Annotated in this window: 43 protein-coding genes and 2 pseudogenes; 26 read left to right on the top strand and 19 right to left on the bottom strand. The window is 72.7% G+C overall.

Going from position 1 to position 46,268, the window contains the following annotated elements; all coding sequences use genetic code 11:
* Positions 1–1,383 (bottom strand): serine/threonine-protein kinase (locus B1L11_RS29990; RefSeq protein WP_143737646.1); only part of this gene is annotated, 1,383 nt, incomplete at its 3' end.
* Positions 1,384–1,559: 176 nt separating this feature from the next.
* On the opposite strand from B1L11_RS29990, the gene B1L11_RS29995 reads away from it, so the two are divergent.
* The 4 genes from B1L11_RS29995 to B1L11_RS30010 all read left to right on the top strand — a co-directional run bounded on the left by B1L11_RS29995 (position 1,560) and on the right by B1L11_RS30010 (position 5,421).
* Positions 1,560–2,036: a hypothetical protein gene (locus B1L11_RS29995; RefSeq protein WP_079318535.1), complete on the top strand. Its 477-nt coding sequence runs from the start codon at positions 1,560–1,562 to the stop codon at positions 2,034–2,036.
* 155 nt (positions 2,037–2,191) lie between these two features.
* On the top strand, positions 2,192–3,295 hold the full coding sequence (locus tag B1L11_RS30000; protein WP_079318537.1) for a DUF6461 domain-containing protein: 1,104 nt from the start codon (positions 2,192–2,194) through the stop codon (positions 3,293–3,295).
* A 381-nt stretch (positions 3,296–3,676) separates the two neighbouring features.
* On the top strand, positions 3,677–4,276 hold the full coding sequence (locus B1L11_RS30005) for a hypothetical protein (RefSeq protein WP_079318551.1): 600 nt from the start codon (positions 3,677–3,679) through the stop codon (positions 4,274–4,276).
* A gap of 152 nt (positions 4,277–4,428) precedes the next feature.
* Positions 4,429–5,421: a hypothetical protein gene (locus B1L11_RS30010; RefSeq protein WP_079318553.1), complete on the top strand. Its 993-nt coding sequence runs from the start codon at positions 4,429–4,431 to the stop codon at positions 5,419–5,421.
* Between the two features lie 17 nt (positions 5,422–5,438).
* On the opposite strand, the gene B1L11_RS30015 is transcribed toward B1L11_RS30010, so the two are convergent.
* The 3 genes from B1L11_RS30015 to B1L11_RS30025 all read right to left on the bottom strand — a co-directional run bounded on the left by B1L11_RS30015 (position 5,439) and on the right by B1L11_RS30025 (position 8,254).
* Positions 5,439–6,419, bottom strand: coding sequence for an ABC transporter substrate-binding protein (locus B1L11_RS30015; protein WP_079318555.1), 981 nt, complete (start codon positions 6,417–6,419; stop codon positions 5,439–5,441).
* 105 nt (positions 6,420–6,524) lie between these two features.
* The gene (locus B1L11_RS30020; protein ID WP_079318557.1) at positions 6,525–7,289 is read right to left on the bottom strand and encodes an amino acid ABC transporter ATP-binding protein; all 765 of its coding nucleotides are present in this window, start codon (positions 7,287–7,289) and stop codon (positions 6,525–6,527) included.
* A complete protein-coding gene (locus B1L11_RS30025) occupies positions 7,286–8,254 on the bottom strand; it encodes an amino acid ABC transporter permease (RefSeq protein WP_079318559.1) in 969 nt (322 codons plus the stop codon). The genes B1L11_RS30020 and B1L11_RS30025 overlap by 4 nt, the downstream gene beginning before the upstream one ends.
* Before the next feature lie 315 nt (positions 8,255–8,569).
* Between B1L11_RS30025 and B1L11_RS30030 the strand changes: the two genes are divergently transcribed.
* The 5 genes from B1L11_RS30030 to B1L11_RS30055 all read left to right on the top strand — a co-directional run bounded on the left by B1L11_RS30030 (position 8,570) and on the right by B1L11_RS30055 (position 15,051).
* Entirely contained in the window at positions 8,570–9,280 is a 711-nt protein-coding gene (locus B1L11_RS30030) for a GNAT family N-acetyltransferase (protein WP_079318561.1), read from the top strand.
* Positions 9,281–9,605: 325 nt separating this feature from the next.
* Positions 9,606–10,391, top strand: coding sequence for a hypothetical protein (locus B1L11_RS30035; protein ID WP_079318575.1), 786 nt, complete (start codon positions 9,606–9,608; stop codon positions 10,389–10,391).
* A gap of 343 nt (positions 10,392–10,734) precedes the next feature.
* The gene (gene rsgA / locus B1L11_RS55290) at positions 10,735–12,372 is read left to right on the top strand and encodes a ribosome small subunit-dependent GTPase A (protein WP_372974745.1); all 1,638 of its coding nucleotides are present in this window, start codon (positions 10,735–10,737) and stop codon (positions 12,370–12,372) included.
* 145 nt (positions 12,373–12,517) lie between these two features.
* Entirely contained in the window at positions 12,518–13,870 is a 1,353-nt protein-coding gene (locus B1L11_RS30050) for an NtaA/DmoA family FMN-dependent monooxygenase (RefSeq protein WP_079318579.1), read from the top strand.
* Complete coding sequence (locus tag B1L11_RS30055; RefSeq protein ID WP_079318581.1) at positions 13,867–15,051, top strand: LLM class flavin-dependent oxidoreductase; 1,185 nt, start codon at positions 13,867–13,869, stop codon at positions 15,049–15,051. Before B1L11_RS30050 ends, B1L11_RS30055 begins: the two co-directional genes overlap by 4 nt.
* Positions 15,052–15,235: 184 nt before the next feature.
* On the opposite strand, the gene B1L11_RS30060 is transcribed toward B1L11_RS30055, so the two are convergent.
* The 7 genes from B1L11_RS30060 to B1L11_RS30090 form a co-directional block, all read right to left on the bottom strand.
* Positions 15,236–16,882: an ABC transporter ATP-binding protein gene (locus tag B1L11_RS30060; protein ID WP_079318583.1), complete on the bottom strand. Its 1,647-nt coding sequence runs from the start codon at positions 16,880–16,882 to the stop codon at positions 15,236–15,238.
* Entirely contained in the window at positions 16,879–17,721 is an 843-nt protein-coding gene (locus B1L11_RS30065; protein WP_079318585.1) for an ABC transporter permease, read from the bottom strand. The genes B1L11_RS30060 and B1L11_RS30065 overlap by 4 nt, the downstream gene beginning before the upstream one ends.
* Positions 17,718–18,809, bottom strand: coding sequence for an ABC transporter permease (locus tag B1L11_RS30070; RefSeq protein ID WP_079318598.1), 1,092 nt, complete (start codon positions 18,807–18,809; stop codon positions 17,718–17,720). Before B1L11_RS30070 ends, B1L11_RS30065 begins: the two co-directional genes overlap by 4 nt.
* Positions 18,806–20,416 (bottom strand): ABC transporter substrate-binding protein, encoded by a 1,611-nt coding sequence (locus B1L11_RS30075; RefSeq protein WP_079318612.1) that lies wholly within the window; start codon positions 20,414–20,416, stop codon positions 18,806–18,808. The genes B1L11_RS30070 and B1L11_RS30075 overlap by 4 nt, the downstream gene beginning before the upstream one ends.
* Positions 20,413–21,039 (bottom strand): GNAT family N-acetyltransferase, encoded by a 627-nt coding sequence (locus B1L11_RS30080; protein ID WP_256863018.1) that lies wholly within the window; start codon positions 21,037–21,039, stop codon positions 20,413–20,415. Before B1L11_RS30080 ends, B1L11_RS30075 begins: the two co-directional genes overlap by 4 nt.
* A gap of 144 nt (positions 21,040–21,183) precedes the next feature.
* Positions 21,184–22,464: an MsnO8 family LLM class oxidoreductase gene (locus B1L11_RS30085; protein ID WP_079318614.1), complete on the bottom strand. Its 1,281-nt coding sequence runs from the start codon at positions 22,462–22,464 to the stop codon at positions 21,184–21,186.
* Complete coding sequence (locus tag B1L11_RS30090) at positions 22,461–23,636, bottom strand: LLM class flavin-dependent oxidoreductase (protein WP_079318628.1); 1,176 nt, start codon at positions 23,634–23,636, stop codon at positions 22,461–22,463. The genes B1L11_RS30085 and B1L11_RS30090 overlap by 4 nt, the downstream gene beginning before the upstream one ends.
* Before the next feature lie 192 nt (positions 23,637–23,828).
* Between B1L11_RS30090 and B1L11_RS30095 the strand changes: the two genes are divergently transcribed.
* Together B1L11_RS30095 and gap are read left to right on the top strand one after the other, a co-directional pair.
* Complete coding sequence (locus tag B1L11_RS30095) at positions 23,829–24,776, top strand: GlxA family transcriptional regulator (protein WP_079318630.1); 948 nt, start codon at positions 23,829–23,831, stop codon at positions 24,774–24,776.
* A 145-nt stretch (positions 24,777–24,921) separates the two neighbouring features.
* Positions 24,922–25,920 (top strand): type I glyceraldehyde-3-phosphate dehydrogenase, encoded by a 999-nt coding sequence (gene gap, locus B1L11_RS30100; protein ID WP_079318632.1) that lies wholly within the window; start codon positions 24,922–24,924, stop codon positions 25,918–25,920.
* An 18-nt stretch (positions 25,921–25,938) separates the two neighbouring features.
* Here gap and B1L11_RS30105 read toward each other — a convergent pair whose 3' ends face one another.
* Entirely contained in the window at positions 25,939–27,207 is a 1,269-nt protein-coding gene (locus B1L11_RS30105) for a PP2C family protein-serine/threonine phosphatase (protein ID WP_079318634.1), read from the bottom strand.
* A 209-nt stretch (positions 27,208–27,416) separates the two neighbouring features.
* Positions 27,417–27,611 (bottom strand): hypothetical protein, encoded by a 195-nt coding sequence (locus B1L11_RS52325; protein WP_256863019.1) that lies wholly within the window; start codon positions 27,609–27,611, stop codon positions 27,417–27,419.
* Here B1L11_RS52325 and B1L11_RS55295 point away from each other — a divergent pair.
* The 5 genes and pseudogenes from B1L11_RS55295 to B1L11_RS30125 all read left to right on the top strand — a co-directional run.
* Positions 27,586–27,810: pseudogene (locus B1L11_RS55295) on the top strand (hypothetical protein); the annotation flags it as partial. The gene B1L11_RS52325 and the pseudogene B1L11_RS55295 overlap by 26 nt on opposite strands.
* Positions 27,811–27,955: 145 nt before the next feature.
* Positions 27,956–28,330 carry a hypothetical protein gene (locus B1L11_RS52330; protein ID WP_256863020.1) on the top strand — a complete coding sequence of 125 codons (375 nt, stop codon included), beginning with the start codon at positions 27,956–27,958 and terminating at the stop codon, positions 28,328–28,330.
* Positions 28,331–28,521: 191 nt separating this feature from the next.
* A complete protein-coding gene (locus B1L11_RS30115; protein ID WP_079318636.1) occupies positions 28,522–29,247 on the top strand; it encodes a trimeric intracellular cation channel family protein in 726 nt (241 codons plus the stop codon).
* A 132-nt stretch (positions 29,248–29,379) separates the two neighbouring features.
* Positions 29,380–29,862, top strand: coding sequence for a cupin domain-containing protein (locus tag B1L11_RS30120; RefSeq protein WP_079318638.1), 483 nt, complete (start codon positions 29,380–29,382; stop codon positions 29,860–29,862).
* Positions 29,863–29,864: 2 nt separating this feature from the next.
* Positions 29,865–30,665, top strand: a complete 801-nt coding sequence (locus tag B1L11_RS30125; RefSeq protein WP_079318640.1) for a crotonase/enoyl-CoA hydratase family protein — start codon at positions 29,865–29,867, stop codon at positions 30,663–30,665.
* Positions 30,666–30,684: 19 nt separating this feature from the next.
* Here B1L11_RS30125 and B1L11_RS30130 read toward each other — a convergent pair whose 3' ends face one another.
* From B1L11_RS30130 to B1L11_RS30160, 6 genes and pseudogenes are all read right to left on the bottom strand, one after another.
* Positions 30,685–31,671 (bottom strand): LLM class F420-dependent oxidoreductase, encoded by a 987-nt coding sequence (locus B1L11_RS30130; RefSeq protein WP_079318654.1) that lies wholly within the window; start codon positions 31,669–31,671, stop codon positions 30,685–30,687.
* Positions 31,668–33,265: pseudogene (locus B1L11_RS55300) on the bottom strand (ABC transporter substrate-binding protein). The gene B1L11_RS30130 and the pseudogene B1L11_RS55300 overlap by 4 nt, the downstream one beginning before the upstream one ends.
* 11 nt (positions 33,266–33,276) lie before the next feature.
* Entirely contained in the window at positions 33,277–33,960 is a 684-nt protein-coding gene (locus B1L11_RS30145; protein WP_079318660.1) for an ABC transporter ATP-binding protein, read from the bottom strand.
* On the bottom strand, positions 33,953–34,828 hold the full coding sequence (locus B1L11_RS30150) for an ABC transporter ATP-binding protein (protein ID WP_079318662.1): 876 nt from the start codon (positions 34,826–34,828) through the stop codon (positions 33,953–33,955). Before B1L11_RS30150 ends, B1L11_RS30145 begins: the two co-directional genes overlap by 8 nt.
* Positions 34,825–35,595 (bottom strand): ABC transporter permease, encoded by a 771-nt coding sequence (locus B1L11_RS30155; protein WP_218671405.1) that lies wholly within the window; start codon positions 35,593–35,595, stop codon positions 34,825–34,827. The genes B1L11_RS30150 and B1L11_RS30155 overlap by 4 nt, the downstream gene beginning before the upstream one ends.
* Before the next feature lie 11 nt (positions 35,596–35,606).
* Positions 35,607–36,542 (bottom strand): ABC transporter permease, encoded by a 936-nt coding sequence (locus B1L11_RS30160; RefSeq protein WP_079318666.1) that lies wholly within the window; start codon positions 36,540–36,542, stop codon positions 35,607–35,609.
* A 73-nt stretch (positions 36,543–36,615) separates the two neighbouring features.
* On the opposite strand from B1L11_RS30160, the gene B1L11_RS30165 reads away from it, so the two are divergent.
* The 10 genes from B1L11_RS30165 to B1L11_RS30210 all read left to right on the top strand — a co-directional run.
* Positions 36,616–37,431, top strand: coding sequence for a helix-turn-helix domain-containing protein (locus tag B1L11_RS30165; RefSeq protein ID WP_079318668.1), 816 nt, complete (start codon positions 36,616–36,618; stop codon positions 37,429–37,431).
* 60 nt (positions 37,432–37,491) lie between these two features.
* On the top strand, positions 37,492–38,232 hold the full coding sequence (locus B1L11_RS30170) for an alpha/beta fold hydrolase (RefSeq protein ID WP_179155387.1): 741 nt from the start codon (positions 37,492–37,494) through the stop codon (positions 38,230–38,232).
* Between the two features lie 116 nt (positions 38,233–38,348).
* Entirely contained in the window at positions 38,349–39,185 is an 837-nt protein-coding gene (locus B1L11_RS30175) for an IclR family transcriptional regulator C-terminal domain-containing protein (RefSeq protein ID WP_079318685.1), read from the top strand.
* Positions 39,186–39,212: 27 nt separating this feature from the next.
* Positions 39,213–40,076 carry an alpha/beta fold hydrolase gene (locus B1L11_RS30180; RefSeq protein WP_079318672.1) on the top strand — a complete coding sequence of 288 codons (864 nt, stop codon included), beginning with the start codon at positions 39,213–39,215 and terminating at the stop codon, positions 40,074–40,076.
* Positions 40,077–40,623: 547 nt separating this feature from the next.
* Positions 40,624–41,052 (top strand): sugar phosphate isomerase/epimerase, encoded by a 429-nt coding sequence (locus B1L11_RS30185; RefSeq protein WP_179155388.1) that lies wholly within the window; start codon positions 40,624–40,626, stop codon positions 41,050–41,052.
* Between the two features lie 32 nt (positions 41,053–41,084).
* Positions 41,085–41,675 (top strand): nuclear transport factor 2 family protein, encoded by a 591-nt coding sequence (locus B1L11_RS30190; protein WP_079318676.1) that lies wholly within the window; start codon positions 41,085–41,087, stop codon positions 41,673–41,675.
* A gap of 1 nt (position 41,676) precedes the next feature.
* Positions 41,677–42,753: a maleylacetate reductase gene (locus B1L11_RS30195; protein ID WP_079318677.1), complete on the top strand. Its 1,077-nt coding sequence runs from the start codon at positions 41,677–41,679 to the stop codon at positions 42,751–42,753.
* A gap of 8 nt (positions 42,754–42,761) precedes the next feature.
* Positions 42,762–43,595, top strand: a complete 834-nt coding sequence (locus tag B1L11_RS30200) for an intradiol ring-cleavage dioxygenase (RefSeq protein ID WP_079318679.1) — start codon at positions 42,762–42,764, stop codon at positions 43,593–43,595.
* A 71-nt stretch (positions 43,596–43,666) separates the two neighbouring features.
* Positions 43,667–45,310 (top strand): FAD-dependent oxidoreductase, encoded by a 1,644-nt coding sequence (locus B1L11_RS30205; protein WP_079318681.1) that lies wholly within the window; start codon positions 43,667–43,669, stop codon positions 45,308–45,310.
* Positions 45,310–46,268 (top strand): amidase (locus B1L11_RS30210; protein WP_179155389.1); only part of this gene is annotated, 959 nt, incomplete at its 3' end. The genes B1L11_RS30205 and B1L11_RS30210, both read left to right, overlap by 1 nt.

A 46,268-nucleotide genomic window follows, 5' to 3' on the forward strand; every position in this document is an offset into this window, starting at 1 on the left:
GCCGGAGTCGACGGCGACCATGCGCGCCCTGCTCCCAAGGGCCTCGCGCATGCGCAGGGCGCCGCTGTACGGCGTCGGCGCCGGTCGTGCAGGTCCCGACATCCGGGCGGCCTCGGTCAGCGGCCGCTGCACCCGCAGGCCCGCCCGATCCGCGTCAACCCACTCGCGCAGCCGGGGCCAGGCGCGCAGCAGGGCGGACGCGGCGAGAGCGACCGTCTCGCCCTCCCGTACGACGAGGTCGGCGCGCGCGAAGCCCGACAGCACCCGGCCGGCCGTCTCCCGGTCGACCACGCCGTCGAGGAGCTCGTCCTCGGGCACCGGCCGGGGAAGGTCGTCGCCTCCCTCCCCCGGCGCGACCATGCGCAGCAGGATCCGCGGCACCAGCGCCTGGTCGGCCGGAACGAGCGCGCCGTACGCCTCTTCGGCCACGGCCGCGAGGGAGGGCGGCGCGACGGCCCTGGACGGCCCGAGACCCTCGGCCGTACGGGTGCCCTCCGCGAGCAGCGCCGCGCCTCCCGGCGACGGGTGCCCGAGCAGCGTCGCGAGGAGGGTGTCCGCGTCCGGCCTGGCCTCCGGGTTCTTGTCGAGCGCGCGGGCCACCAGGCCGCGCAGCGGCTCCCCGAGAGCCGCCAGGTCCGGCTCGGCCGCCAGGATGCGGTGCAGCAGGGCCGCCACCCCGGTCAGCGCCTGCCCCGCCGCGTCCGGATCGCCGCCGCGTACGGGCAGGCGCGCGGCCCCCTCGGCGAACGGCTCCCGGCCGGTGGCGGCGAACAGCGTCACGGCTCCCCAGGCCCAGACGTCGACGGCAGGGCCCGTCCGTACCCCGAGCACGCTCTCCGGAGCCATGAACGCCGGTGTGCCGGCGACGTGCCCGGTCGTCGTCAGCGACATGTCGGCGGTCCGCGCGATGCCGAAGTCGATGACCCGCGGGCCGTCGGGGCCGATCAGCACGTTGTCCGGTTTGAGATCGCGGTGGACCACGGACGCCCCGTGGATGGCGGCCAGCGCCGTCGCGATGCCCGTGGCGAGGCGGTGCAGCTCCCCCGGCCCGTACGGCCCGTCCCGCGCGACCGCCGCGCGCAGGCTCGGCCCGGCGACGAACTCGCTCACGATGTACGGCTGGGGGCCCTCCAGGTCGGCGGCGATGACCCTGGCCGTGCAGAAGGGCGCGACCCGGCGCGCGGCGGCGACCTCCTTGGCGAACCGCGCCCTCGCCCGCACGTCCCCCGGCCCACCCGCCGGGCGGAGGACCTTGACGGCCACCCGGCGACCGGCCTCGTCGTAGGCCTCGTACACGACGCCCTGCCCGCCCTCGCCCAGGCGGCCGGCCAGCCAGTAGCCGCCGAGCCTGCGCGGATCGCCGGGGAGCAGGACGGTCGCCATCCAGACCTCCCGCCAGCCGGAGACCGCATGCCCCGATCGTGCTACGGGGATCCGGCGCCGCCAAGACCCCTGCGGCACGCTCGGTCAGGCTCGTGGCCTGCGGAGGGCGTGTCTTCTCGACCGCTACAACCGGCGCCCGATAGGAGTAGGACCTCTCCCCTTCCTGATCGAGATCGGTGATCGATGGTTCCGGGGACGGGGACGGGGACGCGCAGAGAGTGGTCTCCAAGCGCTGGATCCAGGCGGCGGCGCTGGTGGCGGTGTTCGGGTTCTTCGTCATGGGGGTGCTCGCCTTCCGTACGTACACCGCGGGGCCGCCCGTGCCGCGGCTCGTGGTGAGCGAGTCCGGGCAGGAGTTGTACACCGGCTACGACGTCGCCGACGGGCAGAAGGTCTTCCTGGCCAACGGGCTGATGCAGTACGGGTCCGTGCTGGGGCTCGGGGGCTACCTCGGGCCGGACTACACGGCCGACTACTGCTCCTCGGGATCCCGCACCAGCGTGTTCTACCAGCGCAACCGCATCAGACAGTTCTCGCCCTTCTGGGTGGACGTGATCCTGCCGGGTGCGTCCAGGCCGGTAAGCGGGGCCGCCGGGAACATCGTGACCGATCCCTTCCAGAAGAGATCGAGGACTTCGACCTCTGCACAATAGACGGAATCTCATGACAACGCAGCGGGGCACCGCTGGGCCACACGCAGCAGGGTCATGATTCGTCAGACATGACCCAGGCGACAGTAGCCGGCAACAGGTGACGGAGGGGGTGCTTCCGGCACCCCCTCCGTCACCGTCTCATCGATCGAGGACCCGTGAACCTTTCCTCCACCGCCTATGAAAAGGCGCGACACCTGTTCCCCGACCAGTGCTGCATGAGCTGGATCAGGATCGGCGAATCCGGCACCGCGTTCGCCGAACTCGTCCGCGGCTTCGGTGGCGACATCTCCGCTGCCCGCCCGGCCACCTACGAGGACGTCGAGGCCACGGCGTACGAAGACCTGGACGAGGAGGCCGACGGCATCATGCTGGCCGCCCGGCACGGCGCGTGGACCATCGTCATGGAACCCTTCAACGCCCGCGGCACCAGCCTGCGGATTCTGCGTGAAGTGGCGGCCGGCGGCCGGGCGTACAGTGTCCGGTGGACAGTGAACCGCCAGGTGAGGATCGCTTACGTAGCAGACGGGGAACTCGTCGCCGCTTTCGACCCTTTTGATCTGGACACCGTCGCGCCCAGTGCGGGCCGTGACTGGCTCGCCGGTCTCACGGTGACGCAAGAACAGTGGCGGCGCGACTGGTTCGCCGCCGCCCTCGCCGTCGGCGAGGAGTTGTCCGGGATACGGGTGGACGGCCAGTGGTTGCAGCAAGCGCACCTGGGGGTTCAGTTGTATCCGCAGCCGCCCCGCGCGGTGACGCCCGCGGATCTTCTGGACGCCGACATGCGTGCCATCGCCGAGCGCGACCACCGAATCGGCGCCATCGCCGCCGACCCCACCCCCGGCAGGCTGCCGGAGATCATCCAGATCGCCGCCGAACTCGCCGTCGCCACTACCGGCCTGGAGGGCCCGCTCATCGACGAGGCCATGCGGCTGATCGCGGCGGGCGACCGCAGCGGGGAGGCACAGGAGGTGCGCCGCCGTCTCTCCGGTCTCCGGGACCGGTATCTGGCCGAAGCCCGACGAGGGCCGGACCTCATACCCGGTCACGACACCGAGCACGGGCGCCTGTTGCTCAAGGAGCGAGCCGTGCAGGCGCTCACCCATGCCCTCGATCCCGGCGTGGATCTCATCGATGCCGCCGAAGCCACTGTCCAGGCCGCGGGGCAGACCCACCTGAGCGAGGAGAACGGCGACCGCGAAAGGGAACGGGTTCTCGGCGTCGTCATCTACTACATCCGCACCGGGACGAGTCCTTGGTGAGAGCCGTACGCGCGTTCCCCTGCAGAATCGGTCGCGAAGGGAACCACGGCGTCCGCATGTCACGCGCTGCCCGTGTTCTCGTCACTTTGCTGATTACCGCCGGGTGTGCCCAGGCACCCGCCGATACAGGCGCTGGGACGGAGCCCTCTATCACTCCACATGTCGGCGGCGACGGCCTTGTCCATCGCGAATCCTCAGGCAGGATCCTCGCCTTCCACCGCCACCGCTCAAGAAAGTCCTGTCTGCCGGGCTTGGACCGAAAGTCCCACGATCACGGGACTTCGAGACGACCGGAGCGTGCCGTACGGCTCCTGCGGCACCGCCGGTGATCGCGGTTTCCTTGAGGTGTCGAAAGAGAAAAGACGTTGAAAGGGGCCGGTCATGGCCATCACCGAAGGGCGTAACCAGAGGAACCACCGCCTCGACGCCGCCGCTCCCACCGGCGCGGTCACCGTCCCCGCCCCCCGCGCGCACGGCGATGCGATCCCCGCCACCACCCGCCCGGTGCGGTACGTGTGGGCCGCGGCCCGGATCGCGATCGGCTGGGTGTTCCTGTGGGCCTTCCTGGACAAGCTGTTCGGCTGGGGCTTCGCCACTCCCGCCGCCAAGGCCTGGATCAACGGCGGCAGCCCGACCACCGGCTTCCTGAAGGGCACCGCCGACCACACCTTCGGCGGCCTGTTCAACACCCTCGCGGGCCAGGCCTGGGTCGACTGGCTGTTCATGGCCGGCCTCGCCGGCATCGGCGCCGCCCTCATCCTCGGCGTGGGCATGCGCATCGCCGCCACCACCGGCGGACTGCTCCTGCTGATGATGTGGGCCGCCGAACTGCCGCTGACCACCAACCCCTTCATGGACGAGCACATCGTCTACGCCATCGTCCTGGCGGGCCTCGCCCTCGCCGGCGCCGGCACCACCCTCGGACTCGGCAAGTGGTGGGCCGCCACCCCCCTGGTCCGCCGCCTCCCGATCCTCAAGTAGACCGACCTCAAGTAGACCGATCCTCACGCAGCAGACTCCGGCGCCCACCCCCTGCCCCCTGGGGGTGGGCGCGGCTCGGCCGGGGCCGCCCATCGCGCTTCCACCCTGACGACAGCGGGCCCCCGCGGAAGACTTCCAAGAGAAGGTGCGCCGTGAATTCTCCCTTCGCCACAGAACTCGCCTTCCACCGACTGCTCACCGCCGCCGGGCAGGCGCCCTCGGTGCTCAACACGCAGCCCTGGCGGCTCGAAGCGCTTCACGGGGAGTTCGCCGAACTGCTGGCCGACCCCGACCGGCGGCTCCGGGTCAGCGACCCTCGCGGGCGCTCGCTGCACGTCAGCTGTGGCGCCGCCCTGTTCAACCTCCGGCTCGCCGTGCGGACGGCCGGTCACCGGCCGCTGGTCTGGCTGCTGCCGAACACCGCGGAGGAGCCGCGGCTCCTGGCCGCCGTCCGCGTGTCGCCGTACCGGCCGGCCCCTGTGCGAACGCGCGAATTGTACGACCGCATCGGCCTGCGCCGGACCAACCGGGAGCCGTTCAGCGAACGGCGGGTCCCCGAGCATGTGCTCGCGGATCTGCGCGACGCGGCCGCTCGTGAGGGGGCCTGCCTGGTCATGCTCGGCCGGCACGCCGCGGCGGACCTGCTGGAGCACGTCGCCATCGCCGACGACGAGCTGGCCAAGGACGGCGGCTACCAGGCGGAGCTGCGGGCGTGGACGATGAGCGGAAACCGCCGCGACGGCCTGCCGTCCTACGTGCAGGGGCCCGGCTGCGCCGACGACCCGGCGCCGGTCCGGGACTTCGGACTGCACAGGGAGCGTGGGCCGGTCCACTTCGAGTCCCGTCCCCGGCTTGCGGTGCTCACCACGGCGGGCGACGGCCCCCTCGACTGGCTGCGCGCCGGCCAGGCGTTGCAACGCCTGCTGCTGACCGCCACCGTCCACGGCGTCTCGGCCTCGTTCCTCAACCAGCCGCTCGACCTCCGCGACATGCGCCGCCGCAGCGATCCCCACCATCGGCGCGGGCACATCCAGATGATCATCCGGCTGGGGTACGGCCCGGCGGTCCCCCGGGCGCCCCGCCGCCCCGCCGCGGAACTGAGAAGAACCGCTCCGGCCCGAACCCGCGAAAGCTGCGCGGTGTGAGCCGAAGCCGAGGGGGCCTACTGCTCGCGGGGCAGGCCGGGCGGGTTGACCAGGGATTCGGGGACTGCCTCGTTGGACAGGCCCCAGCGGGCGAGGACCTTGGCGTAGGTGCCGTCCTTGATGAGGGCGTTGAGGGCGTCGGCGATCGGCTTGGCCAGGCCGTTGCCCTTCTGCGTCATCGCGGCGATGAGCCCCTGGAGCGTGGGCCCGGCGCCTGAGTAGGTGCCGACGATCTTCGTGTCGCCGCTCACCGCGGCGTGGTAGGCCGAGGTGGGGTTGGGTGCGAAGTACGCCTGGATCCGGCCGGACTTGAGCGCCAGGTAGGTGTCGGCCGCCTGCTTGTAGTACTGGATCTGAGCGGGCTTCAGCCCGGCGGCGCGGTTCTGCTTGTCCCAGCCCAGCAGGATCTTCTCCTGGTTGGTGCCGGAGCCCACCGCCACGCTGAGGCCGGCGACGTCGGCCGGCTTGGCGATGGACGTGATCTTGCTGTTCTTCGGCACCTCCCAGGCCAGCTGGTCCAGCCGGTAGGTGGCGAAGTCGTAGATGTCCTTGCGCTCCTCGGTGACGGTGATGTTGGAGAAGCCGGCCGCGTACTTGCCGGACCGCACCGCGAGGAACAGGTTCTCCCACGACGTGGCCTCGATGCGCAGCTTCAGGCCGAGCACGTCGGCGACGAGGGAGGCGATGTCCTCCTCCACCCCGATCGGGGTGACGTTGTCGTCGGCGACGAACGACAGCGGCGGCTCGAACGTGGAGGTGCCGATCAGGAACTCCCCCTTGGCCCGGATCGCGGCGGGCACCTCGGCGGCGATCGCTTCAACCTTCTCGGCCCGGATCCGGTTCTGCTCCGGACTCGTATTGATCTTCAGTACGCCGGGCGGGGCCGCGGCAGCGGCGGCTGCGCCGCTGCCGGCCGCGCCGTCGTCGGGAACCGTGCCGCAGGCGGCGAGCAGCAGCAGAGCGGACACGCCGAGCACGGATAACCGGGATGGTGACATGGATCGTCCTTCAGGGATTGGAGCGTTCTGCTCAGGGATTCAGAGCACGGTGCGAAGAGATTCGGAGAACCTTGCTGAGGGGTTCAGAGAACCCTGCTGAGAGGTTCAGAGAACCTTGCTGAGGAAGGCGCGCGTACGGTCGTGCCTCGGCCGGTCGAGCACCTGCCCGGGCGGGCCCTGCTCGACGATCTGACCGGCGTCCATGAAGACCACGGTGTCGGCGACCTCGCGGGCGAAGCCGATCTCGTGGGTCACGACGATCATGGTGGTGCCGCTGCGGGCGAGCGCCTTCATCACTTCCAGCACCTCGCCCACCAGCTCGGGGTCGAGCGCCGAGGTGGGCTCGTCGAACAGCACGACCTTGGGCCGCAGGGCCAGGGCCCGGGCGATCGCGACGCGTTGCTGCTGTCCCCCGGACAGCTGCCGCGGGTAGGCGCCGGCCTTGTCGGACAGGCCCACCTGCTCGAGCAGCTCGGTCGCCAGCGCCTCGACCTCGTCGCGAGGGCGGCGCTGGGCCGAGATGGGGGCCTCGGTCACGTTCTCCCTGACGGTGAGATGGGGGAACAGGTGGAAGTTCTGGAAGACGAAGCCGATCTGGGTGCGCCGGCGCAGGATGTCGCGTTCCCGCAGCTCGTACAGCCGGTCTCCGGACCGCCGGTAGCCGACGAACTCGCCGTCGATGGCGACGTACCCGCGATCGATCTTCTCCAGGTGGTTGATGCTGCGCAGCAGCGTCGACTTGCCCGACCCGGACGGACCGATGATCACCGTCACCTCACCGGGCTGGACCCGCAGGTCCACCCCGCGCAGGACCTCCAGGGGGCCGTAGCTCTTGTGCACGCCGCGCACGTCGACCATTGGTGCGCTCATCGCCGCCCGCCTCCGTCCCCGGCCGGGCGCTGCCGCCGGGCGGCCCGCCGTACGGTGAGGATCCGGCGCACCCGCTGCACCGGCGTGGGCGGCAGGGCCCGCGCGAGGCCCCGGCCGAACCTGCGTTCCACGTAGTACTGCGCGGCCGACAGCACCGTGGTGAGGACGAGATACCAGATCGCGGCCACCAGCAGCATCGCGATCACCCGGCCGTTGCGGTTGTAGATCACCTGGACCTGGTAGAACAGCTCGGGCAGCGCCATGATGTAGACGACCGAAGTGCCCTTGACCAGGCCGATGATCTCGTTGCCCGCTGCCGGGACGATCGACCGCATGGCCTGCGGAAGCTGGATCCGGAAGATCTGCCTGGCCCTCGGGATGCCGAGCGCGGCGGCCGCCTCCAGCTGGCCCGGGTCCACCGACAGGAAGCCCCCGCGCACGATCTCCGCGGCGTACGCCGCCTGGTGCAGCGCCAGGCCGAGCGCGGCGGCCGTCACCGGTCCGATCAGGTCCATCGAGCCGACGGAGAAGAACGCGGGCCCGAACGGCACCCCGAACGAGATCTGCTTGTACAGGGCGGCGAGGTTGTACCAGAACAGCAACTGCAGGATGAGCGGCACCGAGCGGAACAGCCACACGTAACCCCAGGCCGCCGACGCGAGCAGCGGGACGCGCGACAGCCGCATCAGCGCGAGCACGGTCCCCAGCAGGAAGCCGAGCACGATGCCGAGCGCGGTCAGCTCCACGGTGAACAGCACCGCGTGCAGCACCGAGGGATGGAACAGGTACGCGCCGACGACCGGCCAGTCCCAGGCCGGATTGGTGACCAGCGCGTTGACCGCCATCGCCAGCAGCACGGCCACCACGGCGCCGGCGATCCAGCGTCCCGGGTGCCGTGCCTTGATCACGGTCAGCGAGCCGGCGGACTCCGCCGCCGTCTCCTCCAGCACGGCGGGCGCGGTCATCGTGCCTCCGTGGCGTCGGGTAAGTGGACGTGATTGAGCGCGAAGGGCTCGACAGTCATGGATCAACCCTCCCGGCGACCGCGCTGATCGCGGGCGTCCGACATTTCTCTATCTTCAGCACAGGGATGGAATACCGTCAAGACCTACTTGTTTAGTAGGTAATTGCCTAGGATGCGTCCGCAGGAGGACGAGTGACAGGAGATCCGATGCCGAAGGCATGCGCATTCCCCCCGTACGGCGGCACCCGCGGTGAGACGGCCATGGAGGTGAGCGCGTGAGCACCGGACACGGCGACGCGTCCCGGGGAGGGCCGCGGTGAGCGAGCGGCACCTTCTGGACAACCCCGCGTGGGCGTCGCTGACCGGCCCGCACGCGCACTTCGCCGAACGGTACGGCAACGCGGCGCGCTACCCGGACGACGTCTCCCCGTTCTTCGCGCTGCCCGACGAGCCCGGCCCCGCGGACTGGAGCGACCTCGCCGCGCTCGCGGGGCCCGGCGCGACGGTCCCGGTCACCGGCGCCGCCGCCGCGGTGCCGGACGGGTGGGAGGTGGTCTCGAACGGCGCGGGCGTGCAACTGGTCGGCGACGACGTGGTCCCGGCACCCGACGACGAGGCGGTCCGCCTGGAGACGGCGGACGTGCCGGAGATGCTGGACCTCGTCGCGCGCACGCAGCCGGGCCCGTTCCGGCCGCGCACCATCGAGATGGGCACCTACCTGGGCATCCGCCGCGGCGGTGCGCTGGTCGCGATGGCCGGGGAGCGGCTGCACCCGCCCGGCTGGACGGAGATCAGCGCGGTCTGCACCGATCCGGCCTTCCGCCGCCAGGGCCTGGCGTCCCGGCTGGTGCTGGCCGTCGCCGCCGGCATCCGCGCCCGCGGCGAGACCCCGTTCATGCACGCCGCCGCGAGCAACACCACGGCGATCCGCGTGTACGAGGCGCTCGGCTTCCGTCTCCGCCGGCGGACGGCGTTCGTCGCCGTCCGCGTGCCCGCCGACGTACCCGCCGACGTACCGGTCACGTGAGGGGCAGGGCGGGGAGGGCGGACATGCCGCCATCAGCGGCGCCACCGTCGGGGCACGCCCCGCAGCACGCAGGAGGCGATCGTGGTCAACCTGCCCGAGCTGAAGTGGACCGGCCCGATCCGCACGACGGCCTGACCCACCGGCGAGCGGTACGGGAAGTCCTTCGGCGGCGATTTTCAGCCGAGACGATACAAGGGTTTATCAGAAGCCGATTATGAGAGTCTCGCGACGGTATTGCGCCTCCGCGTACGGACACCTGATGATGAGGGGCGACACGGCTTTTCTTTCAGGTGCGCATCAGGTGCGCACAAAAAATGGAGACGCGATGAGGCTTCGCAAGGTGGCCGCTTCGATCGGTGCGGGCATTCTCGCGGCCTTCACGCCGACCCCCCAGGCGGCGATGGCCGGACCCGTGACGGACCACATCGGCGCGGCGGAAGAGCTGGTGGACGAGCTGAATTCGATCGGCTGGCCGTCGGAGTCCTCATACAACAAGTACTGCGGCACCGGATGCGCCGGCTCCGTCGTCACCTGGGGCACGCCCGGGGTCCCGGCGAGCTATTACAGCGAAAGTCAGTGCGCCCCTTTCGTCACCAAGCTTCTGGCGCATACCTACCCGTGGGCCACCAGCACGTATTTCAGCACTGAATTCTCGAGCACCAGTCCCAACAGCGCGCGATACTACGACCGCATAAATGCCGACACCGTCGACCACATGGACAAGATAACCAAGGTGGCCTCCCTCGCGCCCGGAGACATCATTGCGATCAAGTACGAGGCGGGCGCCAGCGGGGGAAGCGGGCACACACCGGTGGTCCGATCGCTGGCCGGCACGGTGGTCACGGACAGCGATCCGAATACGACCGAATATGTGGTCGAGGTCGTGGACTCCACGAGCAACCCGCACGGGACCGCCCCTGTCGCGGACGGCCGCGACGACTCACGGAGCAGTGGCTCCACCGAATACAGCGGCGTGGGATACGGCTTCATGGTCCTTTACGCCGACGCGAACGGCGACTTCTACGGATACCGCTGGGGAACGGACGAAAGCGCCTTCCACTCCGTCGCCACGAGGCCCATCGTCGCGGCCCGGGTGACGTCCGAGGCATAGCAGGCCTTTCGCCATAGCCGAGCGAGCCGGGCCGTGGTGGACTCCGCAGGCCGCAGACCGGCCCGTCCCCGATCGATCGCGGACGGGCCGACAGGGAACGGCAACGGTACGACCGCCCCTGTCCGGGGTGCTAGGCTGCCGCCGTTCGGTATCGGATCGGCGTGGGAGGGAGGTGAGGTTTGATGACCGCGGTGAAGACCGCTGCCCTGCGCAGCGCCCGGACCAACCTCACGTCCCGGGCCCCGGTCTGACCCACTTCCTCCCCCAGCCTTGAGCCACCCGGCTCGCGAGGCGGGGTGATGTCCGCGTCTCGTCGGGGCCCCTTCTCCGCAAGGGTCTCACGTTGCCACACACATACACCGAACCGTCCGGCCTGTCCCGCTATGGGTGGACCGACGCACTCGACCAGACCTTCACCGAACATCACAGAGCGGGCCTCGTGCCGGCCCGGATCTCCCGGGTCGATCGCGGCCTGTGCACGGCGATCACCACCTCGGGCCCGGTGCGGGCCACGTTCACCGCGCCGCACCCGCCCAACCCGCTCCTGACGCCCTGCACCGGCGACTGGGCCGCGCTGTGCCCGGGCACCCAGCCGCACCTGACGGCGCTGCTGCCGCGGCACAGCGCGATCGTGCGCTCGTCGGCGTCCAGGTCCTCCCACGGGCAGGTGCTCGCCGCCAACGTCGACACGGTCGTCGTCGCCCTGTCCCTGGCTACGCCCCTGGACGCGGCCAAACTGGAACGGCTGCTCGCTCTGGCCTGGGAGAGCGGGGCGCGGCCGCTGATCGTCTTGACCAAGGCGGATCTGGCCGCCGATCCCGAGGCCGTCCACGCCGAGGCCGGCGCGCTGGCACCCGGCGTGGACATCCTGGTCACCAGCGTCGCCACGGGTCACAACATCGACGTGCTGGCCGCGCTGCTGCGCGGCACCACCGTGTTGCTCGGCCCCTCGGGTGCGGGCAAGTCCAGCCTCGGCAACACCCTGCTGGGCGAGGAGTCGCTGGCCACCGGCGCGGTGCGCGCGCAGGACGGCAAGGGCCGCCACACCACCGTCCGTCGTGAGCTGTTCCCCCTGCCCGGCGGCGGGGTCCTCATCGACACGCCCGGCCTGCGTGGGATCAGCCTGCACGATGCCGCCGACGGCCTGGAGCAGGTCTTCGCCGAGATCGAAGACCTCGCCGCGCACTGCCGCTTCGGCGACTGCGCCCACGACACCGAGCCGGGGTGCGCGGTCCGGGCGCCAGTCGAGGCGGGTGGAGCTGCCCGAACGTCGCCTGCGCAGCTACCGCAAGCTGCAACGGGAGAACGCCTGGGCGGCCTCACGCACCGATGCCCGGCTGCGCGACGAGCGCGTCGACCAGCAGAAGGCCATCACCAGTCACCTGCGCGCCACGTACAGGTTCCGGGACCGGCAGCTGTGACCGGCCACGTCCTTCATCCGCACAACAGGGAGACGAACCCCGCCCATGACCCCTTCCTGGACCACCCCGTCCCGAGCAGCCCCGGCGACGTCGCCGCAATCCGCGACATCAACCTTGCCGCCTTCCCCAGCCCGCACGAGGCCGACCTCGTCGAGGCGCTGCGGGCCGACCCCCAGGCGTGGCTGCCCGGCATGTCCTGGCTGGCCGAGGCCCCCGGCGGCGAGCTCGCCGGATACGCGCTGCTCACCCGCTGCCACGTCGGCGACTCACCCGCCCTCGCCTTGGGCCCGTGCGCCGTCAGGCCAGAACATCAGCGGCGGGGCGCGGGTTCGGCCGCCATCCGCGCCGCCTTGCGCGCCGCCCGCGAGCAGGGCGAGAACCTGGTGGTCGTGCTGGGCCACGCCGAGTACTACCCGCGCTTCGGCTTCACCCCTGCCTCCGGGTACGGCATCCGCCCGCCCTTCGACGTCGAGGACAAGTACATGATGGCGCTCGCCTTTGACCCTGAACGGCCGGTCCCGAGCGGCGTCATCCGCTACCCGGCGGCGTTCGGCGTCTGATCTCCCGCTCTTCGAACGCGGCGAACGGCCCTCAGCGCGGCTGGGGGCCGTTCGACCAGTGATCGCCGACGATCGATTGACGACAAAACCCTCTTTACCTACTGTATTACTAGGTTTCGTCGCGCCGAGACGTCAGGAGTCCCCCGTGACCAAGCAGATCCATCTCGCCGCGCACTTCCCCGGCGTGAACAACACCACGGTCTGGTCCGACCCCGCATCGGGCAGTCAGATCGACTTCGACTCGTTCCGCCACCTGGCGCAGACGGCCGAACGCGGGAAGTTCGACTTCTTCTTCCTGGCCGAAGGACTGCGGCTGCGCGAGGCGAAGGGCCGCATCCACGACCTGGACGTCGTGGGACGCCCGGAGTCGCTCACGGTCCTTTCCGCCCTGGCCGCCGTCACCACACACCTGGGGCTCGCCGCGACGGTGAACTCCACCTTCAACGAACCGTACGAGGTGGCGCGACGGCTGGCCACACTCGACCACCTGAGCGGAGGCCGGGCCGCGTGGAACGTGGTGACCAGCTTCGACGCCTTCACCGGGGAGAACTTCCGCCGGGGCGGCTTCCTGGCCGAGGCCGACCGGTACACCCGGGCGAAGGAGTTCCTGCAGACCGCCAGGGAACTGTGGGACTCGTGGGCATCGGACGCGGTGGCCGCGGATCCGGAGTCGGGGCGGTTCCTGCGGCCCGGCGGCGTCACCCCCTTCCGTCACCAGGGCAGGCACTTCGACATCTCGGGGCTGTTCAACGTGCCGCGCGGCCCGCAGGGCCACCCGGTGATCATCCAGGCCGGCGACTCCGACGAGGGCCGCGAGTTCGCGGCGTCGTCGGCTGACGTGATCTTCAGCAGGCACAGCAAGCTGGAGGAGGGCCGCGCCTTCTACCGTGACGTCAAGCGCAGGCTCGCCGCGTACGGACGGCGGCCGGAGGAGCTGAAGATCCTTCCCGCCGTGACGTACGTGCTCGGCGACACCGAGGCCGAGGCCGCCGAACGGGCCGCCGAGATCCGCCGTGCGCAGGTCAGCCCGCAGACGGCCATCTACTTCCTGGAGGCCGTGTGGGGCCGCGACCTGTCGGGATACGACCCGGACGGCCCGCTGCCCGACGTCGAGCCGAACCTGGACGAGGGCGTGTCCAAGGGCCACGCGGCGTTCCGCCGTGACCGCGGCGAGCTGGTGGCCAAGTGGCGCGCCCTCGCCGAGGAGAAGAACCTGTCGATCCGCGAGCTCGCCATCGAGGTCTCCGCGCCGCAGACCTTCATCGGCACGCCGCGGTCGGTCGCCGACGAGATCGATCACTTCGTGCAGACCGACGCGGCCGACGGCTTCATCTTCGTGCCCCACCTGACTCCCGGCGGGCTGGACGACCTGGTCGACAAGGTCGTCCCCCTGTTGCAGGAGAAGGGCGTGTTCCGGACCGACTACACCGGGCCCACCCTCCGCGACCACCTCGGCCTCGCCCCCCGCACTCCGAACCGTACCGAGGAGACCTCATGACCCTGCATCTCGCCGTCGCGCTGGACGGGGCGGGCTGGCACCCGGCCGCGTGGCGGGCCGAAGGCGCGCGGCCGGACCGGCTGTTCACCCCCGGCTACTGGGCCGAACTCGTCGCGGAGGCGGAGCGCGGGCTGCTCGACTTCGTCACCTTCGAAGACGCGCTCGGCCTCCAGTCCTCCCACCTCAACGAGCCCGACGGGCGGCTCGACCAGGTGCGCGGGCGGCTCGACGCGGTGCTGATCGCGTCGCGTGTGGCCCCGCTGACCTCGCGGATCGGCCTCGTGCCGACCGCCGGCACGACCCACACCGAGCCGTTCCACGTCGCGATCGGCATCGCCTCGCTCGACCACATCAGCCGCGGCAGGGCCGGCTGGCGGCCCCAGATCTATGGCCGCCCCGACCACGTCGCGCACTTCGGCCGTCGTTCCCCGTTCCCGCCGCAGGACTACTCCCCCGACCGGGATCCCGTCTTCGGCAAGCACGTGCTGGATTTGTTCGCCGAGGCCACCGACGCGGTCGAGGTGGTCCGCCGCCTGTGGGACAGCTGGGAGGACGACGCCGAGATCCGCGACGTCGCGACGGGCCGCTTCATCGACCGCGACAAGCTCCACTACATCGACTTCCGCGGCGAGTGGTTCAGCGTGAAGGGCCCGTCGATCACGCCGCGCTCCCCGCAGGGCCAGCCGCTGGTCACCTCCCTGGCCCACGACACGCTGCCGTACGAGTTCGCGGCCCGGTCCTCCGACGTCGTGTACGTCACGCCACGCGACCGGGAGGACGCCGCCGCGATCGTCGAGAGCGTCCGGGCGGCTGAGGCGGCCGTCGGCCGCACCGAGCCGCCGTTGCGGATCTTCGCGGATCTGGTGGTCTTCCTCGACGCCCACGACGCGGCCGGCCGCAAGGCCCGGCTGGACGACCTCGACGGCGCCGCGCTCGACTCGGACGCGCACGTCTTCACCGGCACCCCCGAGGAGCTCGCCGGGCTGCTGCTGGAGTGGCGGGAGGCGGGTCTGGAGGGATTCCGCCTCCGGCCGGGCGTGCTGCCCCACGACCTGGCGGCGATCACCCGTGGCCTGGTGCCCGCGCTGCAGAACGCGGGCGCGTTCCGGACGGCGTACGACACGGCGGACCTGCGCGGGCGGCTCGGGCTGGCCCGTCCCGCGAGCCGCTACGCGGCATAGAGCCGCGTGAGGGGCGAGCCGGCGCGGACCGCTCGCCCCTCACCCGGGACCACGCGGGCGGGATCCCGACGCCCAGCCCGGGCTGTCCGGTCCGATGTCGGGGCAGCTCTCGTGGATTGCGTTTGTGGCCCACCTGAAGACGTCAGCGGCGGCGTTTCGCTGCCGGCGCCCAGCGGAGCACGGCTCACGCCGAGGGCGCGGGGCCGGGGAGCCGGGGCACGGCCGCGAGCAACTCCCGGGTGTACGGGTGCCGGGGGTGATGGAAGACCTCGACGGCGTCCCCCTCCTCCACCACGCGGCCGTCCTTCATCACCAGGACCCGGTCGCTCAGGTGGCGGACGACGCCCAGGTCGTGGGAGATGAACAGCAGCGCCGTGCCGTCCTCGGCCTGGATCTCGGCCAGCAGGTCGAGCACCTGGGCCTGGATCGACACGTCGAGCGCGGAGACGGGCTCGTCGCAGATGAGCACCTCGGGCCGGGACGCGAGCGCGCGGGCGATGGCCACGCGCTGCCGCTGGCCGCCGGACAGCTCCCGGGGACGCCTGCCGAGCAGTTCGGGCGGCAGCCCGACCCGGCCCAGCAGTTCGACGGCGCGCTCCCGGCGCCGCCGCCTCGGCAGCGCGGAGAGCGGGTCGGTGACCAGACGGCCCACCGTGTGACGCGGGTCGAAGGAGTCCAGCGGGTTCTGCGCGATCACCTGGACGGCGGGGCGGAGGGGGCGCCGCCGCCGCTCGGGCAGGCCGCTCCACGGACCTCCCCGCAGGGTCACCTCCCCCGCGTCCGGCGCGAGCAGGCCGAGGGCCAGCCGCGCGAGGGTCGTCTTGCCCGACCCCGACTCGCCGACCACGCCGAGCGTCTCCCCCGCGTGCAGGCGGAAGGAGACGTCGTCCACGGCCCTGCGCGAGCCGTACGCGACCGACAACCCCGTGGCGGCGAGCACGGGATCGCGAGGGGCGGCCTCCGGGGAGCGCTGCGGCCGGCGCGGCACGGCGGAGGCGGAGGGCACGGCGGCCAGCAGGGCACGGGTGTAGTCGTGCCGCGGAGCCGTCAGCACCTCGCGCGGCGGCCCCTCCTCGACCACCAGGCCGTCCTTCATGACCAGGACGCGGTCGGCGACCGCGGCCACCACGGCGAGGTCGTGGCTGATCATCAGCAGCGCCGTCCCGGCCGCCTTGCGGTCCGCGAGCAGCCGCAGGATCTGGGCCTGCACGGTCACGTCGAGGGCGGTCGTGGGCTCGTCGGCGATGATCAGCTCCGGCTCCGCGGCGATGGCGGAGGCGATCAGCGCCCGCTGCCGCAGCCCGCCGGACAGCTGGTGCGGGTGCTGCCGCACGCGCACTTCGGGGTCCGGGACGCCCACGGCCTCCAGCAGCGCCCGGACGCGCTCCGGGCGGGCCTGGCGGGGCACCACGTCATGTTCGGCCAGCACCTCGGTGATCTCGGCCCCCACGGTGCGCAGCGGGTCGAGCGAGACCAGGGCGTCCTGCAGGACCAGCCCGGCGAACCGGCCGCGCACGCGGCGCCACTCGCGCGGGCCGAAGGTCAGGGCGTCCCCGCCGCCGACGCGGAAGGCCGACGCCCGCACCTTCGCGCCCGGGCCAGCCAGGCCGATGAGGGCGCGGGCCGTGACGCTCTTGCCCGACCCCGACTCGCCGACCAGGGCGACGCACTCCCCCGGCGCGATCGACAGCGACAGCCCGCGTACGGCCTCGACGCCGGAGGCGGGGAAGGAGACCCGCAGGTCCTCCACAGCGACGAGCGGCGGAGCGGCGGCGGGGCCGGGGGCTGAGTCGGGGGCGGAGTCGGCACGGGTGATCGCGAGCTCTGTCATGGTGTCCTTCCCTCGAAACGCCGCTGGAGGTGCCGCCCGGCGACCGTCAGGCACACGACCGACAGGGTGAGGGCCACTCCCGGGGAGAAGGCCACCCACGAGGCCACGCGCAGGTAGTCCCGCGACTCGGCCAGCATGGTGCCCCACTCGGGGGCGGGCGGCTGGGGGCCCATGCCGAGGAAGCTGAGGCCCGATGTGGCGATGACGGCCTGGCCGAGCCCCATCGTGGCCAGCACAGGGACGGGCCCGACGACGTTGGGCAGCACGTGCCGGGCGACGACGCGGGCCCGCGAGTGGCCGAAGGTCACCGCCTGCTCGACGTAGCCGGAGCGGCGCACGACGAACGTCTGCGCCCTGACCACCCGCGCGTACGTGGGGATCTGGGCGATCCCGATCGCGGCGACGACGTTCCATGTGCCGGGACCCGTGATGGCGATCACCAGGAGTGCGAGCAGCAGCTCGGGGAAGGTAGACAGCACGTCGAACAGGCGGGCGAGCGCCTCACCGGCCAGGCGGGTCGCCAGCCCGGCGGCCAGGCCCAGCAGCGAGCCCGCGCCCACCGCGAGCGCGGTGGCGAGGACCCCGATGCCGAGCGAGTGGCGGGCGCCGTACACGACGCGGGCGAGCACGTCGCGGCCGAGGTGGTCGGTGCCGAGCGGATGACCCGCGCCGGGCGGGGCCAGCGCCCGCAGCGGGTCGGCCGCCAGCGGGTCGACCCGGGTGACCAGGCCGGGGGCCGCCACGGCGACGACCAGCACGGCCAGGACGAGTAGGGCGAGGACGAGGCCGGGGCGCGGGCGGGCGCCCTGCCTGACAGCGGGTGCGGCGACGGCCATCATGCGCTCCTGAGCCGGGGGTCGATGAGCCGGTAGGCGAGGTCGAGCAGGGCGCTGATCGTCACGTACACCGCCGCGGACAGGATGACGACGGCCATCACGACCGGCATGTCCTTGGCGCTGACGGCCTGCATGGTCACCCGGCCGAGCCCCGGACGGCCGAAAAGTGCCTCGGTGATGACGGCCCCGCCGAGCAGGACGCCGGTGAACCAGCCGGTGAGGGTGACGGCCGGAAGAAGCGCGTGCCGCAGCGCGTGCCGGGCCACCACGGCCCGCTCGCTGAGGCCGCGCGAGCGGGCGGTCACCGCGAACGGCTGCTCCAGCGCGCGTTCCAGGCCCTCCCTGAGCACCTGCCCGAGCACGCCGGCGACGGGCAGGCCGAGCGCCAGCGCGGGAAGGACGAGCGCCTGCGGATCGGCCGCACCCGAGACGGGGAACCAGCCGAGCGAGAACGAGAACACGAACAGCAGCACGATGCCGATCACGAACTGCGGCACCGACACCGCCACCAGTTCGGCGGCGGAGACGATCCGGCGCGGCCAGACCGACCTGCCCGCCGTCGCCACCGCCAGGACGAGCGCCAGCACCACGCCGACCGCGGCGGCCGCCAGGGTCAGCCGCACGGTCGGGCCCACCTGCCCGGCCAGGACCTCGCCGACGCCGCGCTGCAGCTGGTAGGAACGGCCGAGGTCGCCGTGCAGCAGACGGCCGAGATAGCTCAGGTAGCGTACGGCCTCGGGCCGGTCCAGCCCCCACTCGGCAATGATCTGCGCGCGGATCTCCGGTGTGTCGGCGCCGTCGCCCACGAGGATGTCGACGGTGTCGCCCGGGGCCAGCAGCAGGGCCGCGTACGCGGTCGTGGCGGCCGCCCACAGCACGGCCACGGCCGAGACGAGCCGCCGCACCGGTATGCCCAGCCAGCCGGGCGCGCGCAGGGCGGAAAGCCGCCGCCACGCGGGCGGCCGGGCCACGGGCGGCCGGGTCGCGGAGGTCGGTGTCGCGGAAATCAGTGTCGTGGACGGCGGTGTCGTGGACGGCGGTGTCGTGGACGGCGGTGTCGTGGGCTGCCGGGCCGGTGGCGCCGCCGTCATGCGGCGATCCGCACGTCGTAGACGCCGCGCGGCGTGCCGGACACGGGGTCGAAGCCCAGACCCTGCACGTTCCTGCTCGCCGCGATCTGGTCGGAGGGGACGTAGATGGGGAAGACGATCGCCTCGTCGGCCACCACCTTGCGCTGGACCTTGGCGTACAGCGCCTTCCGCTCGGCGGCGTCGGAGCTCGCCGACGCGTCGGCGAGCCATCCGTCGAGGGCGGCGTCCTCGTAGTGGGTGCGGTTGATGGCCCCGCCCTTCGGCAGGATGAGGTTGAGCGCGGCCCCGACGTCGGAGTCGCCGCGCGAGTTCTCGAAGATCTCGTACGCGTCGTCGTCGAGCGCCTTCTGCGCCGTGCCCTGGTCCACGATCTTCACCTGGAAGTCGATCCCCGCCGTCTGCTTGACCTGCGCCTGGATGGCCTGGGCCAGGATGTCCCTGCGGTCGCGGACGAACGGCGCCGACGCCACCGAGCGGACCGTCAGCCGCTTGCCGTCCTTGACCCGGTAGCCCTCGGCGTCGCGCCGGGTCCAGCCCGCCGCGTCGAGCAGCGCGTTCGCCTTGGCGGCGTCCCCGCCGTACGTCCTCTCCAGGGACGGGTCGTAGAACGGGCTGGTGTCGCCGACGACGCTCCAGGCCCGCTTGGCGGTGCCCTGGTAGACGGAGGCCAGCACGGCGTCGACGTCGACCGCCTCCCGGAACGCCTGCCGCACCCGCTTGTCGTCGAAGGGCGGGTGGGAGGTGTTGAAGTAGTAGGAGAACGACGTGCCGGAGTTGAGCGCCGACTGGAAGGACAGCCCCGGGTCCTGCTTGATCGACTGGACGTCGGTGGCCGGGACGCCCTCGACGACCTGGACCTGCCCGGAGGTGAGCGCGCCGATGCGGACGGCCGCCTGCGGCAGGAAGCGGTAGGTGACCTCCGACAGGTACGCCGGTCCCTGGTGGGCGCTGCCCTGCGGCGCCCAGTTGTAGCGGGGGTTGCGCCGGTAGTGGACCTCCTGGCCCTTCACGTATCGGTCGAGGACGAACGGGCCGGTCCCGACCACGTCCGGGCCGCCGGCCTTCAGCTCCTTGGCCTCGCGGAGCGACTTCGGCGACACCTGCCCGGCGTACGGCGAGGCGAGGAAGTCGAGGAACAGTCCGTCCGGCTCCTTCAGCGTGATCTTCAGGGTGGTGGGCGAGAGCACCTCGGCCTTGTCGAAGGCGTGCAGCTGGATGGCGGCGACCGTCGGGTTGTAGCCGGGCTCGCGCAGCTTGTCGAAGTTCGCCTTCACCGCGGCCGCGTCGAACTTCGTGCCGTCCTGGAAGGTGACGTCGTCACGCAACTCCAGGGTGTAGGTGCGCCCGTCGTCCGAGACCTTCCACGACCAGGCGAGCCACGGGACGAACGACCCGTCCTTCCCGTGCGCGAGCAGCGCGTCGAACTGGTTGAACACCAGCAGCCTGGCCTTGTTCTGCGCCCACAGATGGGGGTTGAACGTGATGGGCTCGGTCTCGACGGCCCACGTCAGAGAGGTGCCGCCCGCCTGCGCGGCCGGCGTCTCGGAACCGCACGCGGCCAGGGCCGCGACGAGGATGAGGGGAAGCGCGCCCCTGATGACCTTCACAGTGGTCCTCCTGCTGTGCCCGCGTGGAACGCCTCGGACTCCGGCAGCGGGTCCCGCCCTGGAATGCCGGGACGGACGCCGGAGAGATCCTTGACGAAGGGAAGGGGGCCGCGGACGGGACGGTCGTCCACGTCGAACAGCGGCGTGTATCCGGCGGCCAGGTAGAGCGCGGCCGCCTCCGGCTGCCGGGGGCCGGTCGTGAGGTAGACGCGGCGATACCCACGTACGGCCGCCTCGCGCTCCAGCGCGCGCACCACGGCCCGGCCGAGCCCACGCCGCCGGTGGGAGGGGTGGGACCAGATCCGCTTCAGCTCGGCCGTGACCGGGTCGTACCTGCGGAACGCGCCGCCCGCGATGGTCTCGCCGCCGGAGACGACGACCAGGAACGCCCCGTGGGGCGGGGCGAACTCGTGTGCCGGGAAGCGCGCGAGCTCGTCGTTGGGGCCGTAGCGGGCCGTGTACTCCGCACTGAGGCCGGCCAGCAGCGGTTCCGCCTCGGGATCGCCGACCCCGACGTGGCGCACCTCGTAGCCCGCGTAGTCCGGCACCCCGTAGTCCCGCACCCCGTAGTCCCGCAGCGCGTAGTCCCGCAGCGCGTAGTCCGGCACCGCGTAGTCCGGCACCGCGTAGTCCGGCGCCGTGTAGTCCGGCGCCGCGTGGTCGGGCGCACCACCGCCGGCGCGGCCGCGCTCCCCGCCGTCGCGCTCACGAGGCGCGCCCGCGAGGATCGGGCCGGTTGATCTGCGGCACGCGAAGGCCGGGGACGTTCACGATCTCGCCCCTGGCGTGCGTCTTCCGTGCCACGCCTCCGCGAGCAGCTCGTAGGAGCGGACCCGGTCGGCGTGCCCGTGCGTGATGGTGGTGACGAGCAACTCGTCGGCGCCCGTGACCCGCTGGAGCACGCGCAGCCGCTCCGCGACCGTCTCCGGCGAGCCCGCGAACTGGGTGTCCACGCGGTCGGCCACCAGCTCCCTGTCGGCCTCGCTCCAGACGTGCGCGTCCGCCTCCTCGGGCGTCGGATAGGGGATCGCCCCCTGGCCCGTGCGGATGGCGCGTACCCAGAGGCCGTACGGTTTGGCCAGCTCTCTGGCCGTCTCGTCGTCCTCGGCCACGACCACGTCCGCCGAGACGACGACGTACGGCTCGGACAGCACCTTGGAGGGGGTGAACGCCTCCCGGTAGGCCTCCACGGCCTCCAGCACCGACGCCGGGCTGACGTGGTAGTTGGCGGCGAACGGCAGGCCGCGCTCCCCCGCCACCTTCGCGCTCTGCCCGCCGCTGCTGCCGAGGATCCACAGCTCCACCTCGGCGCCCTCGCCCGGCACGGCGTGCGCCGCGATCCCCTCCGCCGACCGGTAGGTGCCCTCCAGGAAGGCGACGACCTCGTCGACCTGCTCGGCGAAGTCGGGGGTCCGCGCGCCCGGCTGTTGCAGCAGCGCGGCCTGGAGGGCGAGCTGCGGAGAGCGGGCCAGCTCGGCGAAGGAGAACGCGGGCGGGATCAGCAGCCCGTCCACCACCCGGGACTCACGGGGTCCGGAGGTCCGGGCGGCCTCGGGAGCCCGGCCGGCCTCCGCCACAGCCTCCGCCCTGCGCTGCCCGGACCGGCCGAGCCCGAGGTCGATCCGGCCGGGATGGAGCGCGTCGATCAGGCCGAACTGCTCGACCACCGCGATGGGCGTCTGGTGGCCGAGCTGCACCGCGCCGGAGCCCACCCTGATGTGGTTCGTCGCGGCCGCGATGAGGCCGATGAGCACCGCCGGGGCCGAGCTCGCGACGCCGGCCGCGAAGTGGTGCTCGGCCACCCAGTAGCGGAGGTAGCCGAGACGCTCGGCGTGGCGGGCGAGGTCGATGCTGTTGCGCAACGCGTCTCCCGCGCCGCTGCCGGACGGGATCGGGGACAGGTCGAGGATCGACAGGGGAACCGGCCGGTTGCCCGGCTGCGCAGTGCCGACCTGCTGCGCTGTGCTGCCCGGCTGCGCTGTGCTACCCGGCTGCGCAGTGCTGCCCGGCTGCGCAGTGGGCTGTGCTGTCGGCTGGGGAACGCTCATGCCGGCACTCCGGTGCTCGTGACGGTGCTCTGCGGGGTCGTCGCGGTGCTCTGCGGGGTTGGCGCGGTGCTCTGCCGGGTCGCGACGGCGTCCTGCGGGGTCGCGCCGTCCGCCTGCGGGGTCCCGGGCACGGCGGGGAACGGCCTGCTCGGGATCTCCTTGCGCAGCACGGGGGCGATGTCGCTCTGGAACAGCTCCAGCGCCGCCCGATGCTGGGCCCGGGTCAGGCCGTCGGCGTCCGCGCTGAGGTGCATGACCTCGTGCCCGAGCCGGTCGTGGTAGCGGAGGACCTTGTCGATGATCTGCTGCGGGCTGCCGACGAGGATCGAGCCGCGCTCGATGGCGTCCTCCAGCGAGTGGAAGACCGGCTCCACGCCCGACTTGCGAAACAGCGCGACCCGGGCGTCGTAGATCGGCCGGTAGGTCGCGATCGCCTCCTGGGAGGTGCGCGCCGCGTAGAAGCCGGCGCTGCCCGCGCCCACCAGCGCGTCGGCGGGGTCGTGCCCGTAGTGCGCCCACCGTTCGCGGTAGTGGTCGACCAGTTCGGCGTACGGCTCGATGGGGTTGGTGACGTTCGCCGAGAAAAGCGGGTCGCCGTAGCGGGCGGCCAGGTCGACCGAGTCCTTGCTGGTGGCGCTGCCGTGCCAGACCCGGATCGGCTGCTGCAACGGGCGCGGCCAGGTCTCCGCGTCCGTGAGGGACGGCCGGAACCGGCCCTCCCACGTGACCCTGTCCTCCCGCCAGAGCCTGCGGAACAGCTCGTACGCCTCCCGGTTGCGGTCCCACTGGTCCTCGGGGGTGACGTGGAAGAGCCGCGCCTGGGCCGACCCGTTCCCCTTGCCGATGATCAGCTCCAGACGGCCGCCCGACAGGTGGTCGAGCGTCGCGTAGTCCTCGTACGCCCGCACGGGGTCGAGCAGGCTGAGCGTGGTGACGGCGGTGAACAGCCGGATGCGGGAGGTCCGGGCGGCGATGTGACTGAGCACGACGGGCGGCGAGGAGGAGATGAAGGGCCGCTCGTGCCGCTCTCCCACCCCGTAGCCGTCGAAGCCCAGCTCTTCGGCGAGTACGGCGTTGTCCACGACTTCGCGGAACCGCTCGGTGGTGGACCTGGTCTCGCCGGTCAGCGGGTCAGGGCCGTGCGCGATGAGGGTGATGGCGAGGAATTTCACGTGGTCGCATACCTCCCAAAAGGCTTACCTACTAACTATGTAGGAAAACCATGCTTTGTCAACGGCCGCGAGGAAGTCCGCCGCACTGACCGAGGTCGTGGCGGAGCCGATGGCAGGATGCTTGCGACAGGTGCCATGACAGTCACGGCGGCAGGGGACGCCGCCGGACCGCTAAAGAGCCGAAGGAGGGCGATGAGCCGGAAGAACCATCGCGTGGCCGTGCTCGTGCTTGAGGGCGCGAAGCCGCTCGACGTCGGCATCCCCGCGCAGGTGTTCGCCAGCCGGCCGAGCATGCCGTACGAGGTTCGGGTGTGCGGCCCCGCGCCCGGACTGGTGACCGGCGGCGACGGCCTCTCCTATCACGTTGCCGAGGGCCTCGACGCCTTCGAGCAGGCCGACACCATATTCATCCCCGGCTATCGGGAGCCGGCGACCACGGAACCGCCGGCCGCGGTCGTCGCCGCGCTCATGGCCGCCCACGAGCGCGGAACCCGGCTCGCGGCCATCTCGACAGGGGCGTTCGCGCTGGCGGCGACGGGCCTGCTCGACGGCAAGCGGGCGACGACCCACTGGCACTACACGAAGGCCCTCGCCGACAAGCACCCGCTCGTGCGGGTGGACGAGAATGTGCTGTTCGTGGACGAGGGCGACGTGCTGACGTCGGCGGGCGCGGCGTCCGGCATCGACCTGTGCCTGCACCTGGTGCGGCGCGACCACGGCGTCGGGCTGTCCAACCACGTGGCGAGACGGCTGGTGGCGGCGCCCTATCGCAGCGGGGGCCAGGCGCAGTACGTTCCCCGCAGCGTGCCCGAGCCGCTCGGCGACCTGTTCGCCAACACGCGTGAGTGGGCCCTGGCGCACCTGTCCGAACGGCTGACCCTCGAGACCCTCGCCCGCCACGCGCGCGTGTCGGCGCGCACCTTCTCCCGGCGGTTCGTGGAGGACACCGGCTACACGCCGATGCAGTGGGTGCTCCGGGCACGCGTGGACCTGGCACGCGAACTGCTCGAACGCACCGACCTGGGCGTGGAGCAGATCGCCGACCGTGTCGGGCTCGGCACCGGCGCCAACCTGCGCCTGCACTTCCAGCGCATCCTCGGCACCTCCCCCACGGAGTACCGCCACACCTTCTCGGCCTGAGCTTCCCGGCACCCGGGTCATGTGGCGAGATCCTTGCGAACGGTGGCGAAACTTCTGGCTGGATCCTTGCGTACGCTGTCTTTCGAGCCACTGTCGGCCCGGCACCCGGATGCCGATCATGGAGCGCGGAACGAAAGGAACGCCCATGACCCGCATCGCCGTCAACGGATTCGGCCGCATCGGACGCAACACCCTCCGCGCCCTGCTCGAACGTGACAGCGACCTCGAAGTGGTCGCCGTCAACGACCTCACCGCACCCGAGACCCTCGCGCACCTCCTCAAGTACGACAGCGCGCTCGGCCGCCTCGGCCGCTCCGTCGAGGTCGACGGCACCGACCTCGTGGTCGACGGCCGGCGCATCACGGTGCTCGCCGAACGCGAACCCGCCAAGCTCCCCTGGGCCGAGCTCGGCGTCGGTATCGTGCTGGAGTCCACCGGCCGCTTCACGAAGGCGGACGCCGCCCGCGCGCACATCGACGCGGGCGCCAGGCGCGTGCTGGTGAGCGCCCCCTCCGACGGTGCCGACGTCACGCTCGCCTACGGCGTGAACACCGAGGCCTACGACCCCGCCCGGCACGTGATCGTCTCGAACGCCTCGTGCACCACGAACGCCCTGGCCCCGCTGGCGTCCGTGCTCGACGACCTGGCCGGCATCGAGCACGGCTTCATGACCACGGTGCACGCCTACACCCAGGAGCAGAACCTGCAGGACGGCCCGCACCGTGACCTGCGCCGCGCCCGCGCGGCCGGCGTGAACATCGTGCCCACCACCACCGGGGCCGCCAAGGCCATCGGCCTGGTGCTGCCGAACCTCGACGGCAAGCTGTCGGGCGACTCGATCCGCGTGCCGGTCCCGGTTGGGTCGATCGTGGAGCTGAACACCACCGTCTCACGCGAGGTCACCCGCGACGAGGTGCTCGCGGCCTACCGCGCCGCCGCCGACGGCAGGCTCAAGGGCATCCTCGAATACGCCGACGAGCCGCTGGTCTCCAGCGACATCACCGGTCAGCCGACGTCGTCGATCTTCGACGCCGCCCTCACCCGCGTCCACGGCAGGCACGTCAAGGTGGTGGCGTGGTACGACAACGAGTGGGGCTTCTCGAACCGGGTCGTCGACACGCTGGAGCTGCTCGCACGCGACTGAGCCCGCCGCACGCGCGGCTCACATCGTGAGCTGGTGGTGCCGCCCGGTGCGCCACTCGACCAGCAGCACCGTGGCGTCGTCCTGCAGTTGGCCGCGCTGGTAGGACAGGATCGAGTGGATCAGGCGGCGCAGGGTCTCCGGGGCGGAGACGCCGTCGGTCTCCCGCCGGATGACGAAGTCGGCGAAGCGGTCCAGCCCGAACCTGTCCCCGTCCGGGGTCTGTGCCTCGACGATGCCGTCGGTGTAGAACAGCAGCCGGTCGCCGGGCTCGAGCTGGCGGCGCGCGAGCACGGCGGCCGGGCCCAGGCGGAGACCCATCGGGGTGTCCGGCGGGGAGTCCAGCACGGAGGCCACCCGCCCCTGCCGCAGGACGAGCGGCGGAGGGTGCCCCCGGTTCACCCAGGTCAGCCATCCGGTGCGGAGATCCAGGTCGGCCAGGACCCCGGTGGCGAAGCGTGAGGTGCCGAACTCTCCGGCGATCGCCTCGTCGATCGCGTCGCTGACCTCGAGCAGCCCGACCCGGCGCCGGCGGCGGTTGTTGCGGTAGGCGCTCAGGGCGATGGCCGCGGTCAGCCCGGCGGAGGTGTCGTGCCCCATCGCGTCGAAGATTCCGACGTGGAGGGTGGCGCCGTCGAGGGCGTAGTCGAAGGCGTCACCGCCGACGCGGTAGGCCGGCTCCAGCGCGGCGCTGACCGTCATCGTGTCGGTCGCGAAGTTCCTGATGGGCAGCAGGGTCCACAGCATCTCGGCCGACAGGTGCATCTCCTCGGTACGCACCAGCCGGACGAAGGCGTCGCTGTAGGCGCGCTTGCTCACCACCAGCAGCGCGACCAGGCTGCCCAGCTCGGTCGCGATCCGCTCGGTGGTTTCGTCCATCACGGGCACGGTCACGCCGAGCACCCCGACCCGTTCGGTGCCGTTCAGCATCGGCACCCACAGGCGCCGCGCTCCCTCGCTGCCGAGCGGTTCCGCGGCTTCGGCGGCGAACGGGTCGGTGGCGGGACGGGCCTGGACGATCTCCAGGTTGCGGTAGGCGCGCCCGGCCAAGGTCGTGTCGATGGAGACGCGGCTCAGCGGCTCGCCGTACGCGTCGCGCTGCCCGGGCAGCGGCACGAGATACAGCGGCCGCAGGCTGGCCACGTAGATCATGACCTCGGTGAAGCCGAGCGGCCTGACGTGCTCGATCACGGAGAGCGCCAGGTCGTCCAGCGGCGTCAGATGATGATCGCGCACCAGACCGCCCCAGATGCGCCCGACATCAGGACACCTGTTGACCTGCCGCGGCACATTCCCGACGCTACCCGGCCCCGCTTCATGCGGAGCCAATGTGCAGGGCGTACGGAGGCCAGCACCGGCGGGCGCGGCCCGCTCTTAAGACAACCCTCATGCAGATGGTCTAGCGTCCCGCCGACGTCACCTCAGGAGAGGAAGGCAATCGTGGGACACGATCACCGGGGCACTGTGGGACACGATCACGAGAGCGCTGCGGGACACGATCACGAGGGCCAGAGGGTCAGCCGACGGACCGCCGTCGCCGGGATCGGCGCGATCGGGCTCGGCGCTCTGCTGTCGGCCTGCGGCACGAAGGCCGGTGACTCGGCCCCGGTCACGACCACGTCGGGAGCCACGGTCTCGATCACACCGACGACGAGCACGTCGGCCGGCTTGACCGGCCTATTCGCCGGTTCCAACACCTGTGTCCTGACGCCCGCGACCACCCAGGGGCCGTACTACTTCGACGCCGACAAGATCCGCTCCGACATCCGCGAGGACCGGCAGGGCAGGCGGCTCAAGGTCGCCATCAAGGTGCAGGACAGCGAGAAGTGCGAGCCGATGGCGAACGCCGTCGTCGAGATCTGGCACTGCGACGCGGCGGGCCTCTACTCGGGAGCCGAGGCGCAGTCGAGCGGGGCAGGGCGGGCGGCGGTGCGGCCCGGGGCCCGGCGGGCCGCCGCCCTCGGGCATGCCGGCCGGAGGACCCGGCGGGGCGCCTCCCTCCGGCATGCCGCCGGGAGGACCCGGCGGCGGGCCCTCCGTGAACGACGGGATGGCCGACCTCACCCCCACCGACGACAAGCGCTACCTGCGCGGCGCCCAGGTCACGGACGAGAACGGCATCGTCGAGTTCACCACGATCTGGCCCGGCTGGTATCGAGGCCGCACCGTGCACATCCACGCGATGGTGCATGTCGGCGACCAGCGCACGCTGACGACACAGGTCATGTTCGACGAGGACCTGAACGCGAAGGTGTTCAAGGAGAAGCCGTACTCCGGGCACACGGGCAGGGACACCTTCAACGACCGCGACACCATCTACAAGCCCAGCATGCTGATGAAGGTGAGCGAGGACGGCGACGGATACCTGGCCGTGATCACGTTCGCCGTCGATCCCGACAAGAACGGGAAATAGGGCATTGCTCTCGGCAGGCCGCCGGGCTTCGACGGACACCGGAGGCGCGAGCGGCACCCCGCCGTAGGTCCCGCCGTGGGTCCCGCCGTCGGCGCGCTCCCGGCTCCTCGCTCTCGCCGCGGCGTCCATCGGGTCCCATGGCGCCGATCTTGCCGCGGCGGTTCGCCCGATATGTGGGAGACTGAGCCCCTGTGACCCCCGTGCTCGACCTCGCCGGAATTTTCGTATTCGCCCTGTCAGGCGCGCTGGAGGGCGTACGCAAACGGCTCGACGCGGTCGGCATCGCGGTGCTCGCGTTCTTCACCGCCGTCGGCGGCGGCATCGTACGCGACCTGTTCATCGGCGTGCAGCCCGCCGCGCTGCGGGACACGTGGTATCTCCTCGTGCCGATCGCGGCCGCCGTCATCGCGTTCTTCTGGCATCCCCAGGTCGAGCGGGCGATGCCCGGGGTGCTGGTCTTCGACGCGGCAGGCCTCGGCCTGTTCTGCGCGGTCGGGACATCCAAGGCGCTGCACTACGGCCTCGCGCCGATGCACGCCGTGTTCCTCGGGGTCTGCACGGCGGTCGGCGGCGGCGTCATCAGGGACGTCCTGTCCGGCGAGAAGCCGAGCCTGCTGTACGACCGGGAGCTCTACGCCGTGCCCGCGATGCTCGGCTCGGCGACGATGGCCGTGCTGTACGCGCTGGGGGTGCGGGGGTTCGTCGCCACCCTGTCCTCGGCGGTGCTCGCCTTCGCGTTCCGCATGCTCGCCATGCGGTACCGCTGGCGCGCGCCCCTGGCCAGGGCGTCGGCGGGAGGGAGTGAGCGGCGAGGGCGGCACCGGCCACGACCCAGGAGCGGGCACCGACGAGAACGCCGGACGGCCGCTTTCGAGCGAGAGCAGATGGGGACCCGGCGGAACCTCACGAGGAACTAGCATGACGACCGGGGTCACAGCCCCGGCGCCACCGCTCGGCACCCGCGGTCGCCCGCACCGGCAGGCGACCGGGGCCGCGCCCGGTCCGCGAGTGCGTGCGGGGGCGCGCCTGCCGACACCGGAGGAGAGACGGTGAGCATCATCCTGCCCGAGGATCCGTTCCACCGGAGGCTGCACCATGTGGCACCGGCCGGCCTGACCTCCGATACGGCGCAGACGGGCGGAATGCGGCGCCAGGCCGCCATCAGCGGTGCCACCGTCGGTGCGAGACGGCTGTGGATGGGCCAGACCCTCGTGGCTCCGGCGACCGTCTCCGCCAACCACCACCACGGCGACTCCGAGACCGCGATCTACGTGGTCAGCGGCACACCGTCGTTCGTGTTCCTCGACGTCGACGCCGACGAGCCGCACGAGGTGCGCATCGACACGAAGCCGGGCGACTACATCTTCGTGCCTCCGTTCGTGCCGCATCGAGAGGAGAACCCCGACCCCGACCTGGAGGCCGTGGTCGTCATCGCCCGGAGCACCCAGGAGGCGATCGTGGTCAACCTGCCCGAGCTCAAATGGACCGGCCCGGTCCGGACGACTGCCGGGCCGGGAACGCACCCGGAGTAGCGATGGGTGACGTGCGGGTGGAGGTCGAGGGAACGATCACCACGATCTGGATGGACCGGCCCGACCGGCGCAACGCCGTCGACCGGGCCATGGCCGCGGAACTGCGGGCGGCGTTCGAGGAGTTCGAGGCCGACCCGGGCCGGCGGGTGGCGATCCTGGCCGGCAGCGGCGGCACCTTCTGCGCGGGCGCCGACCTGACCGCGGTCGGGGATCCCGAGCGGCGCAACGAACTGGATCCCGAGGGAGGCGGCAGCGGCCCGATGGGGCCGACCCGGATGCGGCTGAGCAAGCCGCTGATCGCCGCGATCAGCGGGTACGCGGTCGCGGGCGGGCTTGAGCTGGCGCTGCTGGCCGACCTGCGGATCGTCGAGTCCGACGCGGTGCTGGGGGTGTTCTGCCGTCGCTGGGGGGTGCCGCTCATCGACGGCGGCACGGTCCGGCTGCCACGGATCGTCGGCCTGGGCCGCGCCCTGGACATGATCCTCACCGGCCGTCCGGTGCGGGCCGACGAAGCACTCGCGATCGGGTTGGCCAACCGGGTCGTCGAGCCTGGCCGGGCGGTCGAGGCGGCCCGCGAGCTGGCCGGGCAGATCGCGGCGTTCCCCTTCGAATGCGTCCTGGCCGACCGGGCCTCCACCTACGCCTCCCTGGATCTGCCCCTGGCCGAGGCGTTGCGCGCCGAGGGGGCGGCGGGCGTCCCGATCGTGGAGCGCGAGGGCGTGACCGGCGCCGCCCGTTTCGCCGCCGGCGCCGGCCGGCACGGCGTTTTCCCCACTCACCCCTCCGGGCCGGGGCCGGCGTAGGCGGCGGCCGGTTCCTGCCCTAAGCGCCCTCCGGCCCGAGGCGGCGCAGGACCTCCAGCACCGATGCCGGGCGGGCCAGCACCTCGGGAGACAGGGAGACGTACAGCTGGATCGTCGTGACGGCCGGGTGGTGGAACCGCCGGATCTTCTCACGGCACTCCTCCGGCGTGCCGCTGACGAACAGCTCGTCCACCAGCGCGCCCGGCAGCGCGTCCTCGGCGCCGAGCCGGTCACCGCGCTCCCATCGCGCGTGCGTCTCGGCGAGCAGGTCCGCGTGGCCGAGCCACTCGTGGAACGCCTTGTACGGCGCCCGGTTGAGGATCCAGGCGAGGAACGGCCGGGTGGCCCGCCGGACGAAGGCGGGGTCGTCGCTCGGGCACACGAAGACCTTCACGACGAGCTCCTTGCCCGGCGGTCGCGGGCCCACCGCCTCGGCGATCTTCGGAACGTCGGAGGCGAACAGCAGGTTGGAGATGGCGCCGTCCCCCTCGGTGAAACCCAGGCGGAGCATGCCGGGGCGCAGGGCGCCCACGAGGACCTTGGGCGGCGGCGACGGCGTCCACGGCAGCCGGTAGCCGGTGATGTCGAAGGTGTCGAACGGCCCGGTGACCTGCTCGCCCCGCAGAGCACGTGTGAGGAAGCGCACCACGTCGCGGGTCCGCTTGAACGGCTCCTCGAACGGGATCCCGTTGATGTCGCTGACGTGGGCGGGCACGGAGGCGCCGACGCCGAGCAGGACCCGCCCGGGGGCCGCCTCGGCCAGCGTCGCGGCGGTCTGCGCGAGTACGGCCGGGCCGCGCGTGTAGACGGGCACGATCCCGGTGGCCAGGCGAAGCGAGGACGACCAGGCGGCGGTCAGCGCGAGCGGCGTGAAGGCGTCGGTCCCGCCTCCTTCCGCGGTCCACACGTCGCCGTATCCCAGGTCGGGCAGCCGTTCGACGATCGGCCGGTGCTCGCGCAGCGGGATGCCGGGCAGCGGCAGTGTGACCCCCCAGTTCGGCGTCATCGTCCGCTCACCCACACCGTCGTCAGGTCGAGGAACCACGACTTGGGCTGCACGAGGCCGTGGACGGTGGGCGCGAGGGCCCGGGGGTTGCGGTCGTTGACCACGAACAGCCACGGCGCGTCCCGGGTGACCAGGTCGAGCGCCTGCCGGTACGTCGCGGCGCGGCCGTCCACGTCGGGCGACTCGGCCGCGATCTTGAACAGCGCGTCGACCTTCTTGTTCGAGTAGTGCCCGGTCCAGAAGGGGCTGCCCGAGCCCAGGAACAGCGGCAGCAGCGCCTCCGACTGGAAGAGCGTGGTCGACTGGGCGATCGCGTCCGCGCCGTACGGCACCTTGCCGGACGCCTCCTGGCCGAGCAGCGCCGACCACTCGATGGTCTTGATGTTCACCCTGATGCCCACGGCGGCGAGGTCGCGTTGCAGGCTCTCGGCGATCGGCACAGGAGTGAGGTTGCCCGAGCCACCGGTGGGCACGACGACCGTGGTGTCGAAGCCGCCGGGCACCCCGGCCTCGGCGAGCAGGCTCTTCGCCTTCGCCGGGTCGTAGGAGTAGACGTCGCCCTTCGGGTCGTACGCCGCCGTGGCGCGGGGCGCGGCCTGGTGGGCGGGGTCGGCGGTGCCCCTGAGCAGGTCCTTCGCCAGCGCCTCCCGGTTGATGGCGTAGTTGGCGGCCCGGCGGACGCGGACGTCGTTCCACGGTTTCCGGGATGTGTCGAGGATCCAGTACCAGATGTGGTCGTAGCCGTTGGTGGGCACCTGGAACCCGGCGTCCTTCAGCGCCGTCACGTCGTCGGGGGTGGGGTACTCGATCCAGTTGACCTCCCCCGCCCGCAGCGCCGCGACGCGGGCGGCCGGGTCGGGATCGGCTTGAGCACGAGCCGGTCGAGCTTCGGCGCCGTCCCCCAGTAGCCGGTGAACGGCAGCAGCTCCAGCTGGCGGCCCTGCCTAACGGAGCCGAAGCGGAAGGGGCCGGTGCCCACCGGGTGGGTCCCGAAGTCACCGCGCTTCACCGCGGCCGGGCTGACGATGTAGACGTGGGTCAGGTCGTCGGGCAGGTGGCCGTTCGGGGTTTTGGTGACGATCTCGACGTGCCGGTCGTCGACCTTCCGGTAGGAGGCGAACGTGCCGGTGTACTCGCTCGCCGCGCTCTGCAGGGCGGGCGTCGCGTATGGGTCGCCCTTCTTCAGGTAGCGGTCGAGGTTGAAGATCACCGCGTCGGCGTCGAACGGCGTGCCGTCGTGGAACTTCACCCCCTGCCGCAGCTCGAACGTCCAGGTGCGGCCTTCGGCGTCGTGGGTCCACGAGGTGGCCAGCGCACCGGTGACGGGCGGCACGCGGTCGGCCCGGGTGAGGTCGTAGTGGGTCAGGCCCTCGAAGAGCTGGAACCCCACGAAGCGGGTGCCCTCGAAGCCCTGGCCGTTGAGCATGCCGTCCAGGTTGGGCAGGTCGCTGGAGGTCATGCCCACGACGAGCGTGCCGCCCCTTCCCCGCGTCGCCGGTCCCGTGGAGCCGGCGGCGTCCGTGGCGGACGCCTGGCACCCGGTCGACAGCGCGGCCACGAGAAGCGCGGTCACGGCCCTCAGCGTTCTTTTCATGGTCTTTCCTTCTATGGTGATGTGACGCGGCCGTCGCGCATGACGAGCACCCGGTCGCACAGGTGCTCCACCACGGCCGGGTCGTGGGAGATGAACAGGTAGGCGACGCCGGTGTCACGCTGCAGACCGGCGAGCAGGTTGAGGATCTGCGCCTGGACGCTCCTGTCGAGGGCCGACACCGCCTCGTCGCACACCACCAGGTCGGGGCGGGTGGCCAGAGCGCGGGCGATGGCCACCCGCTGGACCTGGCCGCCGGACAGCTCCGAAGGGCGGCGGGCGGCGTGGCCGGCGGTCAGGCCGACCTGCTCGAGCAGCTCCGCGACGCGTGCGCGGACCTCGCCCCGACGCCATCCGTGGGCGCGAAGGTTGAACGCGATCGACTGGGCCGCGGTCAGCCGGGGGTTGAGCGAGGTGCGCGGGCTCTGCGGGACGAATTGGAGCCGCGCGCGCAGCGGGCGCAGGCGCCGCGGGGGCAGCGCGGTCAGCTCCTGCCCGTCGAACCACACGGTCCCGTCGTCCGGCCGGGTCAGCCCCAGCACGATCCGGGCGACCGTGGACTTGCCGGAGCCCGAGGCGCCGACAAGCCCGAGCGTCTCGCCATGCCGTACGGCGAAGCCGACCCCGTCGGCGGCCACCACACCGGAGGGGAAACGCTTCACCAGGCCCTCGGCGGCCAGCAGCGGTGTGTCAGACATGGCAGGCCGCCCGGTGAGTCTCGCCGGTGAGTTCCGGCCGCACCTGCCGGCAGGCGTCGCGGACCAGCGGGCAGCGCGACGCGAACGCGCAGCCGTGCGCCGGGCGTTCTGCGGGTTCCGGCGGCCGGCCGGGGATGACCGGGAGGGCTCCCCGGGGGACGCCGGGCGCGGGCTCGGCGGCGAGCAGTCCCCGGGTGTAGGGGTGCCGGGGGCTGGACAGGACGCTCGCGGCGGGCCCGTGCTCGACGATCCGTCCCGCGTACATCACCGCGACCACGTCGTCGAGCCGCCGGGCGACGCCGATGTCGTGCGTCACGAGCAGCAGCGAGCGCCGGGTGAGGAGGGCGAGCACCCGCTGGGTGGTGGCGGGGTCGAGCGCGCTCGTGGCTTCGTCGGCGACGACCAGCTCGGGGTCGCAGGCGGTGGCGACCGCGATCAGCGCGCGCTGCCGCAGCCCGCCGGACAGCTCGTGCGGGTAGGCGCGGGCGACCCGGGCGGGGTCGGCCACCCCCGCACGGGCCAGCAGGGCGAGGGGGTCGCCGCCGGTTCTGTGGTGGCGCAGCACCTCCCTGATCTGCGCGCCCACCCGGCGCAGCGGGTCGAGTGCGGCCCCGTGGTCCTGCGGGACGAGCCCGATGGACCGTCCCCGGACGCGAGCGGCGTCGGCGCCGCCGAAGGTCGCCGTGCCGGTCACCGCCGCGTGCCGACCGAGCAGGCCCAGCGCGGCGCGCACGGTGAGCGACTTGCCGCTGCCCGACTCGCCCACCAGCACGAGCGTCCCCCCGGGCGGGACGGCGAGGTCCACGCCGTCGACGAGGCGGACGCCCCCGATGGTCACGGTCAGGTTCGTGATCGTCAGCCCGCTCATCGCGTCGTCCTGCCGAGCGCGGTGAAGGCCAGGGAGACCACGAAGATCACGATCGCGGGGACCACGGCGACGCCCGGCGCGCTGAAGGCGTAGGGCCGGAGTTCGTTCAGCATCGAGCCCCACTCGGCCGTGGGCGGGGCGACGCCGAGCCCGAAGAACGACAGGCCCGCCGCGTACACGATGGCGAGGCCCACCAGCGCGGTGCAGTACGTGAGCACGACGGGGAGGACGACGGGCAACACCTGCCGGGTCGCCACCGCGAGACGGCCGGCGCCGCTCGCCCGCGCGGCCTCCAGATAGTCGGCGCTCCTGATCCGGCGGACCTCGGTGAGTGCCACCCGGGCCACGGCGGGGGTGAGCACCACCGACAGCGAAACCGCCGTGCCGGCGAAGCCGGGGCCGAGTGCCGACGCGACGGCCATGGCCAGCAGGACGGCGGGGAACGCGTAGAGCACGTCGAGCACGCGCATGATGAGATTCTCGAGACGGCGGCCGCCGAGACCGGCGGGCACGCCGAGCGCGGTGCCGAGCACCAGCGCGGTCAGGACGGGCAGCGCGCCGCCCGCGAGGGAGACGCGGGCGCCCCAGACGACGCGGCTCAGCAGGTCGCGCCCCTGCCCGTCGGTCCCGAGGAGGTGTCCGGGGCTGCCCGGCGGCAGCAGCCGCGCGTGCAGGTCCCCGGCGGCCGGGCCGTACGGCGCGACGACGGGCGCGAGGACCGCGGCGAGCGCCACCGCCGCGATGAGGAGGGCCGCACCGCCCCTCACGTACGCGCCCCTCACGACCGGACCCGGGGGTCGACGGCGGCGTGGGCGGTGTCGACGAGGAGGTTGACTCCGACGAAGCACACCGCCACGGCGAGCACCCCCGCCTCGACGACCGGGAGGTCGCGCTGCGACAGTGCCTGGAAGAGCGCCGAGCCGAGGCCGGGCCAGGAGAAGACGGTCTCGACGAACACCGCGCCCTCGACCAGGTAGGCGAGCTGCAGGCCGCCGATGGTGAGGAGCGAGGGAACGGCGTTGTGCGCGGCGTGCGCGAGCACCACACGCTCGGGTAGGCCGCAGGCGCGCAGGTGCTCGACCAGGCCGCCGCCGAGCAGGTCCGCGAGGACGGTGCGGGCCGTCCTCGCGATCAGCCCCATGGGGACGAGCGCGGCGGCGGCCGAGGGCAGGACGAGGTGGAGCAGCAGGTCGCCGACGCCTCCGGGATCGAACGCGTCGTGCATGCCTCCGGTCGGGAGCCGCCCCACGGCGAGGACGACGAGCACCAGGGCCACGGCGTACTGCGGCGCGGAGACGGCGACGGTGGACAGGGCGTCGCAGATCCGCCCGGGGAACCGGCCGGGGAAGGCGGCCCCCGCCGCGCCGAGCGCCAGCCCGCCGGCGACCGCCAGCGCGAAGGCCGCCGCGGCGAGGATCAGTGTGTTGCCGAGCGCGGCGGCGAGGATCTCCGACACCGGCCGCTGGCGCGCGATGGACGTGCCGAGGTCACCGGCGACCGCGTGCCGCAGCCAGGTGAGGTACTGCAGCGGGACGGGTTCGTGCAGGCCGAGGCGCTCGGCGAGCTCCCGGCGCGCCTCCGGTGTGGCGGCGGGGCCGAGCAGGCTGGTCAGGGGATCGCCGGGGATGAGCTTGATCGTGGCGAACACGACCAGGGTCACGCCGAGGAGTGTGGGCAGCGCGAGCAGGGCGCGCCGCAGAACGAAGCTGTACATTTCCCATCAAACCTGGCGGGATCTCCCGAGCATTAGCCAGGTCTGCGTTCATGCTGTTAGTGGAGGTATCAGGATGGCGGACGCGCGCCGCGCCCTCGGCGAGTTCCTGCGGGCGCATCGTGAACTGGTCCGTCCGGACGAGGTCGGACTGCCCGCCGGGTCCCGGCGCCGCACTCCCGGGCTGCGGCGCGAGGAGGTCGCGGCCATGGCGGGTGTGGGGGTGGCCTGGTACAGCTGGCTCGAGCAGGGACGGGTCACCGCCTCGCGCCAGGTGCTGGAGGCGGTCGCCCGCGTCCTGCGCCTCGACGACGACGCGGTGCGGCACGTCCTCACGCTGTCGGGCCTGGCCGCACCGGCCCCGGCCGCGCCGCTGAACCCGGCGCTGCTCGCCGCCGTCCGGACCCTGCTGGACAGCTGGCCGACGAGCCCGGCCGTCCTGCTCGACGACCACTTCGACATGCTGGCCTGGAACGACGCCTACCGCGCCCTGTGGGGAGACCCGGCCGGCATCCCCGAACCCCGGCGCAACCTGATGTGGGTGATGGCCGCCGACCCGCATGCACGCGCCCTCCTGCGCGAGTGGGAGCCGCTGGCCATGACGGTCTTCCAGCAGTTCCGGAGTCAGGCGTCGGTCACCGACGTCCGGACCAGCGAGGTCTACGCGCTGCTGGAGCGGGACCGGCCCGATCTGACGCACTGGTGGCAGTGCCCGTCCGTGTCGACGCTCACCATGCGGGAGGCGACCGCCGACACTCCGGCCGGGCCGGTCACCCTGCTCTTCTCACTGATCCGCCCGGTCGACGATCCTCGTGCCCTCGTCCTGCTGCAGACCCCCGCCTCGCCGGCGGACCGGGACCGCATGAGTGAACTCACCGAGTTGTGCGCATAGCGCGCAATCGTGCGGCATGGTAACGTCGCGGCATTCCATCCGGACGGCCATGAACACGAGGTGAGTCCGACGGCCGAGACCTCCCCCACGATCGTGCTGGTCCACGGCGCCTGGCACGGCGCCTGGGCCTGGGATCCCATCGTCCCCCTGCTCCGCGCCCAGGGTCTGCGGACCCGCGCGGTGCACCTGCCCGGCGTCGGCCGGGCCCCGGGCCGCCACGACCTGGCCGGCCACGCCGCCTTCCTGCGGGCCGCGCTCGCCGAGGTGGACGGGCCGGCCGCGGTGTGCGCCCACTCGTACGGAGGGGCGGTGGCCACCGAGGCCGCCGCCGCCCCCAACGTGACGGCGCTCGTCTATCTCGCCGCGTTCCAGCTTGAGCCCGGTGAATCGTGTGTCGACGCCAACAAGCCCGCCCGGGCCCCGGCGTCATCGGACACAGCGCCGCCGGACCCGTCGCTCGCGGCCGTCCGCGAGGGCGACTACCTGTACGTCTCCGAGGCGGCGGCGCGCCACATGTTCTACGGCGGCTGCACCGAGGAGCAGACGATCCGGGCGGCGGCACGGATCACGCCGGAGCACGTCAGGACCGTCGCCGCCCCTGTGACGCGGGCCGCCTGGCACGACATCCCCTCGACCTACGTGGTGTGCCTGCGCGACCAGGCCATTCCGGCGCAAGCGCAGCGGGCGATGGCGGAGCGGGCGGCCGCCCGGGTGGAGATCGACACCGCCCACTCCCCGATGCTGTCCCATCCCGCCGAGCTGACGGCCGTGCTCGCGGCCGCCGTCCGCCGCGATGGCTGAGCGGCCGTCGCCCGCCGCGCGCCGCGACCAATATCCTGGGGGCGTCGCGGACGACATCGAACGCCGCGGCGGACCAGGACCACCTCGTCGGACAGCGGACAGGGAGAGTGGCGGCGGTGTCGCGGACCAGCGCGGACAAGCCCGAGCAGGGTTCTCGGACCGAGCAGCGGCCGCCTCACTTCGTCCAGTCGCTCGAACGCGGGCTCGCGGTCATCAGGGCCTTCGACCACACGCGGCGTCAGCTGACGCTCGCCGAGGTCGCCAAGATCACCGGCCTTGACCGCGCGGCCGCCCGGCGCTTCCTGCTCACGCTCGTCGACCTCGGCTACATGATGACCGACGGCCGGCTCTACTCGCTGCGCCCGCGCATCCTGGAGCTGGGCTACGCCTACCTGTCCAGCCTGAGCCTGCCGGAGGTGGCGCAGCCGCACATGGAGCGGCTCGTCGCCGAGGTGCACGAGACCTGCTCGCTCGGCGTGCTCGACGGCGAGGACGTCGTCTTCGTCGCCCGCGTGCCCGTCAAGCGCCTGATGACCGTGCCCATCATGGTGGGCAGCCGGTTCCCCGCCTACCCGACCTCCATGGGCCGGGTGCTGCTCGCCGGACAGCCCGACCAGTGGCTGAACGGCTACCTCGCCTCGGCACACCTCGAGCCGATCACCGACCGCACCGTCACCGACCCCGCCCGCCTGCGCGCGCTCGTCGACGAGGCCAGGGACCAGGGGTGGGCGATCGTCGACCAGGAGATCGACGACGGCTCCCGCTCGATCGCCGTCCCCGTCCATGACGGAAGCGGGCACGTCGTCGCCGCGCTCAACGTGTCGATGCTGGCCGGACGGGGCACCGCCGAGACCATGCGCGACTTCCTGCCCGCCATGCGGCGCGCGGCTGACCAGATCGAGGCGGACCTGCGCCCCGGCTCACAGCATCAGGAGATCGGCCTGATCGGATAGCGGCGCGGGTCCCCGGAAAGGACCCCCGTGACCGTGACCTCCCATCACGCCGACCTCGGCGACGTCCGCGTCTTCTACCGCCGCGCCGGCACGGCCGACCGGCTGCTGGTGCTGCTGCACGGCTGGCCGCAGACCGGCCACTGCTGGCGGCACCTCATGGAACCGCTCGCCGAGCGGTACACCGTGGTCGCCCCGGACCTGCGCGGCTACGGGCGCTCGGGCAAGCCGGGCGCCGGGTACGACAAGCGGACCGTGGCCGCCGACATGTCCCGGCTCGTCCGCGCACTCGGGTTCCGGTCGGCGGCCGTCGTCGGCCACGACCGGGGCGCCCGCGTGGCGCACAGGTGGGCGCTCGACCGGCCGGAGGACGTCGGCCACCTCGCGCTGCTCGACATCCTGCCGACGCGCGAGGTGATGAACTCCTTCGACCGGCACTCGGCCGCCGCCATGTGGCACTGGTTCTTCCACCTGCAGCCGGACCTGCCTGAGCTGCTCATCGCCGGCAACGTCGAGGCGTATCTGCGCTTCTTCTTCGATCGGCAGTCGCACGTCGCCGGCGCGGTCGACGAGGCCGCCATGACCGAGTACGTCGAGGCCTTCTCCGACCCCGACGCGCTACACGCCTCACTCGAGGACTACCGGGCCGGGTTCCGCCAGGACCTCGACGCCGACGAGGAGGACGCCCGCGCGGGCAGGCGGCTGACCCAACCGCTCCTGCTGCTGTGGGGCGCCCAGGGCGGCCTCGGCGGCATCGACGTGCCGGGCGTCTGGTCCGGCTACGCCGAGCGGGTGACCGGCGCCGCTGTCGAGGAGTGCAAGCACTTCCTGCCGGAGGAGCAGCCCGAGCGGGTGCTGCGCCGCCTGCGCGCGTTCCTGCCGGGCTGGGACTGAACCGACCGGAACTCAACCGACCGGGACTGGGCCCACCGGGTCTGTGCCCACCGGGACTGTGCCCACCGCAAATTAGGCCGACCGGGACGAATTCGCTCCCCCGCATTGCAATGGGCGCAGTGTCGTGTTTATTATCCGCACAATAGTGCGCATAGCGCACAGAACGGAGGCGTTGTGAGCCGTCCCCTCACCCTCTGCGCCATGACGATCCGCGGCGCGTCGTTCGCCGAGCGGCTGGAGGCCGCCGCGGCCGCGGGGTTCGACTCCATCGGACTGGCCCTGGAGCAGTACCGGCGGGCCCGCATCGACGGCCTGAGCGACGCGGACATGCGATCGATGCTGAAGGACCATGGCCTGCGCGTCGCCGAGATGGAGGCACCCTGGGACTGGGCCGATCCGGCGCGCGACGAGGAGGGCGACGCGCTGTTCCACGCGCTGGAGGCCCTGGAGTGCGACCAGCTCAACGCCGTGCAGTTCGCCGCGCACCCGCCCGCGCGGCTCGCCGAGCGGTTCACCCGGCTGTGCGGGCGCGCCGCGGACCGGGGGGGTGCGGATCGCGGTGGAGTTCATGCCGTTCAGCGAGATCAGGACCCTGGCGGACGCGTGGCGGCTGGTCGCGGATTCGGGCGCGCCCAACGCGGGCGTGCTCCTCGACAGCTGGCACCACCGCCGTTCCGGCGGCTCAACGGCCGGCCTCGCGGCCGTGCCGCCCGACCGGGTCTTCTCGGTCCAGCTCAACGACGCCCTTCCCACTCCCCTCGCCGACCTCCGCCAGGAGGCACGCCACCTGCGCCTGCCGCCCGGCGACGGCGCCGTCGCCTTCGTCCGCGCGCTGCTGGACCTCGGCGTGACGGCGCGCATGTCCGTGGAGGTGTGGTCGGACGACCTGGAACGGCTCCCTCCGGCGCAGGCGGCCGTCGTCGTGCACGACGCGACCCGGCGCGTGCTGGCCGCGGCCGGCCTGCCGCGCCCATGACCCGCAGTCCCATCGATGGAAAGGAGGCGCCGATGCCGAGCGCCGATCACGACGAGATACGCGAACTGATCGAGAACTGGGCTCTCTGGCGCGACGCCGGCGACTGGGAGCGGTTCACCACCGTGTGGCATCCCGACGGCGTCATGCAGGCCACCTGGTTCCAGGGCGGCTACCGGGAGTTCATCGAGGTCAGCCGCCAGGGCTTCGAGCGGGGCGTGCGGATCTGGCACTTCCTCGGCGGCACCTCCGCGGACGTGGCCGGCGACCGCGCGATCGCCCAGACCAAGATGACGATCACGCAGCGCGCGGTCGTGGACGGCGTCGAGTGTGACGTCGTGTGCACCGGGAGGTTCTACGACTTCCTCGAACGCCGGTCGCGCTGGGGCCTGGTGCTGCGGCAGCCGATCTACGAGCGCGACCGCATCGACCCCGTCGACCCGGCCGCCCGGCTCCGGCTCGACGCCGGACGGCTGGCGGCCCTCCCCGAGGGCTACCGCCACCTCGCCTACCTGCAGACGGGGCTCGGCTACCAGGTGAAGCGCGACATGCCGCAGCTCACCGGCGAGGCGGTCGAGGACCTGTACCGGCGGGGCCGCGAGTGGCTCGCCCCCGTGGGCGCCTGATATGCCGTTCGTCCACGAGCAGGCCGCGTCGCGGGTGGTGTTCGGCACGGGCGCCCTGGAGTCCGTGGCCGGCGAGGTGGAGCGCCTCGGCTCCGCCCGGGTGCTGCTGATCTGCGACCGCCACAGCCGTCCGTACGGCGACGCGGTGGCGGCGGCGCTCGGCGGGCGGCTGGCCGGGCGCATCGGCGAGACGGCCACGCACGTCCCGGCCCCGCTGGCCCGCGCGGCCGCGGAGCGGGCGGCGGAGTGCGACGCCGACCTGCTGGTGTCGGTGGGCGGCGGCTCGGCGACGGGCCTCGCTAAGGCCGTCGCCCTTCATCGGCGGCCGGAGCGGCGGCTGCGGATCCTGGCCGTGCCCACCACGTACGCCGGAAGCGAGATGACCCCCGTCTGGGGGGTCACCGAGGACGGGCGCAAGCGGACCGGCCGCGACCCGGCCGCCCAGCCGGTCACCGTCGTGTACGACCCCGCACTGACCGTCGCGCTCCCGCCCGGCCTGTCGGCGGCCAGCGGCATGAACGCGCTGGCCCACCTGATCGAGGCGGGGTACGCGCCCGGCGTCTCGCCCCTGGTGGCGGCGGCGTCGGCCGAGGGGGCCGGCCTGCTCGCCCGCGCGCTGCCGGAGGTGGCGGCCGACCCGACCGGCCTCGCCGCCCGCGAGGACGCCCTGCGGGGCGCGTGGCTGGCCGGGTGGGCGCTCGGCGTGGCGCCGATGGGGCTGCACCACGAGATCTGCCACGTGCTCGGCGGCGCCTACGGCCTGCCCCACGCGGCGACCCATTCGGCCGTCCTGCCGTACGTCGCGGCCTACAACCGGCGTGCCGCGCCCGGGCCGCTCGGCCGGATCGCGGCGGCCCTCGGCGCGGACGACGCCGCGGCCGGCCTCTGGGACCTGCGGACCACCGTCGGCGCTCCCGCCGATCTCGCCGGCCTCGGGCTGCCCGAGTCCGCGATCGACCGTGTGGCCGCGCTGGTCGTGGCCGCCGCCCCCCGCAACCCGCGCCCGGCCGGTCTGGACGCCGTACGCGGGATCCTGCGTGCCGCCTACGACGGAAGGCCCGTCCCCGCACCTGATTGAGGAGAGCGATGGAGACCCAGGAGCGTGAGCTCACCCGCGAGGTGCTGCGGCGCCTCGACGCGACGCCCGACGGGCGGCTGAGAGAGGTGCTGACCTCCCTCGTACGGCACCTGCACGCGTTCGCCGAGGAAGTGGGGCTGAGGGAGGAGGAGTGGCTCGCGGGCGTCCGGTTCCTGACCGAGACGGGGCACGCGTGCACGGCCACCCGGCAGGAGTTCATCCTGCTGTCGGACACCCTGGGCCTGTCGAGCCTGGTGGACGAACTCAGCCATCCTCCTTCCTGCGACGCGACGGAGTCGACGATCCTCGGCCCGTTCTACGTCCCGGACGCGCCGTTCCGGAAGCACGGCGCCTCCATCGCGGCGCTCGATCTCGGCGGGGAGCCGCTCGATGTGCGCGGACGGGTGACCGGGGCCGGCGGCCGGCCGCTCGCGGGCGCCGTCGTGGACGTCTGGCAGACCGCCCCCAACGGCCTGTACGCCGTGCAGGACCCGGCCCAGCCGGAGCACAACCTGCGCGGCCGCTTCCGCACCGACGAGCAGGGGCGCTACCGCTTCAGGACGGTGCGGCCCGTCAGCTACCCCATCCCGGACGACGGACCGGTGGGCCGCCTGCTCCGGGCGACCGGCCGGCATCCCTGGCGGGCGGCCCACATCCACGCCATCGTGTCCGCCCCCGGCCACCGGACCGTCACGACGACGGTCTTCGACGCCGCCGACCCCTACGTGGACTCCGACGCCGTGTTCGGCGTGAAGCGGAGTCAGGTGCGCGACTTCGAGCGCGCTGAGGACGGCGGGTTCCTCCTGGTCGAGCACTTCCGCCTGAGGCCGGAGGGGTATTGACCCGCCCCGGCAGCGTCTGCACACTATACGCACAGCCGTGCGCTAAGCGCACAGACCTGAGGAGCGATTCCGTGACCCGACCCCGGCACTTCGATCTGGTCGTCGTGGGCGGCGGCCTCGGCGGCGTAGCCGCCGCGCTCGCCGCCGCCCGGCTCGGCCTGCGCAGCGTGCTGGTCAGCGAGTGCGACTGGATCGGCGGCCAGGTGTCCAGCCAGGGCATTCCCCCGGACGAGCACCCGTGGATCGAGTCGGTCGGCTGCACCGCCGCCTACCGCGAGTTCCGCGACCGGGTGCGCGCCTTCTATCGCCGCAACTACCCGCTCACCGCCGAGGCCAGGGCGGCCCGGCGGCTCAACCCGGGGTCCGGCAACATCGGGCCGCTCAGCCACGAGCCGCAGGTCGCCTGGCTCGTCCTGGAGGAGATGGTCGCCCCCTGGACCAGCAGAGGCCTGATCACCGTGCTGCGCGGCTACCGGGCGGCCGCGGCGTCCACCGGCGGTGATGAGGTCCGGTCGGTGCTGGTGCGGGGCCCGGAGGGCGACGAGATCGAGCTGACCGGCGCCTTCTTCCTCGACGCGACCGACCTCGGCGACCTGATCGACCTCGCCGGCGTCGAGCACGTCCACGGCGCGGAGAGCTCCGCCGAGACCGGCGAGCCGCACGCGCTGCCGGGACCGGCCGACCCCTTCGACCAGCAGGCCGTCACCTGGGCGCTGCTGCTGAGCCTGCACCCGGGCACGGACAACACGATCGAGCGGCCCGCCGGCTACGCCGCCTGGCGCGACTACCGTCCCGCCGAGTGGCCGGGCCCACTGCTGAGCTGGGAGGTCAGCGACCACGTCACGCACCGCACGCGCAGGCGGCCACTGTTCACCGACACCGAGCCGGCCGGCGGCGTCCGCTACGACCTGTGGCACGCGCGCCGGGTGCTCGACTCCGGGCACCTCGGCTCCGGCTGGTCGGATGTCACCGCCGCCGCCTGGCCGATGATGGACTACGCCCGGCTGCCGCTCATCGGCGTGAGCGAGCAGGAGCGGGAACTCGCGCTGCACGAGGCGCGGCAGCTCTCGCTTTCCTTCCTCTACTGGATGCAGACCGAGGCGCCCCGCCACGACGGCGGCCACGGCTACCCGGAGCTGAGACCGCGCGGCGATCTGACCGGCACGCCGGACGGCCTGGCGAAGATGCCCTACATCAGGGAGAGCCGCCGCATCCGGGCCGAGTTCACCCTGCTCGAACAGCACATCGGGGTCGAGGCCCGGGCCGGCCTTCACGGCGCGGAGCGTTTCCCCGACAGCGTCGGCGTCGCCGCCTACCGCATCGACGTCCACCCCTCGACGTCCGGGCGGCCCACGGTCGACATCGACACCTGGCCCTTCCAGATCCCTCTGGGCAGCCTGGTCCCCGTACGCGTGACGAATCTGCTGCCCGCGGCGAAGAACATCGGCTCCACCCATCTGACCAGCGGGGCCTACCGCGTCCACCCCGGGGAGTGGACGGTCGGGGAGGCGGCGGGCGCCCTCGCGGGCTTCTGCGTCCTGCGCCGGACGAGACCCGCCCAGGTGCGCGCCGACGGGATCAGGCTCGACGAGTTCCAGACCCTGCTGTCGGGCACGCTCGGCGTCGAGCTCGAATGGCCCCGCTACGAGGCCCTCGCCCCGCGCCACCGGTTCGGCTACGTCCCGCAGGCCGCGTCGCAGGAGCGGAGCGCGTGATGAACGGGCCGCCGCCACTTCCCGAAGGGACGGTCGCCCGCCTGGCCGCCGCCGTGCGAGCCGGGCAGGCGCCGCCTTCGGGCCCCGCCCGCGACGCGCTCGCCCGCATCGCGGAGCTCGATCCGGAGCTGCACGCGTTCACGCAGGTCTTCACGGACGCCGTGCCGGTGTCTCCCACCGGTCCGCTCGCCGGGGTGCCCGTGGCGGTCAAGGACAACATCGACGTGGAGGGACGGGTCACCGGCCTCGGGCGGCCCGTGGACGAGCGGTCCGCGGCGGCGCGGGACGCCGGCGCCGTCGCCCTGCTGCGCGCGGCCGGCGCCGTCGTCGTCGGCAAGACCAACCTGCCCGAGTTCGCCAGCTCCGCGGTGACGGTCAACGCCCACTACGGCGACGCGCGCAACCCGCGCGACCCCCGCCGTACGGCCGGGGGCTCGAGCGGCGGGTCGGCCGCGGCCGTGGCCGCCGGCATGGTTCCCGCCGCCCTCGGGACGGACACGGGCGGGTCGGTGCTGATCCCCGCCGCGCTCACCGGCGTCTGCGGCTTCCGTCCGACGTACGGCAGGGTCGGCACCGGCGGAGTGATCCCGCTGAGCCCCTCCCTCGACACGGTCGGCGTGATCGCCCCCGGGCCGGCCGACGTCCGGGAGCTGATGCGCGTGCTCCTCGGGCCGTGGCCGGGGCAGGACGGCGCCGTCCGCCTGCCCGGCCTGCGAGTCGGCGTGCTGGGCGGCGAGTTCGGCGAGGCCGAGGGCGGCGTGCGGGAGTGCGTCGAGGCGGCGCTGGACCTGCTGCGGGCGGCGGGGTCGGCGACGCGGCCGGTGGAGCTGCCCTCCGCGCCGCGGGCCCGGCGACACGCCCGCGTCCTCTACGCCGCCGAGGCCGCCGGCGTCCTCGGCGGCCTCCTCGACCCCGCCGCACGTACGCGCCGGACGGTCGAGGCCCGCCGCTCGAGTCC

Origin of the sequence: Microbispora sp. GKU 823 (assembly GCF_002027145.1) — a bacterium.
Lineage (GTDB): Bacteria > Actinomycetota > Actinomycetes > Streptosporangiales > Streptosporangiaceae > Microbispora > Microbispora siamensis.

Bases quoted from the DNA above. Each gene is read 5' to 3' on its own strand.
- B1L11_RS30085 (WP_079318614.1), bottom strand. From the start codon at position 22,464: ATGAGCGTTCCCCAGCCGACAGCACAGCCCACTGCGCAGCCGGGCAGC.
- gap (WP_079318632.1), top strand. From the start codon at position 24,922: ATGACCCGCATCGCCGTCAACGGATTCGGCCGCATCGGACGCAACACC.
- B1L11_RS30020 (WP_079318557.1), bottom strand. From the start codon at position 7,289: ATGAGCGCACCAATGGTCGACGTGCGCGGCGTGCACAAGAGCTACGGC.
- B1L11_RS30065 (WP_079318585.1), bottom strand. From the start codon at position 17,721: ATGATGGCCGTCGCCGCACCCGCTGTCAGGCAGGGCGCCCGCCCGCGC.
- B1L11_RS30130 (WP_079318654.1), bottom strand. From the start codon at position 31,671: ATGACGCCGAACTGGGGGGTCACACTGCCGCTGCCCGGCATCCCGCTG.
- B1L11_RS30150 (WP_079318662.1), bottom strand. From the start codon at position 34,828: ATGAGCGGGCTGACGATCACGAACCTGACCGTGACCATCGGGGGCGTC.
- B1L11_RS30190 (WP_079318676.1), top strand. From the start codon at position 41,085: ATGCCGAGCGCCGATCACGACGAGATACGCGAACTGATCGAGAACTGG.
- B1L11_RS30200 (WP_079318679.1), top strand. From the start codon at position 42,762: ATGGAGACCCAGGAGCGTGAGCTCACCCGCGAGGTGCTGCGGCGCCTC.
- B1L11_RS30125 (WP_079318640.1), top strand. From the start codon at position 29,865: ATGGGTGACGTGCGGGTGGAGGTCGAGGGAACGATCACCACGATCTGG.
- B1L11_RS30060 (WP_079318583.1), bottom strand. From the start codon at position 16,882: ATGACAGAGCTCGCGATCACCCGTGCCGACTCCGCCCCCGACTCAGCC.
- B1L11_RS30055 (WP_079318581.1), top strand. From the start codon at position 13,867: ATGACCCTGCATCTCGCCGTCGCGCTGGACGGGGCGGGCTGGCACCCG.
- B1L11_RS30025 (WP_079318559.1), bottom strand. From the start codon at position 8,254: ATGACCGCGCCCGCCGTGCTGGAGGAGACGGCGGCGGAGTCCGCCGGC.
- B1L11_RS30165 (WP_079318668.1), top strand. From the start codon at position 36,616: ATGGCGGACGCGCGCCGCGCCCTCGGCGAGTTCCTGCGGGCGCATCGT.
- B1L11_RS30070 (WP_079318598.1), bottom strand. From the start codon at position 18,809: ATGACGGCGGCGCCACCGGCCCGGCAGCCCACGACACCGCCGTCCACG.
- B1L11_RS30005 (WP_079318551.1), top strand. From the start codon at position 3,677: ATGGCCATCACCGAAGGGCGTAACCAGAGGAACCACCGCCTCGACGCC.
- B1L11_RS30195 (WP_079318677.1), top strand. From the start codon at position 41,677: ATGCCGTTCGTCCACGAGCAGGCCGCGTCGCGGGTGGTGTTCGGCACG.
- B1L11_RS30145 (WP_079318660.1), bottom strand. From the start codon at position 33,960: ATGTCTGACACACCGCTGCTGGCCGCCGAGGGCCTGGTGAAGCGTTTC.
- B1L11_RS30160 (WP_079318666.1), bottom strand. From the start codon at position 36,542: ATGTACAGCTTCGTTCTGCGGCGCGCCCTGCTCGCGCTGCCCACACTC.
- B1L11_RS30035 (WP_079318575.1), top strand. From the start codon at position 9,606: ATGAGGCTTCGCAAGGTGGCCGCTTCGATCGGTGCGGGCATTCTCGCG.
- B1L11_RS30015 (WP_079318555.1), bottom strand. From the start codon at position 6,419: ATGTCACCATCCCGGTTATCCGTGCTCGGCGTGTCCGCTCTGCTGCTG.
- B1L11_RS30095 (WP_079318630.1), top strand. From the start codon at position 23,829: ATGAGCCGGAAGAACCATCGCGTGGCCGTGCTCGTGCTTGAGGGCGCG.